Annotated in this window: 52 protein-coding genes and 3 riboswitches (2 of these 55 cut by a window edge); of the genes, 5 read left to right on the forward strand and 47 right to left on the reverse strand. The window is 49.2% G+C overall.

Annotation, left to right across the window (positions count from 1 at the left end):
• The 39 genes from rlmD to AAV35_RS10870 all read right to left on the reverse strand — a co-directional run.
• Positions 1–831: the 5' portion of a 23S rRNA (uracil(1939)-C(5))-methyltransferase RlmD gene (rlmD, locus tag AAV35_RS10685; RefSeq protein WP_008588254.1), read on the reverse strand. Its footprint begins 546 nt before the window's first position; only the first 831 of its 1,377 coding nucleotides appear in the window; it begins with the start codon at positions 829–831; its stop codon lies beyond the left edge, outside the window.
• 136 nt (positions 832–967) lie between these two features.
• Complete coding sequence (locus AAV35_RS10690; protein ID WP_008588252.1) at positions 968–1,867, reverse strand: diacylglycerol kinase; 900 nt, start codon at positions 1,865–1,867, stop codon at positions 968–970.
• A 71-nt stretch (positions 1,868–1,938) separates the two neighbouring features.
• Positions 1,939–3,369 carry an Asp-tRNA(Asn)/Glu-tRNA(Gln) amidotransferase subunit GatB gene (gatB, locus tag AAV35_RS10695; RefSeq protein WP_008588250.1) on the reverse strand — a complete coding sequence of 477 codons (1,431 nt, stop codon included), beginning with the start codon at positions 3,367–3,369 and terminating at the stop codon, positions 1,939–1,941.
• Positions 3,366–4,835: an Asp-tRNA(Asn)/Glu-tRNA(Gln) amidotransferase subunit GatA gene (gatA, locus tag AAV35_RS10700; RefSeq protein WP_008588247.1), complete on the reverse strand. Its 1,470-nt coding sequence runs from the start codon at positions 4,833–4,835 to the stop codon at positions 3,366–3,368. Before gatA ends, gatB begins: the two co-directional genes overlap by 4 nt.
• Before the next feature lie 12 nt (positions 4,836–4,847).
• The gene (gene gatC / locus AAV35_RS10705; protein ID WP_008588245.1) at positions 4,848–5,138 is read right to left on the reverse strand and encodes an Asp-tRNA(Asn)/Glu-tRNA(Gln) amidotransferase subunit GatC; all 291 of its coding nucleotides are present in this window, start codon (positions 5,136–5,138) and stop codon (positions 4,848–4,850) included.
• A 213-nt stretch (positions 5,139–5,351) separates the two neighbouring features.
• Positions 5,352–6,863: a sodium/proline symporter PutP gene (gene putP / locus AAV35_RS10710; RefSeq protein WP_008588240.1), complete on the reverse strand. Its 1,512-nt coding sequence runs from the start codon at positions 6,861–6,863 to the stop codon at positions 5,352–5,354.
• Positions 6,864–6,868: 5 nt separating this feature from the next.
• The gene (locus tag AAV35_RS14625) at positions 6,869–6,997 is read right to left on the reverse strand and encodes a hypothetical protein (RefSeq protein WP_268794163.1); all 129 of its coding nucleotides are present in this window, start codon (positions 6,995–6,997) and stop codon (positions 6,869–6,871) included.
• A gap of 391 nt (positions 6,998–7,388) precedes the next feature.
• Positions 7,389–8,528, reverse strand: a complete 1,140-nt coding sequence (locus tag AAV35_RS10715) for a CamS family sex pheromone protein (RefSeq protein WP_008588238.1) — start codon at positions 8,526–8,528, stop codon at positions 7,389–7,391.
• A 5-nt stretch (positions 8,529–8,533) separates the two neighbouring features.
• Positions 8,534–10,543: an NAD-dependent DNA ligase LigA gene (ligA, locus tag AAV35_RS10720; RefSeq protein WP_008588236.1), complete on the reverse strand. Its 2,010-nt coding sequence runs from the start codon at positions 10,541–10,543 to the stop codon at positions 8,534–8,536.
• 15 nt (positions 10,544–10,558) lie between these two features.
• Positions 10,559–12,772, reverse strand: a complete 2,214-nt coding sequence (gene pcrA / locus AAV35_RS10725; RefSeq protein ID WP_008588234.1) for a DNA helicase PcrA — start codon at positions 12,770–12,772, stop codon at positions 10,559–10,561.
• Positions 12,773–12,791: 19 nt separating this feature from the next.
• Entirely contained in the window at positions 12,792–13,457 is a 666-nt protein-coding gene (pcrB, locus tag AAV35_RS10730) for a heptaprenylglyceryl phosphate synthase (protein ID WP_008588233.1), read from the reverse strand.
• Positions 13,458–13,674: 217 nt separating this feature from the next.
• On the reverse strand, positions 13,675–13,977 hold the full coding sequence (locus AAV35_RS10735; protein ID WP_008588231.1) for a YerC/YecD family TrpR-related protein: 303 nt from the start codon (positions 13,975–13,977) through the stop codon (positions 13,675–13,677).
• A gap of 39 nt (positions 13,978–14,016) precedes the next feature.
• Positions 14,017–15,762 (reverse strand): adenine deaminase C-terminal domain-containing protein, encoded by a 1,746-nt coding sequence (locus tag AAV35_RS10740; protein WP_008588228.1) that lies wholly within the window; start codon positions 15,760–15,762, stop codon positions 14,017–14,019.
• A gap of 205 nt (positions 15,763–15,967) precedes the next feature.
• Entirely contained in the window at positions 15,968–17,206 is a 1,239-nt protein-coding gene (gene purD / locus AAV35_RS10745) for a phosphoribosylamine--glycine ligase (RefSeq protein WP_008588226.1), read from the reverse strand.
• A gap of 15 nt (positions 17,207–17,221) precedes the next feature.
• On the reverse strand, positions 17,222–18,754 hold the full coding sequence (gene purH / locus AAV35_RS10750; RefSeq protein ID WP_008588224.1) for a bifunctional phosphoribosylaminoimidazolecarboxamide formyltransferase/IMP cyclohydrolase: 1,533 nt from the start codon (positions 18,752–18,754) through the stop codon (positions 17,222–17,224).
• Positions 18,720–19,328, reverse strand: coding sequence for a phosphoribosylglycinamide formyltransferase (gene purN, locus AAV35_RS10755; protein WP_008588222.1), 609 nt, complete (start codon positions 19,326–19,328; stop codon positions 18,720–18,722). The genes purH and purN overlap by 35 nt, the downstream gene beginning before the upstream one ends.
• Entirely contained in the window at positions 19,325–20,332 is a 1,008-nt protein-coding gene (gene purM, locus AAV35_RS10760) for a phosphoribosylformylglycinamidine cyclo-ligase (RefSeq protein ID WP_008588220.1), read from the reverse strand. Before purM ends, purN begins: the two co-directional genes overlap by 4 nt.
• 5 nt (positions 20,333–20,337) lie before the next feature.
• Entirely contained in the window at positions 20,338–21,750 is a 1,413-nt protein-coding gene (gene purF, locus AAV35_RS10765) for an amidophosphoribosyltransferase (protein WP_008588218.1), read from the reverse strand.
• A complete protein-coding gene (gene purL, locus AAV35_RS10770) occupies positions 21,726–23,951 on the reverse strand; it encodes a phosphoribosylformylglycinamidine synthase subunit PurL (protein WP_008588216.1) in 2,226 nt (741 codons plus the stop codon). Before purL ends, purF begins: the two co-directional genes overlap by 25 nt.
• Positions 23,935–24,618, reverse strand: coding sequence for a phosphoribosylformylglycinamidine synthase subunit PurQ (gene purQ / locus AAV35_RS10775; protein WP_008588214.1), 684 nt, complete (start codon positions 24,616–24,618; stop codon positions 23,935–23,937). The genes purL and purQ overlap by 17 nt, the downstream gene beginning before the upstream one ends.
• Complete coding sequence (purS, locus tag AAV35_RS10780; RefSeq protein ID WP_008588212.1) at positions 24,619–24,864, reverse strand: phosphoribosylformylglycinamidine synthase subunit PurS; 246 nt, start codon at positions 24,862–24,864, stop codon at positions 24,619–24,621.
• Positions 24,852–25,568, reverse strand: coding sequence for a phosphoribosylaminoimidazolesuccinocarboxamide synthase (purC, locus tag AAV35_RS10785; protein ID WP_008588210.1), 717 nt, complete (start codon positions 25,566–25,568; stop codon positions 24,852–24,854). Before purC ends, purS begins: the two co-directional genes overlap by 13 nt.
• A gap of 63 nt (positions 25,569–25,631) precedes the next feature.
• Complete coding sequence (gene purB, locus AAV35_RS10790) at positions 25,632–26,927, reverse strand: adenylosuccinate lyase (protein ID WP_008588208.1); 1,296 nt, start codon at positions 26,925–26,927, stop codon at positions 25,632–25,634.
• A gap of 12 nt (positions 26,928–26,939) precedes the next feature.
• The gene (gene purK / locus AAV35_RS10795; protein WP_008588206.1) at positions 26,940–28,052 is read right to left on the reverse strand and encodes a 5-(carboxyamino)imidazole ribonucleotide synthase; all 1,113 of its coding nucleotides are present in this window, start codon (positions 28,050–28,052) and stop codon (positions 26,940–26,942) included.
• Positions 28,039–28,533, reverse strand: a complete 495-nt coding sequence (gene purE, locus AAV35_RS10800; protein WP_008588204.1) for a 5-(carboxyamino)imidazole ribonucleotide mutase — start codon at positions 28,531–28,533, stop codon at positions 28,039–28,041. Before purE ends, purK begins: the two co-directional genes overlap by 14 nt.
• A gap of 101 nt (positions 28,534–28,634) precedes the next feature.
• Positions 28,635–28,735, reverse strand: a riboswitch (purine riboswitch).
• 83 nt (positions 28,736–28,818) lie between these two features.
• The gene (locus AAV35_RS10805) at positions 28,819–29,019 is read right to left on the reverse strand and encodes an NETI motif-containing protein (RefSeq protein WP_008588202.1); all 201 of its coding nucleotides are present in this window, start codon (positions 29,017–29,019) and stop codon (positions 28,819–28,821) included.
• A gap of 53 nt (positions 29,020–29,072) precedes the next feature.
• A complete protein-coding gene (locus AAV35_RS10810) occupies positions 29,073–30,407 on the reverse strand; it encodes an NCS2 family permease (RefSeq protein ID WP_008588200.1) in 1,335 nt (444 codons plus the stop codon).
• Between the two features lie 113 nt (positions 30,408–30,520).
• Positions 30,521–30,622, reverse strand: a riboswitch (purine riboswitch).
• Complete coding sequence (guaA, locus tag AAV35_RS10815; protein WP_008588198.1) at positions 30,622–32,160, reverse strand: glutamine-hydrolyzing GMP synthase; 1,539 nt, start codon at positions 32,158–32,160, stop codon at positions 30,622–30,624. Its footprint overlaps the riboswitch before it by 1 nt.
• Before the next feature lie 113 nt (positions 32,161–32,273).
• Positions 32,274–32,375: riboswitch (purine riboswitch) on the reverse strand.
• A 26-nt stretch (positions 32,376–32,401) separates the two neighbouring features.
• Positions 32,402–34,591 (reverse strand): transglutaminase TgpA family protein, encoded by a 2,190-nt coding sequence (locus tag AAV35_RS10820; protein ID WP_008588197.1) that lies wholly within the window; start codon positions 34,589–34,591, stop codon positions 32,402–32,404.
• Positions 34,588–35,838, reverse strand: a complete 1,251-nt coding sequence (locus tag AAV35_RS10825; protein ID WP_008588195.1) for a DUF58 domain-containing protein — start codon at positions 35,836–35,838, stop codon at positions 34,588–34,590. Before AAV35_RS10825 ends, AAV35_RS10820 begins: the two co-directional genes overlap by 4 nt.
• Positions 35,835–36,800, reverse strand: coding sequence for an AAA family ATPase (locus tag AAV35_RS10830; RefSeq protein WP_008588193.1), 966 nt, complete (start codon positions 36,798–36,800; stop codon positions 35,835–35,837). Before AAV35_RS10830 ends, AAV35_RS10825 begins: the two co-directional genes overlap by 4 nt.
• A 92-nt stretch (positions 36,801–36,892) precedes the next feature.
• Positions 36,893–38,092 carry a pyridoxal phosphate-dependent aminotransferase gene (locus tag AAV35_RS10835; RefSeq protein WP_040609120.1) on the reverse strand — a complete coding sequence of 400 codons (1,200 nt, stop codon included), beginning with the start codon at positions 38,090–38,092 and terminating at the stop codon, positions 36,893–36,895.
• 108 nt (positions 38,093–38,200) lie between these two features.
• On the reverse strand, positions 38,201–39,103 hold the full coding sequence (purU, locus tag AAV35_RS10840; RefSeq protein WP_008588189.1) for a formyltetrahydrofolate deformylase: 903 nt from the start codon (positions 39,101–39,103) through the stop codon (positions 38,201–38,203).
• Positions 39,104–39,221: 118 nt separating this feature from the next.
• On the reverse strand, positions 39,222–39,881 hold the full coding sequence (locus tag AAV35_RS10845) for an SOS response-associated peptidase (protein WP_008588187.1): 660 nt from the start codon (positions 39,879–39,881) through the stop codon (positions 39,222–39,224).
• A gap of 138 nt (positions 39,882–40,019) precedes the next feature.
• Positions 40,020–40,217, reverse strand: coding sequence for a cold-shock protein (locus tag AAV35_RS10850; RefSeq protein ID WP_008588184.1), 198 nt, complete (start codon positions 40,215–40,217; stop codon positions 40,020–40,022).
• 181 nt (positions 40,218–40,398) lie between these two features.
• On the reverse strand, positions 40,399–41,763 hold the full coding sequence (locus tag AAV35_RS10855) for a hypothetical protein (protein WP_008588182.1): 1,365 nt from the start codon (positions 41,761–41,763) through the stop codon (positions 40,399–40,401).
• A gap of 127 nt (positions 41,764–41,890) precedes the next feature.
• On the reverse strand, positions 41,891–43,426 hold the full coding sequence (locus AAV35_RS10860) for a BCCT family transporter (RefSeq protein ID WP_008588180.1): 1,536 nt from the start codon (positions 43,424–43,426) through the stop codon (positions 41,891–41,893).
• A 178-nt stretch (positions 43,427–43,604) separates the two neighbouring features.
• Complete coding sequence (locus AAV35_RS10865) at positions 43,605–43,904, reverse strand: rhodanese-like domain-containing protein (RefSeq protein WP_008588178.1); 300 nt, start codon at positions 43,902–43,904, stop codon at positions 43,605–43,607.
• Positions 43,905–43,984: 80 nt separating this feature from the next.
• Complete coding sequence (locus tag AAV35_RS10870) at positions 43,985–44,524, reverse strand: 3-dehydroquinate synthase II domain-containing protein (protein ID WP_008588176.1); 540 nt, start codon at positions 44,522–44,524, stop codon at positions 43,985–43,987.
• Between the two features lie 80 nt (positions 44,525–44,604).
• On the opposite strand from AAV35_RS10870, the gene AAV35_RS10875 reads away from it, so the two are divergent.
• Positions 44,605–45,279 carry an HAD family hydrolase gene (locus tag AAV35_RS10875; protein ID WP_008588174.1) on the forward strand — a complete coding sequence of 225 codons (675 nt, stop codon included), beginning with the start codon at positions 44,605–44,607 and terminating at the stop codon, positions 45,277–45,279.
• A 154-nt stretch (positions 45,280–45,433) separates the two neighbouring features.
• Here AAV35_RS10875 and AAV35_RS10880 read toward each other — a convergent pair whose 3' ends face one another.
• From AAV35_RS10880 to nagZ, 3 genes are all read right to left on the reverse strand, one after another.
• Positions 45,434–46,861: an aldehyde dehydrogenase family protein gene (locus AAV35_RS10880; protein ID WP_008588173.1), complete on the reverse strand. Its 1,428-nt coding sequence runs from the start codon at positions 46,859–46,861 to the stop codon at positions 45,434–45,436.
• Between the two features lie 227 nt (positions 46,862–47,088).
• Positions 47,089–47,940, reverse strand: a complete 852-nt coding sequence (locus tag AAV35_RS10885) for a DegV family protein (RefSeq protein ID WP_008588169.1) — start codon at positions 47,938–47,940, stop codon at positions 47,089–47,091.
• A gap of 121 nt (positions 47,941–48,061) precedes the next feature.
• The gene (nagZ, locus tag AAV35_RS10890; RefSeq protein WP_008588168.1) at positions 48,062–49,711 is read right to left on the reverse strand and encodes a beta-N-acetylhexosaminidase; all 1,650 of its coding nucleotides are present in this window, start codon (positions 49,709–49,711) and stop codon (positions 48,062–48,064) included.
• A gap of 236 nt (positions 49,712–49,947) precedes the next feature.
• Between nagZ and AAV35_RS10895 the strand changes: the two genes are divergently transcribed.
• Positions 49,948–50,802, forward strand: a complete 855-nt coding sequence (locus tag AAV35_RS10895; protein WP_008588166.1) for an MBL fold metallo-hydrolase — start codon at positions 49,948–49,950, stop codon at positions 50,800–50,802.
• Positions 50,803–50,865: 63 nt separating this feature from the next.
• On the opposite strand, the gene AAV35_RS10900 is transcribed toward AAV35_RS10895, so the two are convergent.
• The 4 genes from AAV35_RS10900 to mhqE all read right to left on the reverse strand — a co-directional run bounded on the left by AAV35_RS10900 (position 50,866) and on the right by mhqE (position 54,452).
• Positions 50,866–52,086, reverse strand: coding sequence for a CaiB/BaiF CoA transferase family protein (locus AAV35_RS10900; protein WP_008588163.1), 1,221 nt, complete (start codon positions 52,084–52,086; stop codon positions 50,866–50,868).
• 405 nt (positions 52,087–52,491) lie between these two features.
• On the reverse strand, positions 52,492–52,845 hold the full coding sequence (locus tag AAV35_RS10905) for a low temperature requirement protein A (protein ID WP_008588161.1): 354 nt from the start codon (positions 52,843–52,845) through the stop codon (positions 52,492–52,494).
• A 9-nt stretch (positions 52,846–52,854) separates the two neighbouring features.
• Positions 52,855–53,448, reverse strand: coding sequence for an alpha/beta hydrolase (locus tag AAV35_RS10910; RefSeq protein ID WP_008588159.1), 594 nt, complete (start codon positions 53,446–53,448; stop codon positions 52,855–52,857).
• A 50-nt stretch (positions 53,449–53,498) separates the two neighbouring features.
• Positions 53,499–54,452, reverse strand: a complete 954-nt coding sequence (mhqE, locus tag AAV35_RS10915) for a ring-cleaving dioxygenase MhqE (protein ID WP_008588157.1) — start codon at positions 54,450–54,452, stop codon at positions 53,499–53,501.
• 219 nt (positions 54,453–54,671) lie between these two features.
• Between mhqE and AAV35_RS10920 the strand changes: the two genes are divergently transcribed.
• Complete coding sequence (locus tag AAV35_RS10920; protein WP_008588155.1) at positions 54,672–55,289, forward strand: YdhK family protein; 618 nt, start codon at positions 54,672–54,674, stop codon at positions 55,287–55,289.
• 74 nt (positions 55,290–55,363) lie between these two features.
• Here the strand turns inward: AAV35_RS10920 and AAV35_RS10925 are convergent, their stop codons facing one another.
• Entirely contained in the window at positions 55,364–56,104 is a 741-nt protein-coding gene (locus AAV35_RS10925) for an SDR family NAD(P)-dependent oxidoreductase (protein WP_008588153.1), read from the reverse strand.
• A gap of 245 nt (positions 56,105–56,349) precedes the next feature.
• Between AAV35_RS10925 and coxB the strand changes: the two genes are divergently transcribed.
• Both coxB and AAV35_RS10935 read left to right on the forward strand, forming a co-directional pair.
• On the forward strand, positions 56,350–57,033 hold the full coding sequence (coxB, locus tag AAV35_RS10930) for a cytochrome c oxidase subunit II (protein WP_052034728.1): 684 nt from the start codon (positions 56,350–56,352) through the stop codon (positions 57,031–57,033).
• Between the two features lie 20 nt (positions 57,034–57,053).
• Positions 57,054–57,671, forward strand: partial view of a cytochrome c oxidase subunit I gene (locus tag AAV35_RS10935; protein WP_008588150.1) — the 5' end (the start) only. 1,308 nt of this gene lie beyond the right edge of the window; 618 of the gene's 1,926 nt are visible here — the first part of the coding sequence; its start codon is at positions 57,054–57,056; the stop codon falls past the right edge of the window.

The following is a 57,671-nucleotide window of genomic DNA, read 5'->3' on the forward strand; positions in this document are numbered from 1 at the left end:
TCCGATGGAATCATAAATATACTCATCTCCATACACGACGGTCGTCTCTTTTCCGAGAATGACGTTCGTCTTATCCCGGTTCACGTTGTGGACGATCGATTTCACTCCCGGGTACGCTTCTTTAATCTGTTCGATCAGTCCGTCCTTGTGCGGCAGTTCCTTCGTCCGGGTGATAAGGACGACCATGATATCACCGGTGACCTGTCCGGTCCGGACCATGATATGACGCAATACCCCCCGGTGAGATTCTTCATCATAGGCTTCGATGCCGAGATCCGTCGCGATTCTACGGACGGCTGCCACCATTCCGTCGTTCGTTTCGTCCTGAATCAGGCACGACTCCATATCGATGATGTTGTGACTCCGTTTCTGATAGAACCCGGTTTTCAATTCTCCGTTTTCTTTTTCGCCGACAGGAATCTGAATCTTATTCCGGTATCTCCACGGCTCCTCCATACCGATCGGTTCGTGGACAGGAACGTGTTCCAGATGACCGATTTTCTTCATAACGTTTTCGACCTGATTCTTTTTCATCGTAAGCTGACGACTGTAGCTCATATGCTGAAGCTGGCAGCCGCCACACTGGTAATAGACGGGACACGGGGGCGTAACCCGGTCTCCGCTCTCTTCTTCCACATCCATAAGTTTTCCGAACCCGAAATTCTTTTTCACTTTGACCACTTTCACCCGGGCTTTCTCTCCCGGCAGGCCGTACGGGACGAATAGCGGATAACCGTCCACTTTCCCTACCCCGTCCCCTTCATGCGTCAAATCCTCGAACGTGACAGTGACGGTTTCGTTTTTCTTTACGGGCGGTGTCTGTTTCGGCATAATGCTCCTCCTCTCTCTGTTTCAGTGATTTTCTGAAGATACAAGGCCATATACATAAGTAGAACTACGTTCGATACCATAGGGCTACTTATGTATATGAAGCCGTAAGGAAGCACCGTTTCATTTGCAGAAGCGGCTACTTCCCTTTAGCTTCAGGCATAAAAAACTCGATATGACGGTACAGGTTGGTGAACTCTCCCGGGAGCAGCCCTCCATATTCTCCGTCGATGTTCAACTGCATTTTCTCCTCTGTCTTCACACTGATTTTTGCGGCAGTCATGTGGAGAAATTTCGGATGATTAAGATGGGTCCCCTGGATGGCCATAGTTGCGAGACGGATGAATTCCGCGACGTTCATCTTTTCGATGATCATAAGATTGAACACGCCGTCATCCATTTTCGCTTCAGGCGCAAGCTTCTCCAGCCCCCCGACGGAATTCGTATTCGAAACGAGAAAGAGCATAATCTCCCCTTCATACACCTTGCCGTCGTAATCGATTTCGACATATGTCGGACGTATCGAAGGCAGCATCTCCATCCCTTTCAGATAGTAAGCCAGCTGACCGAGCATCGTTTTCATCTTGCTCGGAACTTCATACGTCAGCTCGGTGATTTTACCGCCGCCGGCGATGTTGATGAAATACTTATTATTCACCCGTCCGATATCGAGCGCGGACACTTCATTGCGCAGGATAACATCGAGTGCTTTATTGATATCGTTGCGGGGGATGCGGAGAGCACGCGCAAAATCGTTCGTCGTTCCGGTCGGGATGATCCCGACTCTCGGACGATGCGGCTGTTCGGCCAGTCCCGCTATGACTTCATTGATCGTACCGTCGCCTCCGGCGGCCACTACGATATCAAACTTCCGTTCCGAAGCGATCCTTGCGGCTTTGATCGCGTCCCCGGCACAAGTCGTTGCGTGGGTGGACGTCTCATAACCGTCCTGTTCGAGACGTTTCAGAATGTCCGGGAGCATCTTTCTGATCAATTCTCTTCCGGAGGTCGGATTATATATGATTCGGGCCCGTTGCATCAAAATCTCCTCCATCTTATCGTTCGTATTTTCAGAGAGAAAAGCACGCATCCCCTGCGCGCCCTCCCTCTTTACCTTTTGCTGATTTCTTCGATCAGCAGTTCATTGACCATCTTCGGATTCGCCTGCCCTTTCGTTTCTTTCATAATCTGGCCGACGAGGAAACCGATAGCTTTGTCTTTCCCATTCTTATAATCGGTGATCGACTGTTCGTTCTGATCAAGAATATTCGTTACGATATCACGAAGCTGTCCTTCGTCGGAAATCTGGACGAGACCGCGGTCCTTCACGATTTTCTCGGGGTCGCCGCCTTTTTCCACGAGATCCGGCAGGATTTTCTTCGCTATTTTGGAAGAAATTGTCTCTTCTTCCAGAAGTACGGTCAGTTTAGCCAGAGCATCCGGAGTGAGTTCCAGATCCTTCAGTTCTTTCTGCTGCTTGTTCATATACGCAGAAATATCTCCCATCAGCCAGTTGGAAGCCTGCTTGATGTCGCCGCCTTTTTCAAGAGTCTCTTCAAAAAAGTCGGAGAGTTCCTTGTTGTTCGTCAGAACGGCTGCATCGTATTCAGGGAGTCCGAGCTCTTCGATGTACCGTTTCTTGCGCGCTTCCGGGAGTTCAGGAATTTCAGCTTTGATGCGTTCTTTCCACGCTTCATCGATGTAAAGAGGGACAAGGTCCGGTTCCGGGAAGTAACGGTAATCGTCCGACCCTTCTTTAATTCGCATAAGAATCGTTTCTTTCGTCTTCTCGTCGAAGCGGCGCGTCTCCTGAAGGATTTCTCCGCCCTGCTTCAGCACTTCTTCCTGACGTTTCTCCTCAAATTCAAGACCTTTCTGCACAAAGGAGAAGGAGTTGAGGTTCTTCAGCTCCGTTTTCACACCGAACTCTTCCTGTCCGACAGGCCGGAGGGAGAGGTTCGCATCACAACGGAGGGACCCCTCTTCCATCTTACAGTCGGAGACGCCAGTATACTGGATGATATTTTTAAGTGCTTCCAGATAAGCGTATGCCTCTTTCGGAGAGCGGATATCCGGTTCCGAAACGATTTCCACCAGTGGCGTACCCTGACGGTTATAGTCTACGAGCGAATATCCGTCGTCTTTATGGGTGAGCTTACCTGCGTCCTCCTCCATATGAAGACGAGTGATGCCGATGCGCTTCTTCTTCCCGTCCACTTCAATATCAATGTACCCGTTCTCTCCGATCGGCTGATCGAACTGGGAAATCTGATACGCTTTCGAGTTATCCGGATAAAAATAGTTTTTCCGGTCGAATTTCGTATGGGAAGCGATATCGCAGTTCAACGCAAGGGCAGCCTTCATCGAATAATTCACCGCTTCTTCGTTCAATACGGGCAGAACGCCCGGGTAACCGAGATCGATCGGGTTCACGTTCGAGTTCGGCTCATCTCCGAACATGTTCGGAGACGGGCTGAAAATTTTCGATTCTGTCTTCAGCTCGACGTGGACTTCAAGTCCAATGACTGTTTCGAAGTTCATTTTGTGTTTCCTCCTAACTCAGGACGCTGCTTATGGTAATTCGTCGCCTGTTCAAAAGCATGAGCTGCACGGTAGACCGTACTCTCATCGAAATGTTTCCCGATGATCTGCAGGCCGATCGGAAGCCCTTTCTCCGAAAAGCCGCATGGAATGGATATTCCCGGCACGCCTGCAAGGTTCACAGGAATCGTGAGGATGTCGTTTGCATACATCGTCAGAGGATTTTCCATCTGCTCTCCTACTTTAAAGGCAGGTGTCGGCGCGGTCGGTCCGATGACGACATCATATTCCTCGAAAATCTTGTCGAAATCGTTTTTGATCAGCGTACGTACCTGCTGGGCTTTTTTATAATACGCATCGTAATATCCGGAACTGAGGGCGAATGTTCCAAGCATAATCCGGCGCTTCACTTCGTCTCCGAAACCTTCGGAACGGGAGTTTTTGAACATATCGATCATCGTTTCCGCATTTTCGGAGCGGCGTCCGTACCGCACGCCGTCGAAGCGGGCCAGGTTGGCCGACGCTTCGGAGGACGCGATCAGGTAGTAGGTGGAGAGCGCATACTTCGAATGAGGAAGAGAGACTTCCTCCCATTCTGCTCCGAGTTCTTCATACTTCCTGAGCGCCTGTCTGACGGAAGCTTTCACTTCCTCGTTGACCCCTTCCTGGAAATACTCCTTCGGTACAGCAATCTTCAAATCGCTGATATTTCCGGTCAGTGCTTCTGTATAAGCAGGGACTTCCACGTTTGCTGATGTGGAATCCATTTCGTCATGGCCGGCGATCGTTTCGAGCACGTAAGCATTATCTTCTACGCTTCTTGTAATAGGACCAATCTGGTCAAGCGAAGAAGCGAAGGCGATAAGTCCGAAGCGGGATACCCGGCCGTATGTCGGTTTCAGACCTACGACACCGCAGTAGGAAGCCGGCTGGCGGATCGATCCGCCGGTATCCGTTCCAAGAGAAAACGGCACTTCTCCGGCCGCAACAGCCGCTGCCGAACCGCCGCTCGAACCGCCCGGGACGTGATCGGTGTTCCACGGGTTACGCGTCGCCTGGAAGCTTGAGTTTTCGTTGGAGGATCCCATAGCGAACTCATCCATGTTCAATTTACCGATGGTTACCGCTTTTTCCTTCTGCAGTTTCCTGACAACCGTCGCATCATAAAGCGGATCATCAAGGTTGCTGAGAATCTGACTTGCAGCTGTTGTACGCAGTCCTTTCGTCACGATATTGTCCTTGATTCCGATCGGAAGACCGAAAAGACTTGCACCTTTGTCCCCTGCTTCATCCAGTTCCCTGGCAGCAGCACGGGCATTCTCTTCATCAAGCGTCAGAAACGCCTGAACTTCCCCGTCCACTTCTTCAATTCTGGCGTAGGATTCTTCCACCAGATCAGTGACTGTAATCTCATTATCATTCAGCTTCCGCGTAAGTTCTTTCAATGAATGTTCAAATAAAGACACGAATGGTCCCTCCTATTCCAAAATTGACGGTACTTTGAACTGACCGTCCTGCTGATCCGGTGCGTTTTTGAGCGCATCCTCTTTTTTGATCCACTCTTTCGGTTCGTCTTTTCTCATTACGTTTTTCAGATCGAGCACATGTGTCGTCGGTTCCACTCCTTCGGTATCCAGTTCGTTCAGCTGCTCGGCATAGGTGATGATGTCATCGAGCTGTTTTGTGAACATTTCTGCTTCTTCGTCCGTAACAACAAGGCGGGCCAGGTTCGCCACGTGTTTCACCTGATCTTCACTAATTCTGGACATAACCGTTCCTCCTCTATGGAAATAACATATTTCATTATCATATCAAACATTACTTTTGCATACCACACAACCTCCATAATAGCATAAACCCTCAAAAAATAGGAAGCATCAGCCAAAAGACAGACTTCCGCGCTCAGGGGGTCACTTATAGAATTATTCACAAAAAAACAGCATCTCCTTCTGAAACAGAAGAAGATGCTGCATCCTTATTTATCATTTTTTGACAGCTGCATCGAATTCGGCTTCCACTTCAGGTGAAGGCTTGCCGAACATACTGACGACGACGATCAGTATAGTACTGAGAAGGAATCCTGGTACGATTTCGTAAAGGTCGAAGATACCTCCGGAAAGGAAATCTCCCCATACGACCACCGTAACGGCTCCAGCTATAAGACCGGTAACAGCCCCTGCTGTCGTAACACCTCTCCAGAACAGGGAAAGCAGCATAACCGGACCGAATGCAGCACCGAAACCTGCCCACGCATAGGAAACGAGGTCCAGAACAGAGCTTTCCGGGTTCTGAGCGATCAGCACGGCAATAAGAGCAATGCCCGCAACGGCGAAACGACCGATCCAAACGAGTTCTTTCTCACTCGCATTACGACGGAAGATCGCTTTGTAGAAGTCCTCTGCAAGCGCTGAAGACGACACGAGCAGTTGAGAGTCAATCGTACTCATAATCGCTGAAAGAATAGCAGCTAACAGAATACCCGAAATGACCGGGTGGAAAAGAATCTGGGAGAGGGAAATGAAAATCTTCTCTCCATCAGCCAGCACCTGCATGCCGCCCTCACTGTTCACGACAGCACCGATCGACTCAAGGGTCGCCTGATCGGCAGCGTTAATGTAGGCAAGGCCGAACAGACCGGTGAATACCGCCCCGTACAGACCTACAATCATCCAGCCCATACCGATGAAGCGGGCTTTCGGTACGTCCTTGGCCGAACGGAGGGCCATAAATCGCACCAGAATGTGGGGCTGACCGAAATAACCGAGACCCCAGGCGAGTGAAGAGATAATCGAGATAGCCCCTACGCCCTGCACCATATTTAAGTAAGACGGATCGATATTCCCTACAGCATCCACAGCGGAACTCCATCCTCCAAGCTCACTGACAGCTACGACCGGTACGGCGATAAGGGCCAGGAACATCAGAATCCCCTGCACAAAGTCCGTCCAGCTTACGGCGAGGAAACCGCCGAGGAACGTATAGGAAATGGTTACAATAGCACCAATCCATAGAGCTGCGGAGTAGCTCAGATCAAAGGACGATTCAAACAGTTTCGCTCCTCCGACCATTCCTGAAGAAGTATAGAAGGTAAAGAATAAAAGGATTACTATTGCGGATACGACACGCAAAATGCGTGATTTGTCGTGAAAACGGTTTTCAAGGTAATCGGGAATCGTAATGGAATCGTTCGCAACTTCCGTGTAATTACGAAGACGTCTGGCAACAAACTGCCAGTTCAGATAAGCTCCGATCGATAGACCTACGGCAAGCCATGCGCCTCCGAACCCTCCGGCGTACACGGCTCCCGGTAATCCGAGCAACAGCCAGCTGCTCATGTCAGATGCCCCGGCACTGAGTGCTGCTACTCCGGGTCCGAGCCGGCGTCCGCCCAATACATAGTCGGACAGGTTACTGGTAAGCCGGTAGGCCGCAAGACCGATTCCGAGCATACCTAAGAGATATACTATAAAAGTTATTAACGTCGCTGTATCCATCTCGGTTATTTACTCCCCTCTGTAAATAGTGTAATAAGTGACAAAATGATCAGAAGCGGCATAGGTACGAACATCCAGAACCACGTGCCCCCTGATAAACTGTGGGATGAAGCTGATAGTAATACATCAACCAATCCTTCCACCTCCAAATAGATAAATTATGCACCTGCTATACACCCTCTCGATCCATCATTTTCTGTGAAAAAAGATGATACATAAAAAGATTGCTGAAAACAGGAGGATAATTAAGGGTACCCTCTGGAAATATCCTCCTGTTCATGATTGAAGCGAGAGGTTATATAGAACACAGGTGCAACTATATCATACTATAATATTACGAACATTACAAAAATTCCTACTAATTTCTCAATATGTATTTTTATTCACAATTTATACACATACATCACATATAGTATGAAATTTTTGATAACTATTCACTATAATAAATAAAAAAAAGTTTCACTTACCTCTCAATTGAACTTTCCAGACAGAAAAAGACCGTCCTGTAAGCAGACGGCCTTCCTCTTAATCATATATATATACGTATGGGGTTTCTTCCCCTTTCTCTCTGACTATAAGACTTTCCTGGCGATTGAGGCTATTGATACGCACTTCTATCCCGTAGTGCTGCGGGAACATTTCTTTCACGAGACTGTGCACGTACTGCGTAAACCCGTCTATTTCGGCCTGGGAATTAAATTCGACGGGGATATCCATCTTCACCTTATTCAATTCACCATTTACATAGAACCCTTTTCCTATGACGCCTACAAAATCCGGGAAGTAATCGGATATGCTCGTGCGAAACTCAGAAAAGATCTGGGAGTCATCGAAATGGTTTTCGGTAGCTTCCGTGGAAGGGAAGAGCACATAATTTTCATCGATGGATTTGAATTTACCGATAGTATCATCTTCTGTATAAGCCTTTGCTATGAAGTTCCCGGAAACGCTCGAAGCATTCGTTTCTTCTTCATACAGCGCAAAAGTCACCGGAACATCCGGGATGTCCTCAGACTTACGGAGACGCTTCAGTATAGTCGATGCGTACTGTTTACCCTTTTTCTTCAGTTCCTTCGTAGTGTGGTTTTCGGTCTTCTCTTTTCCGTCCACCGTAAAGTTATATTCGGAACGAAGAGCGATTCCAATCGTGATTCCTTTTATCTCTACTGAGTCGTCATCGTTCCGGACCAGATAGTTCTGCTCCACGATGTTTGAAATATACCGCGGGGAATTGCGGAACTCTTTTTCTGTAGCAGACTCTTCGTCGAGTTCCGGGTTCAGCCCCTTGCCGTCTTCGCCGGTGGATCGGCCGAGCCATTCATAAAGGGTTTCGCTGTCCAGATATTGACCGAGCTGAAAGAAGTACTCGTCTGTCGGAAAATATTCTTTGGAGTGACGCTTCAACCCATTTTCGAACTCTGAAATATCCACCCGATTATTCATCTGGTTCGTCGTAACTCCACGACTGGCAGAAGTTTTGGGGGAGTTTTCATTAAGGACCACCCTGTACTCTCCCTCATCTTTCGTAAAGCCCGGGATGATCGCAGATTCCCCGTCCGATTCTTCCGTCGTTTCTTGAGTAACTTCATCAGTACGCTCATAAACGGGAGTGCAGCCTGTTGCAAACAGTAAAACAATCCCCATACCTATCAGCCATTTTTTCATTTTGCTCACTCCTGGTTCTGTAAAGCTTCAGCGAACTGACTCTCGCTCCAAATTTCCACACCCAGCTCTTCTGCTTTCGTGTACTTACTTCCGGCATCCTCCCCGGCAACAAGCAAGTCCGTATTTTTGCTTACGCTCCCCGTCACTTTCGCTCCAAGCTCTTCCACTCTCTTTTTCGCTTCGGATCTTGAGTAAATTTCCATTTTACCGGTCAGCACTACAGTTTTTCCGTTAAACGGAGAAGTAGCGGCTTCGGCAGATACTCTTCTTCCTTTGTATTCCATGTTAAGCCCCAGTTCCGATAATTCCCGCAGAAGAACCCTCACTTCCTCACGTTGAAAATAACTGTGAATGGACTCCGCCATCTTTTCCCCGATCTCCGGAATCGACTCCAGCTCCTCGGAAGAAGCCTTCTGCAGAGCCTGCATAGAGCCGAAATGGTTCGAGAGCGTAGTGGCGGCTTTCGTTCCTACGTACCGGACGCCGAGGCCGAATAACAGTTTCTCCATAGAATTCTCTTTTGACTGCTCAATGGCAGTAAGCAGGTTGTTGACCGATTTCTCTGCCATACGGTCAAGCTGAAGCAGTTCTTCTTTACGCAGCTTGTATATATCTGCAATGTTGTGGATCAGCTCTTCGCGGAACAGCTGGGTGATCACTTTCTCCCCGAGTCCTTCGATATCCATCGCATTCCGTGATACGAAATGAATGAGTGCTTCTCTCAACTGTGCCGGACAATTCGGATTGATGCAGCGGAGAGCCACTTCCTCTTCCAGACGTACAAGGTCGCTCCCGCACTCAGGACACGTCTTTGGCATAGTGAACGGTTCTTCATTTCCCGTGCGCTCTTCCTCAATCACCCGCAGCACTTCCGGAATAATATCTCCCGCCTTTTTTATAACCACTGTGTCCCCGATACGGATATCCCTTTCTTTAATGAGGTCTTCGTTATGGAGAGAGGCACGTTGGACGGTAGTGCCCGCTACGCGCACGGGTTCGAGAAGTGCCGTAGGCGTAACGACGCCGGTCCGTCCGACCGTCAGATGGATGTCTTTCATTCTGGTCACCACTTCTTCTGCAGGGAATTTATAAGCAGTCGCCCAGCGCGGACTTTTGGCAGTGAAGCCGAGTGTCTCCTGCTCGTCCAGCTGATCGACTTTTATGACGATACCGTCGATTTCGTAATCCAGACTGTTCCGGTTGTCCACCCAGCTCTTCACATAATCGATCACTTCCTCGATATCTTTGAGAGCACGCCACTCCGGGTTCGTCTTCAGCCCGAGTTCTTCAAGATATTCAAGACGGGCGCTGTGCGTATCTTTCAGATCGTCTTCCCACATCCCCACGCCGTAAAGAAAAATATCCAGATTCCGGCTGGCCGCTATCTTCGGATCGAGTTGACGAAGGGAGCCGGCTGCTGCATTTCTCGGGTTTGCGAAAGGGGCTTCCTCCTTCTCCTCTTTCTCTTCATTCAGAGCGGAGAACGATTTCTTCGGCATGTACGCCTCTCCGCGAACTTCGATCGTCTCCGGATGGGATAGGCGGAGAGGTATGCTCCGGATTGTACGTAGATTCGAAGTGATATCCTCCCCCACTGTTCCGTCTCCGCGGGTAGCTCCGCGAACGAGAACTCCTTCTTCATACAAAAGGGAAACAGCGAGCCCGTCGATTTTCAGTTCACAGACGTAGGAAACTTCCCCCTCCGCTCCCTCACGGACTCTCCGGTCAAAATCCCGGAGCTCCTGTTCATTAAAAGCGTTCCCGAGGCTGAGCATCGGAATCTCATGCCGTACTTTTCTGAATGAGTCCAGCGGCTCTGCGCCGACCCGCTGCGTCGGAGAATCGGAAGTGATCAGTTCGGGATATTCTTCTTCGATTTCCGTTATCTCCCGCAGCTTTTTATCGTACTCGGCATCCGGAACCGTAGGCGCATCAAGCACGTAGTATTCATGGCTGTACTTCTCCAGAAGTTTCTTCAGTTGTTCATGACGCCGTGCCGCTGCTTCTTTTTCCATACATCGTCACCTCTTTCATACCTTGGTAATGGGAGCGAATTTCGCAAGGACACGCTTCACGCCTTCCGGTGCAGGAAATGCGATATCAAGCTCCATATCTTTTCCTTCACCCTGGACTCTGACGACCGTACCTTCGCCCCATTTTTTATGGTTTGCTTTATCCCCCGGTTTCCAGGAAGCATTTTCGGCTCCGGAAGCTCCGGTTGCTTTCTTGGCTTTTCTCTTCTCCACAGGCCGGTCCGACTGGATGGACTGTTTCTTATTCGCAAAAGGAAGAGGCTCTCTGTCTTCTTTTCCTTCAAGGAAATCTCCGGGAATTTCACTTATGAACCGGCTGACCGGATTCATGTTCGTCTTTCCGAACAGAGTACGCATCTTGGCATTTGTCATAAACAGTTTCTTCTCGGCACGCGTAATCCCTACGTAAGCGAGCCGTCTTTCTTCCTCCATTTCCTCTTCATCCATGATAGAGCGGCTGTGAGGGAAGATATTCTCTTCAAGGCCTATAAGAAAGACTACCGGAAACTCAAGACCTTTGGCTGAGTGGAGTGTCATCATCGTAACCGAATGCTCGTGCTCTTCCTCGTCCGCCTTATCGATATCGGCGATCAGTGCAAGATCCGTCAGAAAAGCTACAAGAGTCTTGTCTTCGCTGTACTGTTCAAAGTTCATCGTGACCGATTTGAACTCCTCGATGTTCTCGAGGCGCGACTGAGCTTCGAGAGTCTTATCCGTGCGAAGCATTTCCTCATACCCGGTTGTTTCCAGCACTTCATCCACGAGATCCGTAGCGGAAAGGAATTCCTGCTGCTTCGTCCAGTTATCTATCATCCTCCGGAAATTGACGACCGCTTTGGCAGCTTTGGCGCTTATACCGGTAAAGTCTGCTTCGGCAGCTGCATCAAAAAGCGAGATGTCGTGTGCAGCAGCATAACTCTGCAGTTTTTCGATACTCGTTTTGCCGATCCCGCGTTTCGGTTCATTGATCACACGTTCGAAACTGAGATCATCATTAGGATTGGAGATCAGACGCAGATAGGCAAGAAGGTCCTTGATTTCTTTACGATCATAGAATTTGGTCCCTCCGATCATCTGATAGGGGATATTCGCCTTCACAAATGTTTCCTCCACCGTACGGGACTGGGCGTTTGTACGGTACAGTATCGCCATGTCACTGTAGGTGAAACTGCCCTGCTTCACCAGATCCTCGATTTTATCTGCAATGAAAAAGCTTTCTTCTCTCTCTGTCCCGGCTTCGTGATAATGGATTTTTTCCCCTCCGTAGTTATCCGTCCAGAGCTTCTTCGGTTTCCGTCCGGTGTTGTGATCGATGACGTGGTTGGCAGCATCGAGAATCACTTCTGTGGACCGGTAGTTCTGTTCAAGGAGAATGGTGACAGCGTCCGGGTAATCCTCCTCAAAAGTCAGGATGTTCGTAATGTCCGCTCCGCGCCAGCGATAAATGGACTGGTCGGAGTCTCCGACGACGCAGAGGTTCTTGAATTTTTCCGCCAGTTTCTGCACCAGCTGATACTGGGCATGGTTGGTGTCCTGATACTCATCAACGTGTACGTACTGGAAGCGCCGCTGGTAATATTCGAGCACTTCCGGTACCTGCTCGAACAGCACCAGCGTTTTCATAATAAGATCATCGAAGTCGAGAGACTGGTTTTTAGAAAGTTTCTTCTGATAACCGCGGTAAATCTGGGCCACCTGTTCCTCACGATACCCGGAAACCCGACTTTCGTACATGTCCGGGCTCAGCAGTTCGTTTTTAGCATTACTGATTGCTCCGAGCATCGTCCTCGGGTTCCAGTTTTTCGGATCAAGATTAAGTTCCTTCAGCACCTGTTTGATCACTGTAAGCTGATCACTCGCATCAAGAATGGAGAAGTTTCTGTCCATACCGATGCGGTCTATATCTCTGCGCAGAATCCGGACGCACATGGAGTGGAACGTCGACATCCATATACTTTCCGCACCCGGTCCGACGAGCAGCTCTACTCTTTCCTTCATTTCTCGGGCTGCTTTATTCGTGAAGGTTATCGCAAGAATATTCCAAGGGTTCACCCCTTTTTCCTGTATGAGATACGCAATACGGTGGGTAAGAACCCGGGTCTTCCCGCTTCCTGCTCCGGCCATTACGAGAAGAGGGCCTTCCGTGTGAGCTACCGCTTTTTGCTGCGGTTCATTCATTCCTTTCAGCAACGCATGAATCGACTGCGTCATAAATCTATCATCCTTTCTTTTACTCAGGTACGGTCTGAAGCGCAGTTTCGAAATCTTCGTAGATTATGTTACCGACGATCATCGTATCCACCATGCCCTGTATTTCCTCGGCTTCCTCTCTGGACTGGATGCCGCCTCCATAAAAGAACTGGGTACGGGATAATTCCTCTGACACTTTTTGGATCAGGGAGGTGTCCCCCTTCTTCCCGCTGTACTCCAGGTAAAAAATCGGGAGCGGAAAAAGCTGCTCCACCAGGCGGGCATAGGCGAGGATATCCTCTTCCGTCACCGGAAAACAGTTCGTCTTACGGAAAGCCTTCGCTTCTTCGTTTACTATGCAGTAGCCTTCCGAGAAGATAAGCTGTTCTTCCACCATATCCCCGTACAGCTTCATCGCCTGATGCTGCATATCGAGCACCCAGGTTTTGTCTTTACTGTTCAGTACTGCGGGCACGAAATAATAATCGAACCCGGGCACCACCGCTTCCATGTCGGATATTTCAAGTACGAGCGGCACATCATACGGCTCGATCTGTTCGAACAGATTCCAGACGTTATCGAACGTCACCCCGTCTGTCCCGCCGACGATGACGGCATCGGTCCCCGACTCACAGACTCTGCGGATTTCTTCTTCCGTTATATCTTTATTCGGATCCAATTTAAACGCATGCTTCCAATTTTTCATTCGCTACACCTCTTTACTCCATTTTATTATTATACCAAAAAAAGCACGGAACCACAGTGGCAGCCTACGTATTTACCGGACCATTTTTCTAAAAGGAAGATTCGTTCCTGGTTATTATGTAACTTTCTGATCATGATTTCTCTGCCTTGAAGTCATGAAGATGACCCCGGCATCACGCCGGGGTCATTCTTCGATCCTATATTCGTCTTATAGTCCTTTATTTTGTTTTGTAGCTTTGGACGCGGTCCAGTACTTCCGTGTACATATCATTTCCGTAATTCAGGGCGCGTTTCACCCTTGAAATAGTGGCAGTAGACGCTCCGGTATCCGTTTCGATTTTATGATACGTATGACCCTCTTCGAGCATGCGGGCTACTTCCAGACGCTGTGCCAGTGACTGTACTTCGTTCATCGTGGCGAGGTCATCAAAAAAGCGGTAGCACTCTTCGGTGTCCTGCAGGGAAAGAATGGCTTCGAACAGCTGATCGAGCGTCTTTCCTCTTAGTTTATCTATCTGCATTACTTTCATCCCTCCTCCGTTTGAATTTCTTTTACCATTTTAACGCATTATTGCAGGAAAGAGTACCTCTTTCTTTTTCACATCCATCAGCCCGCGCGGGGTAATCCGTACGTAAGGCAGGTGGGTCGAACTGAGAAAGAACAGGGTATATACCGGGTCCCCGAAGCAATAGCCGTACTCACAGAGTTTCTCTTTCAGCACGCTTTCCTGCTCCATCAGTTCCTCAAAAGGTTCCCTGGACATCATACCACCGTAAGCAAGCGGCATTTCAAACACGACTTTTTTATCGTGCACCAGCACAATACCTCCGCCTATTTCTTCCATACGCTCAAATGCCAGCACCATATCTTCTTTTGATTTCCCGAGCAGAATAATATCGCCGGTCGTCGAATAAGAACTTGAAAGGGCGCCAAGACTCGAAGTGAATCCTCGTAAAAGCGTGTTGACCTTCCAGGTACCTTCCCTGTCCAGTAGTGTAAGGAACGCTTCATTGGTCGTCTCCGGCAGCTGTTCGACGGACGTGTTGGATTCGACAGCATATGGTTTCATAATAACATCATTCACCATATCCATTCCAACCGGCATCGAAAACTGGAGTTCTTCGATGCCCAGCGACCAGTCGAGAGAAAGAGGCACGATTTCCGCACTCGCCCAGTCAAGCTTCACTTTCGTGTGGACATCCTTTTCTCTCTTCTTCACCCATTCCCCTTTGGCAAGCACAGAGTGAGGAGAAGGCCGGTCTTTACTGTCAAGCAGGTTCACATGTGCGATATGGCCGGGCGCAAGAGCTCCAAGCCGCTCATCCAGTCCGAAATGCCGTGCCGGATAGATCGTTGCCATCAAGTACGCTTCTATCTCCGGTATGCCTGCTTTCAAAGCTATATCTATACAGTTATCTATGACGCCGTCTTTATAGAATCCCGGGGTCGACCCGTCCGTCGTATACATCAGCCGGTCGAAAGCCTGGAAGTCCTTCTCCACCAGCCCTTCCATTATTTGCGGAAGGTCCGGCCGGATCGAGGAGTGACGGACACCTGTCTCATAACCGAGTTCCACTCTCTTCACGACGTCATCAGCGGTCATACTTTCATGATCCCCGTCGAGCCCGAGAAGTTTCATTTTGGTGAGTGTGTTTTCCGATGCTCCCGGGAGATGACCTTCCACCCGTTTTCTCGCTTTTCTCACTTCCTGCATCCAGTGCAGAATCTGATCGTCTTTTCCATACAGAAGTTCCGGCCAGGCTGTCAGTTCGCCGCCCTGTACAACCGCATCATGAGTAAACCATTCAGGGAGCTGTTCCTCCAGCTTCTCCTGCTTTTCTTCCCGCAGCGTAGTCTGAAAATCGAAGCGTCCCCACCAGAACATGGAGACCGGCAGTTTCATACATTCCTCCAGTAAAGAAAACGCTTTCTTTTTGTCCGTTAAAAATAACCACATCAGATTATCATTGATAACGGTGGTAGTGCCTGTCCAGGCCGCATATTCCGCCAGCGACTGGGGATTGTAAAGCTGAAACGGGTGAGCGTGGGGCTCTATGTAACCGGGCACGGCATAATCTCCGTCACCTTCAATGATTTCCGTTCCATCAAGGTTCGGTGGCATCTCTGTTCCGACGTAAACGATCCGGTCTTCAAAAATCCATATGTTCCCTGTCATCCACTGTTTCAGAAATACGTTCAAATACGTTATATGTTTAAGCACCTTCGTAGGCGCCAGGTTTCCATCAATTACATCCGCGTGGTCGCGTAACTGCTTGTTCCTCCAGCGGAACCGTTGTTCGTTCACTGACATCGCCTCCTGCTATTTTTTTCATAATAACACACACTTCTCCCTATTTACTAAACGAAACGTGACAAAACACTGAAAATATAAAGTTCCCGAGTTTTTCCATGGACCTCCTGCCCCTGAAAAAGCTTTCAGTTCCCCTCAGGCGGCAGTTACCCGCTGCAACGGCACAAAAAAACCTCCACACTATTGTGGAGGCGAATTTCTATATATGTTCTGCTATGTCTTTCCGGTAATAAAAACAGTCACTGGCATCGAACGGCTCCAGGGCTTTCTGTACCGCCTGTCTGGCTTCCTTCAGATCAGCTCCTGTGGCTCCGGCCATCAGAACCCGGCCGCCCCCGCCCCGGAACGTTTCCCCTTCTCTTGTAACGCCGGCATAAGTGAAGTGGCTGCCTTCACAACCATGACCCGGGAGTTCTTTTCCTTTTTCGTATGCACCCGGATAGCCGGCAGAGGCGAGCACTACTCCGACAGAACACGAATTTTTCCACTCGAGGGACGGGTCCTTCCCTGCCGTAACGTCAGTAATTACCCGTGCCAGATCATTTTCAAGAAGAGGCAGGACGACCTGTGTCTCGGGATCACCGAACCGGGCGTTAAATTCAATCACTTTCATCCCGTCCGCCGTTTCTATCAGGCCCGCGTACAGAATCCCCTGGAACGGCCGGCCTTCCTCCACCATTGCGTCCGCTGCAGGCTGCAGTATCTGTCCGACAGCTTCCTGCACTTTCGCATCCGTCACACCGGGGACAGGCGAGAATGCGCCCATGCCTCCCGTGTTAGGACCTTCATCCCCGTCAAAAGCTTTCTTATGATCACGAGCCGGAAGCATCGGATAGACGCGGTCGCCTTCGACGAACGCCATGAGGGAAAATTCTTTCCCTTCCAGATACTCTTCGACCACCACTTCACGACCTGCTTCTCCGAACTCCTCATCTTCCAGCATGGAACGGACCGCTTCTTCCGCTTCCCGTACAGTCTCAGCTATGATGACACCTTTACCTGCTGCAAGACCGTCGGCTTTCACTACGATGGGCGCTCCCTGTTCCCTGATGTACCTGTGAGCTTCATCCACATCCGTAAAAGCTCCGTAAGCAGCCGTCGGTATGCCGTGCTTGTTCATCAGCTGTTTGGCGAAATGTTTGCTTCCTTCGATAACGGCCGCCGACTGATCGGGGCCGAATACTTTCTGTCCTTTTTCCCTGAACACATCCACGATCCCCGCTGACAAAGGAGCTTCCGGGCCGATAATGGTCCAGTCGATATTCTCCTCTTCTGCGTAACGCGCCAGGCTTTCAAAATCCGTCTCCGGAATATCCACACGTTTTGCCTCTTCCATGCCGTCATTCCCCGGAGCTGCGTGTACTGTGTGCTGATGCCCGGCCAGTTTCTGGACAATACTGTGTTCCCTGCCGCCACTGCCTACGATTAAAAAGTTCATAGAAGCCTCCTTCACCTAGTGCTTGAAATGACGCATTCCGGTAAATACCATAGCTATTCCGTGTTCATTACAGGCATCGATGGAATCCTGATCCCTTTTCGAACCACCCGGCTGGATGATCGCCTTAATACCGGCCTTTGCCGCTGTCTCGACAGTATCCGGCATCGGAAAGAAGGCATCAGATGCCATCACTGCTCCCCGTGCCTTCTCGCCGGCCTGACCGAGCGCGATGGCTGCAGCACCGACGCGGTTCATCTGCCCCGCACCGACACCTAACGTCCGGTCCTCTCCGGCAATAACAATGGCATTTGATTTCACGTGTTTCACTACCTGCCACGACATAAGCAGATCTTCCAGTTCCTTATCCGTCGGTGCCCGTTCCGTAACTGTACGGAGGTCCGTTACAGCCACTTTTCCTTCATCTTTATCCTGTACAAGCAGACCGCCCCGGACGCTCACCAGTTTCTCGCCGGTCGTTTCTGTAATGGAAGGGTCCACTTTGATGATCCGTACGTTTTTCTTTTTCGCCAGGATGCCGAACGCTTCTTCGTCGTACTCCGGAGCCATGATGATTTCAAGAAAAATGCCGGAGAGCTGTTCAGCCGTATCTTTATTTACTTTCCGGTTCAAAGCAACGATTCCTCCGAATATGGAAACGGGGTCTGCTTCATATGCTTTGGCAAAAGCTTGTGACAGGTCATCGGCCGTGCCGACGCCGCAAGGGTTCATATGTTTGACTGCAACCGCGGCAGGATTCGTGAATTCAGCCGCCACTTCGAGCGCCGCATTCGCATCCTGAATGTTATTGTAGGACAATTCCTTTCCGTGCAGCTGTTCAGCATACGCCAGTGATCCTCTGTCCTCTTTGACTTCCCTGTAGAAAGAAGCGGACTGGTGAGGATTCTCCCCGTACCTCAGACTCTGCACGTGTTCATACGTCTTCGTAATGGTCTCCGGAGCTTCCTCACCGCTGAGACCTGTGAAATATTCGGCGATCAGCGCATCATAGTGGGCCGTGTGACGGAATACTTTTGCAGCGAGACTGCGCCGGAATTCATAAGTAAGGTCTCCACGTTTCAGTCCTTCCACGATTTCATCGTAGTCCGCGGGATCCGTCACGACCGTTACGTTTTCAAAATTTTTGGCTGCTGAGCGGAGCATCGTCGGTCCGCCTATATCAACATTTTCAATCGCTTCTCTTTCCGTTACATCTTCTTTTGCGATCGTTTCTTTAAACGGATATAAATTCACGGCCACGAGGTCGATCGGTCCGAAACCAAGCTCCTGGAGCTGTTTCATATCTTCCCCGTTATCCCGTCTGACCAGCAGACCGCTGTGCACGGCAGGATGCAGAGTTTTCACACGCCCGTCCATGATCTCGGGAAATTCCGTAATCTCCGAGATGGAGCGTACTTCTATCCCCGCCTCTTCTATCGTCCGTTTCGTTCCTCCGGTGGAAATGAGTTCATACCCGAGAGATATAAGTTCTTGTGCAAAATCACTCAGCCCCTGTTTATTTGAAACGCTCAAAAGCGCCCGCTTTGTCATACGATTTCTCTCCTTTCACGAGCCGTTCCACCACTTTCGGATAGAGAACGTGCTCGACCTTCTGTATTTTTCGTTCCACATCCCCGATTGTATCTTCCGCTTCAATCGCCACTTCTTCCTGCTCAAGGATCGGCCCGGTATCCATGCCCTCATCCACGATATGAACGGTCACGCCGGTGACAGCGACTCCCTGGTCAAAGGCCTGTTGGACGGCATGTTTGCCAGGAAACCTTGGCAGCAGGGATGGGTGGACATTTACGATTCTTCCTTCAAAAGGTGTAAGCAGAGTCGAACCGATCAGCCGCATATATCCGGCGAGGACGATCCATTCTATTCCATGTTCCCGGCAGGCTCCGAGAATCACTTGTTCGTAGCCCGCTTTTCCCTGAAAATCGGCAGGATGAAAAGAGAGGACTTCAATGCCGCGCGCTTCCGCTTTATGTACCACTTCCGCGGAAGGACGGTCGCTGACGAGCAGCGATACTTCGCCCCACTTCTCTTTATGCTCCATCGATGTAAGAAGTGCATCGAAATTCGTTCCGGTTCCGGAAGCGAATACAGCTATTTTCGTCATATAATTTCCACGTCCTCTCCGGCTGTGACTTCTCCGATAATGACAGCCCCGTCCACCGCACCGCAGGCCGCCCCTGCCTCTTCTTCAGAAAGGGCGATTACCATACCGATACCCATGTTGAAGGTGCTGTACATATCCTGATCACTAAGCTCCCCATATTCTTTAAGGAAAGAAAAAATCTCAGGAACAGAAAAAAGTGATGCGTTTATTTTAGCACCAAGACCGGGCGGAAGCATGCGCGGAATGTTTTCATAAAAACCGCCTCCCGTAATATGGGCGATGCCGTGCAGTTCCACCGCTTCTCTCAACTTCTGTATGTCTTTGACATAAATAGAAGTGGGGGTAAGCAGTACTTCCTTTAAAGGGGCCGGAAGAGTATAAGATTCTTCGAGAGAGAGATTATGCTGGTCCAGAATGCTGCGGACGAGCGAGAAGCCGTTGGAATGGACACCGGAGGACGGGAGTCCGATGAGTACGTCCCCCTCTTTCACTTTATCTCCGGTAAGAACGTCCTGTTTCCCGGCCATGCCGACTGTGAACCCGGCCAGGTCGTATTCCGATTGTTTGTACATCCCCGGCATTTCCGCCGTTTCGCCTCCGATGAGCGCACATCCCGCTTCCCGGCAGCCTGCAGCAATTCCCTGAACGATCGCTTCAATCACTTCGGGATCATTCTTTCCACACCCGATATAATCGAGAAACAGCAGAGGGTCCGCTCCCTGAGCCGCAATATCGTTCACACACATGGCTACGAGGTCCACTCCTACCGTATCGTGTTTTCCGGTTTCAAAGGCTAGCTTAAGCTTCGTCCCTACCCCGTCCGTTCCGGTGATGAGTACGGGTTCCTCATAACGGTGTCCGCTTATATCAAAGAGCCCCCCGAAAGAACCGAGCTCTCCCATAACCTCAGGACGATACGTGGAAGACACGTGCTTTTTCATTCTTGCTACTGCTTCGTAACCGGCTTCGACATCGACGCCGGCTTTCTTGTACGCTTCACTCATATCAGCTACTCCTTTTCATAAGGGGGTATCGTGGAAGGGAAGATTTCGGTCGGATAATTTCCCGTAAAACAGGCCTGACAGCTCCCGTGCTCAAGCGATTGTTCACCTTCATGAATTGATGACTCCAGCCCATCGGTACTAAGAAAATGCAGCGAGTCCGCTCCGATTTCCTCTTTCATTTCCTCCAAAGTACGGGTCGCAGCCAGTAACTCGCCGGAGGTCGACGTATCAATGCCGTAGTAGCACGGGTTTTTGATGGGCGGGGAGGCGATACGCACATGTACTTCGGTCGCTCCTGCATCTTTCAGCATCTGGACGATCCGCCGGCTTGTCGTTCCCCGGACAATGGAGTCATCGACCATTACGACCCGCTTCCCTTCGACGATACCGCGGACGGCCGACAGCTTCATTTTCACTCCCTGTTCCCGCAGTTCCTGGGAAGGCTGAATGAACGTCCGCCCGACATACCGGTTTTTGATCAGACCGAGCTCGTATGGAAGGGACGCTTCCTCGGCATAGCCGATAGCGGCAGAAATACTGGAATCAGGCACTCCGGTTACAACGTCCGCTTCCACAAAGGACTCCTCCGCAAGCTTCCGTCCCATCGTTTTTCGGGAGGCGTGGACGTTTTTGCCATCCAGATCACTGTCCGGTCTCGAGAAATATACGTATTCCATGGAACAGAGGGTGCGCTGAATTTTGGAGGTGAATCGTCTCGATTTCATTCCATCTTCATCAATTTTGATCAGTTCACCGGGTTTCACTTCCCGGACGTGGGTCGCCCCGATGACATCAAAGGCGCATGTCTCTGAGGAGACAATGTAGGCATCCCCCAGTTTTCCGATCGATAACGGCCTCAGTCCCCGCGGGTCCATAGCCACGTACATACAGGTTTCCGTAAGGATCGCCAGCGAATACGCTCCCTTTACCATGGACAGAGCCTGCGCAATCGCTTCTTCTTTGTATACGTTCCCGGCCCGCTGGATCAGGTGGGCGATCACTTCTGTATCCGACGTCGTCTGAAGGATGCTTCCCTGTGCTTCCAGCTGATTCTTCAGCCCTTGAGCGTTTACGAGATTCCCGTTGTGAGCGAGAGCCATACTTTCCTTCTGTGTACGGAACAGAAGAGGCTGAATGTTTTCATATCCTCCGTCTCCGGCCGTCGCGTACCGTACGTGACCGACGCTCGCGTGTCCGACCAGTTCCACCAGCTGATTCTCCGAGAATACTTCATTGACGAGACCGTGCCCTTTGACGGCATGCACATTTTCCCCGTCCGTCGTTACCACACCGGCTCCTTCCTGGCCCCGGTGCTGCAGGGCGTGAAGCCCGTAGTACGTAAGCTGGGCCGCTTCCGGATGTCCGAACACTCCGAACACTCCACATTCTTCGTTCAGCCCTCTGATTTCACCAGGCATGGAATAGCTCCTTTCCAATCCGCTTTCAGCGTTTGTATAGGTTCATCGATGATCGTGGCGCCGTTTTTGATAATGTGGAACCTTCCGTGTGCCGCCGCTTTTCCGAGGAAACGGGCCTCCGGAATAAGTTCCTCTATTTCGGTCTGCTTCTCCCGTCTGATTGATATAAGAAAACGGGACTGGGTTTCGGCAAACAGTTCTGTTACGGTTTCTCCTTCGATTTCCACTTCGCACCCGAGTTCTTCCGCGAATAGACTTTCGACCAGAGCGACAGCCAGCCCCCCTTCCGATATATCGTGCGCGGAAGAAACGGCACCTTTCCTGATCGCTTCCAGCACCTGCTGCTGTCTTCTTTGTTCCGTCTCAAGATTTATGTGAGGAGCCCGGCCAAAGTGCTTTCCTTCCAGCATTCCCTGGAGTTCACTTCCGCCGAACTCTCTTTCCGCTCCCCCTACTACATAGAGGAGGTCCTCCGCATTTTTTACGTCGGAGGTAGTGATGTGGGAGGTTTCTTTCACAAGTCCCACCATCCCCACTACGGGCGTCGGGTAAATCGCCTGACCTCCCGCAGCTTCATTGTACAGGGAGACGTTTCCGCTGATGACCGGGGTGCCCAGAACGCTGCAGGCCCCGCTCATCCCCCGGACCGCTCCCTGCATCTGCCAGTACACTTCGGGGTTCTCCGGAGAGCCGAAATTCAGCCCATCCGTAATCGCAAGAGGTTCTCCTCCGGAAGCGATGATATTCCTGGCAGCTTCGGCCACCGCTATCTTCCCGCCGGTTTCAGGATCGAGATAAATGTACCTCGAGTTTCCGTCCGTCGTCATTGCCACCGCTTTATCCGTCCCTTTAACACGAAGCACTGCGGCATCGGATCCGGGCTTCACTACCGTGTTCGTCTGAACCATCGTGTCGTACTGATCGTAGACCCATTCTTTACTGGCAATGGTCGGCTGTTTCAGCAGGGCCCGCAGAACATTTCTCGGATTCCGTACCTCCGGAACGTAGTCGGTTTTCCTGAATTCTTCATAATAGCCGGGTTCCCGTGCTTCCGGCTGATACACCGGAGCATCCTCTGCCAGACTGTCCACCGGGACATCGGCCACGGTTACCCCTTTATGCTCGAGGACGAATCTTTTATCTTCCGTTACTTCACCGACAGTCACTGCCTCCAGTCCATACTTTTCAAACACCTTCGCAATTTCTTCCTCCCGCCCTCTTTCAACGACGAGAAGCATGCGTTCCTGGGATTCGGAGAGCATCATTTCGTAAGGGGTCATCCCCATTTCCCGCTGAGGGACGAAATCCAGGTTCATCCGGAGGCCCGTTCCTGCTTTACTTGCCATTTCACTGGCAGATGACGTCAGCCCTGCCGCCCCCATGTCCTGGATACCGACGAGCGCCTCGTAATGGATGACCTCAAGACAGGCTTCTATCAGGAGTTTCTCCATGAACGGGTCCCCCACCTGTACGGACGGACGCTTCGATTCGCTGTCCTCACTCAGCTCTTCGGAGGCGAATGTGGCCCCGTGGATTCCGTCTCTTCCCGTTTTCGCTCCGGCATACATGACGGAGTTCCCGGTCCCTTTCGCTATCCCCTGCTGGACGTCTTCATGGTTAATGAGACCGACACACATCGCATTGACGAGCGGGTTTCCGTTATAGGCATCATCAAACTGTACCTCACCGCCCACCGTCGGCACGCCGACACAGTTTCCATATCCCGATATCCCATGCACTACTTCCCTGAACAGGTATTTCACCCTGGACCGCTCGAGGGAGCCGAAACGGAGAGAGTTGAGGAGGGCGATCGGTTTCGCCCCCATGGAAAATACGTCACGCAAAATTCCGCCGACGCCTGTCGCAGCTCCCTGATACGGTTCGACAGCGGACGGATGGTTATGGCTTTCAATCTTGAAAACGACAGCCTGTCCGTCACCGATGTCAACCACTCCCGCTCCTTCGCCGGGACCTTGCAACACGTGTTTTCCATCCGTCGGGAATTGTTTCAGAAGCGTCTTTGAGTGCTTATAACTGCAGTGTTCCGACCACATAACGGAAAAGAGTCCGAGTTCCGTGTAATTCGGCGCACGCCCGAGCACTCTTTTGATATAGGCGAACTCTTCATCGGTCACTCCCATTTCTTTGTATACCTGTTCCGTTTCAATGGTTTCCGGTGTCCATTCAGTTACTAACGACATGTGCGTCCCTCCAGTGGGTCAGAATCGATTCGAAAATACGAAGACCATCATCGTTCCCGAGCAGTTTCTCGACGGCTCTCTCCGGATGGGGCATCATACCGAGAACGTTCCCCGCTTCGTTCGTGATTCCGGCGATATTACCGGTGGATCCGTTCGGGTTATTTTTATAAGTGAAAGCGATCTGACGGTTCTCTCTCAGTTTCTCAAGCACAGCTTCATCACAGTAATAGTTCCCTTCCCCGTGGGCGACCGGTAACGAAATCGTCTCCCCTTCTTCATAGCGGGACGTGAACATCGTGTCCGTCTGCTCCACGGTCAGGCTTTCTTCCCGGCAGATGAATTTCAGGTCTCTGTTCTTGAGCATAGCCCCCGGCAGCTCTCCCATTTCAAGAAGTACCTGAAAGCCGTTGCATACACCCAGTACAGGTTTTCCTGCCGCGATGAACTCCCTTACCTGAGCGATCACTTTGGAAACGGAAGCCACGGCTCCCGACCGGAGATAATCGCCATAGGAGAACCCGCCCGGCAGCAGTACACCGTCATATTTATCGAGATCCGCCTCTTCAAACCAGACCATTTCCGCTTCTTCCTGAAGAACTTCGGAAACAGCATGGTACATATCCTCATCACAGTTCGACCCGGGAAACACTATAACCGCAAATTTCACTCAGACAACCTCCTCAATCGTATACGTGTAGTCCTCGATGACCGGGTTCGCCAGCAGACGGTTGCACATATCCTCGATTTTCTTCTCCGCATTTTCCCGGTCGGCCAGCTCCACCTGCAGATACTTACCGGTACGAACGTCCCGCACTCCATCGTATTCCAGGTCTTTCAAAGACTGGGATATGACTTTTCCCTGCGGGTCAAGAACCGCTTCTTTCAGCGTGATATAAATATTTACTTTGCACATGTAGCACCCTCCAGGCGTTGCAGAATATTTTCATATACAGGAACAAGTTCTCCGGTTCCCTCACGGAATACATCCTTATCCATCTTCGCGCCGGTCTGTTTATCCCGGAGCCTGCATGTATCAGGGGATACCTCATCGGAAAGAAGAAGATTCCCGCCTTCTGTTCTCCCGAATTCGAGTTTAAAATCAACGAGCGACAAGTCGCAATCTTCAAAAATTTCAAGCAGTACGTCGTTCACTTTTAAAGCTTCTTCCTTGATAGCCATCAGTTCCTTATGTGTTACATCAGCAAGAAGCAGAGCGTGACGGTCATTGATCAGCGGGTCATCAAGGTCATCGTTTTTATAAAAAAGTTCAATAAGCGGCGGATGGAGGGACATTCCATCCTCGATACCGATTCTCCGGACCAGACTTCCGGCAGCTTTATTACGGACGACCACTTCAAGCGGAATGATGGATGTTCTCGTGACCAGCTGTTCGGTATCACTGAGCTCTTTCAGAAAATGAGTGGGGGTCCCTTTTTCTTCAAGCAGGGTGAAAATCTTCGAGGATATTTTGTTATTCAGTTCTCCTTTACCCCGGAACGCTTCTTTTTTCTTTCCGTTAAAAGCAGTGGCGTCATCCTTGTATTCGAGTAAAAGTTCTTCCGGTTCTTCCGTACAAAAAACTTTCTTCGCTTTTCCTTCGTACAGCAACTCTTTCATCCGCTCACTCCTGTTCATGAATAATGGAAGGGCATCCGGAAGCCACCGGATGCCTCTGTTTTGTTAAGCAAGACCGATCCGTTCAAAAATACGATCGACGTTTTTCAAATGGTGCCGGTAATCGAAGCATGCTTCCAGCTGCTCTCCGGAAAGGACGGACGTTATCCTGTCGTCGGATTCAATCAGCTCCCGGAACGGCACGCCGCGCTCCCAGGCTTCCATCGCTTTCGGCTGGACAAGGTCATAAGCTTCCTCCCTTACCATTCCTTCATCGATAAGTGTAAGAAGCACACGCTGAGAGAAGATCAGTCCGTAGGTTTTCTCCATATTTTCCTTCATCCGTTCGGGAAAGACCGTCAAGTTTTTCACGATATTGCCGAAACGGTTCAGCATGTAGTTCAGCCCGATTGTCACATCGGGAAGGATGATCCGCTCCGCCGACGAATGGGAAATGTCCCTCTCATGCCACAACGCCACGTTTTCATGAGCCGTCACCATATCTCCGCGAAGAACACGGGCCATCCCCGTCATATTCTCGGATCCGATCGGGTTCCGTTTGTGCGGCATAGCGGAAGAACCTTTCTGTCCCTTGGCGAAAAACTCCTCCACTTCCCGGGTCTCCGTCTTCTGAAGGCCTCGGATTTCCACTGATATTTTTTCGATAGAAGCGGCGATCAGAGCAAGAGTCGAGACGTAGTTCGCATGACGGTCCCGCTGCAGCGTCTGCGTGGATACAGGTGCCGCTTCAAGGCCGAGCTTTCGGCACACATACTCTTCCACGTATGGATCGATATTGGCATACGTTCCGACGGCTCCCGACAGTTTCCCTACTTCGATCTGCCGTTTCGCGAGGTCGAACCGTTCCAGATGCCGCTTCATCTCTTCGTAGTACAGAGCCATTTTCAGACCGAAAGTCGTCGGCTCCGCATGCACCCCGTGCGTACGTCCCATCATCACCGTATGTTTATGCTCTTTCGCTTTTTCTCCGAGAATTTCAATGAAGTTGACGAGGTCTCTGCGTAAAATGTCGTTAGCCTGCTTCAAAACGTAAGACAGGGCCGTATCCACAACGTCTGTAGATGTAAGACCGTAGTGCACCCACTTCCGTTCCTCTCCAAGCGTCTCTGATACCGCGCGGGTGAAAGCTACGACATCGTGTCTCGTTTCTGCTTCTATTTCCTGGATACGGGCTACATCAAAACCGGCGTTCTCCCGTATTTTTTTTACATCTTCCTCAGGGATGACCCCGAGCTCACTCCAGGCTTCACAAGCCAGAATCTCCACTTCCAGCCAGGCCCTGAAACGATTCTCCTCTTCCCAGATATTTCCCATTTCTTCCCTCGTATAGCGTTCAATCATTCCGTTTCCTCCTTACCAGCTTTTCGACCAGGCAGGTTCGCCCAGTTTTATATCGTCCGGAGACGACCCTATTATCGTAACATGACCCATTTTTCTCTGGGGGCGGGATTCGTGTTTTCCGTAATCATGCACGTGAACCTGTTCACTTTCGAGAGACTGGAAAAGAGCATCACGATGTCTGCCCAGAACATTAATCATTTTGGCAGCCGGAAATGTATGGACCGGAAGTAGCGGCAATCCGCAGATGGCACGTATGTGCTGCTCGAACTGGGAGACACTGCAGGCTTCAATCGTATAGTGTCCCGAATTGTGGGGGCGGGGCGCCATTTCATTGAAGTAAACGTCTCCCCCTCTTACAAACCATTCGACTGCAAACGTTCCTACCACTCCGAGCTCTTCTGCAAGAGCCTGCGTCCGCTTTCGTATCTCCCGGGTTTCATTATCGCTTATGGAAGCAGGAACTGTCGTTGTGAACAGCACCTGGTCTTTGTGTACATTTTCCGCTACCGGAAAAAAGGAAATGTACCCCGCACTGTCCCGGGTGAAGACCTGGGAGACTTCTTTATCGATATCTATCCACTTCTCTACAATATATTCGCCGTCCCCGATATCCTCACGGGCACTACTGCAGTCTTCCTGGCTCCGGAGCAGGTACTGCCCCTTCCCGTCATACCCGCCGCTTGCTGTTTTCATAACAGCGGGAAGGCCGATGTCGGTTACGGCACGGTCGAACTCTTTCCCGGTCTCTACCAACCGGTAAGCAGGCACGCGGATACCAGCTTTTTCCGCAAATTCTTTCTCTTTCCCGCGGTTTTGTGAAACAGCCAAAGGGAGAGTGCCCTGAGGCAGTTTTCCTTCATTCTCAAAAAACTGCGATACGCGCTCATCCACGTTTTCGAACTCGTACGTCACGACGTCGGAGTGCAGGCCGAGTTCCCCGGCAGCCCCGAGATCGTCATACTCCCCCTTTACATGTATATCCGCCACCTGAGCTGCCGGACAGTCCGCGGCAGGGTCCAGCACCGCAATCCGGTAACCCATATGTTTAGCCGCTGTCGCCATCATCCGTCCGAGCTGGCCGCCGCCGAGAATTCCGATCGTTCCGCCGGGTTCAATGACGTTCATGCAGTTCCCTCCTCATATCTTCCACTTTGTCTTTAAGTCCCTGTTTGTATAATTCCAGAGCCCGCGCTGTCATTTCATCAAAACTGCCGATCATTTCAGCTGCCAGAATACCCGCGTTCTTCGCCCCGGCTTTTCCGATGGAAACGGTCGCCACCGGCACGCCTCCAGGCATCTGAGCGATAGAAAGCAGCGAATCGATTCCATTCAGCGATTGGGATTCCACCGGTACCCCGATGACCGGGAGAGTCGTTTTTGATGCAACCATCCCGGGCAGATGCGCTGCCCCGCCGGCACCTGCGATGATCACCTTAAGACCTTTTCCTCTCGCTTTCTCCGCGTATATAAACATATCTTCCGGAGTTCTGTGAGCGGAAATAATCTCTTTTTCATAAGAAACTCCGAGTTCTCCGAGGACTGTGCACGCTTCTTCCATAATCGCCCAGTCCGAAATACTTCCCATAATAACACCGACTTCAGCCATACCTGTGCCCCCTGAATTAAAAGTTCCAAACTGCGATTTCCGGCATAAAAATATCCTGCGGCTCCCCCCTGACTTGAGAGGAGTGCCCGCAGGACGTACGTATCCCGGGTGTCTCCCCTCATAGTCCGGTCATTTACGGCGACCAGGTAGAGACGAACGATCCGTATTATCGCTCTATATGAGGTTCGTTTTATGCTTTTTTCTATTCAAATCATACCAGTGTTTTTCCATATGTGTCAATGAAATACGAATTATTAATTAAAATTAAATTCTAATGTTCGGCTTTTAATTTATTTTCTTAGCTTCAAAGACAATTTCTCTTCCTGCTACCTGCATTTCCCCGTCTTTCTCCTCAAATACCGGCTCTTCCGTGCGGCGGACCGGTACAAATCCTTCAAGCCGGATGCGTTCCAGACAGTCTTCAATCGATTCACCGGTTTTGACTTCGAAACGTTTTTTATTGCTTTCTTTTTTCTTTTTCGCCATTTTCATCTTCTCCTTCTTCGCTTTCTTTCACCCAGTATACAACTTGTGAAAAGTTAAGCCAAAAAGATGAAGTAAAGAATAAAAATGACGAACAGGCCGTACATAATCGGATGAATCTCTTTCACCCTGCCTTTCAGGGCCATTGTGAGCGGATAGAAAATGAAGCCCATCGCTATCCCCGTGGCGATACTGTACGTAAGCGGCATAGCCGTAATAACGAGAAACGCGGGAACCGCGATTTCAAACTGATCCCACTCGATAGCCCGAAGTGACGAGGCCATCAGTACTCCGACGATAATCAGCGCCGGGGCTGTCACTTCTGCTGTAATGATACCGAGCAGAGGAGAGAAGAACAGTGCCAGCAGGAAAAACAGAGCGGTAACGACCGAGGTGAACCCGGTCCGGCCCCCTGCCCCTACCCCGGCAGTGGATTCTATATAGGACGTCGTTGTAGAAGTCCCCATAACCGCTCCGGCGACCGTGGCTGCCGAATCGGAGAACAGCGCACGGCCCGCTCTCGGCAATTTATTATCTTTCATAAACCCGGCCTGGGATGCTACGGCGACAAGCGTCCCGGCCGTATCAAAGAAATCGACGAAAAGAAATGTAAGAATGACTCCGAGCATCTGCATCGTGAAAATATCATCCAGGTGCAGAAACGCTTCTCCGAACGTAGGTGCGAGGCTCGGCGCAGGGCTCACTACATCCCCGAGTGCCGCAGGAGCTGCAATCAGACCCGTTATCATACCGGCGACGGCTGTCAGGATCATTCCGTAGAAAATGCCTCCCTGAAAGCCGAGTGCGAGGAAAATCACCGAGACGAAAATACCGAAGACTGCAAGCAGTGTTGTCGGCTCCAGAATATTACCAAGCTGTACGAGAGTAGCGTCACTATTTTCGACGATTCCGGCATTCTGGAAACCGATAAATGCGATATACAAACCTATACCTGCTCCCACTGCCAGTTTCAGGTTAGGTGGTATAGCGTTGATGATCGTCTGGCGCAGACCGGTGACAGTTAACACGATAAAAATAAGGCCGGAAGCAAGTACGCCGGCAAGCGCCGTTTCCCATGGAATACCGAAACCGAGTACGACCGTATAGGCAAAGAAGGCGTTCAGTCCCATGCCCGGAGCGAGGGCGATCGGATATTTCGCAAACAGACCCATGACGAGCGTACCGATAGCGGCGGACAAAGCAGTAGCCGTGAACACGGCTCCTTTATCTATCCTCGTAACTCCTTCCGGCAGCTGGTCAATCCCGTCGAGAGCGAGCGTCGAAGGGTTGACGAAAAGGATGTAGGCCATTGCCAGAAATGTGGTAAGGCCGGCGATGAACTCGGTACGGTAGTTCGTTTTGTTTTTGTCGAACTGGAAGTATTTTTTCATTGTTGTCCTCTTTTCTCTCCTGTATTTTCTCCTCGCTGAACGTATTCTTCCATATAAAAAACCCCCGGCATAACCGGGGGTTTCCACACTTCAGCTCTTACACCGGAGGAAATATCCCCCGGTGTTCAGAACGTAGTCGGACAATTCACGGTCGTCCGGTAGAAACTTATGGGCCTTATCCCCAAGATTATACGTTAGTTGCTTATTCACTTTTTTATTCCCATTCGATCGTAGCCGGCGGCTTACTCGTAACATCATACACGACCCGGTTAATATGACTCACTTCATTCACCAGTCTCGTCGACACCTTCTCAAGAACGTGCCACGGAATCCGCGCCCAGTCCGAAGTCATTCCGTCGATGGAAGTGACGGCCCGGATGCCTATCGTGTGATCGTACGTACGCTCGTCCCCCATGACTCCGACTGACTTAATGTTAGGAAGGACGGTGAAGTACTGCCAGATGTCGCGGTCCAGTCCCGCTTCCTTGATTTCATCCCGCAGAATCGCATCGGATTCCCGGACAATCTCAAGCTTTTCCTCATCTACAGCACCGAGGATACGTATAGACAGCCCTGGTCCCGGGAACGGCTGGCGCCACACGATATGTTCCGGTATACCAAGCTCGGTCCCGAGTTCGCGCACCTCATCTTTAAATAACGTGTTCAGAGGTTCTATCAGCTTCAGCTCCATGTCCTCCGGAAGGCCGCCGACGTTATGGTGGGACTTAATCGTCTGAGCCGTTTCCGTGCCGCTTTCGATAATATCGGTGTAAAGAGTCCCCTGAGCAAGATAGTCCACGTTCTCAAGTTTCGCCGCTTCTTCATCAAAAACTTCAATGAACTCGTTACCGATGATTTTCCTTTTCTGTTCCGGATCTTCGACGCCCGCAAGCTTCGTCAGGAAACGGTCTTTCGCGTCCACACGGATAATGTTCATGTTAAATCCATCGCCGAGAAAACGCATGACGTCGTCCCCTTCGTCTTTCCTTAGAAGACCGTGATCGACGAAAATGCAGGTGAGCTGATCTCCGATGGCCCGGTGGATAAGACCGGCCACGACCGAAGAGTCTACTCCGCCGCTTAACCCGCAAAGTACATTTCTGTCTCCTACTTCCGCCCGAATCTTCTCTACTTCCAGTTCGATGAAGTGTTCCATCGTCCAGTCCGCTTCCGCTTCACAAACGTCAAAAACGAAACTTCTCAACAGATCGTTACCGTATTCGGAATGGCGGACTTCCGGATGAAACTGTACGCCGTACATACGACGTTCCCTGTCGCTGATGGCCGCCACAGGGCAGGAAGGACTGACAGCATCCACCTGAAACCCTTCCGGAGCGGCGATCACTTTATCACTATGACTCATCCACACGTTCTGTTCGACCGGCGTTTTCTGAAAGAGCAGGGAATCGTTTTTAACGGAGATTTCCGCTTTCCCGTACTGCCGTTCCGGGGTCCGTTCCACCTGACCCCCAAACTGATAGGTGATCAGCTGCATACCGTAACAGATGCCGAGAATCGGTATGTCGAGGTCAAAAATGTCGGTATCGCAGCGGAAGCTGTTTTCTCCGTATACACTGTTCGGCCCTCCGGAGAGAACGATACCGCTCGGGTTCAATTCTTTTATCTCTTCTGCGGTCATTTCGTGGGAATGAAGCTCACTGTACACTCCAAACTCACGGATACGCCTTGTGATCAGCTGATTATACTGACTCCCGAAATCCAGAACGAGAATCATGCCTTTTACTTTTTCCATCACGTTTCCCTCTCTCCCGACTGTTTATTTCTTACTTGAGTAATCATTGAACAGAACCTATAAAAAAACTGCCTCCCCGGTTTAAGATCAGAGAAGGCAGGAGTAAGCACATACGTCACCGTTCCTGCCTTCATAGTCAGAACATTTACGGTGTTCCGGTAGATACTTTCGGCCCGTATCGCCGAGGATATACGAAGGCTTATTCGATTGCTATCCATTCTAACAATCGAACTTACGAGAATCAAGACAATGCTTTTTTAATTAAATTTTCCCATAATTCTGATAGTCCGGTGCGCTGCAGACGCTCCTCTTTGCGGTATACGAGTCGTTCGTACTGAGTGGTGAGATGCTGCATATCGACCGTTTCGAATCTGCGGTCAATCGCTTTCGCATACGTCCGCAACGTCTCGCCTTCTCCCCGTTTTTGCACTTTTTTATCGAGTACGACGAGCAGATGACGATAAGCCGCCTGAAAGGAGTCCGGAGTTTCGTTTTTTGCAAGGCGTCTCCCGTGGTACCAGCTCAGCCAGCGGAGCCGCGTCACGTAAAGGACTGCGGGAAGCACGAGAATAACAGCCGGCACGATCCACCACAGGAGGTTACGGAGAAAACCTTCTCCTCTCCCGTTCTCAGCACTGTCTTCTGTCCCCTCCTCTTCCCCGATCTGCTGCGGATTCCCTTCCTGCTGCTGATCAGGAGCTTCCACTTCGGGGCTTTCCTCACTTCTTTCGGGCTCTCCGGAATCCGTATCCGTGCCGCTGGTGAAATCCGCATTGTTGGTGAAACCCTGCGTAGGTTCGAACGGTACCCATCCGATATCCGGAAAGTACACCTCTACCCAGGAGTGTGCGTTCGCACTCGTAATGTCATATGCATTTAAATTTTCGCCGAACAGTTCCGCATCCGTTTCTTTAATTTCTCCACCGGTAAAACCTTTCACCCACCGTGCAGGTATACCCTCCGCCCGCAGCATAACGACCATGGACGTCGAGTAGTTATCACAGTATCCTTTTTTCGTCTCGAAGACGAACTGATCGACGTAATCCTCCTCCGCTTCCGGCACTTCCACGTCCGTAGTGGAATACTCGAAGCCGTTCGAGCTGAAATAGGATTCGACCGCTTTCGCTTTATCATAGCGATTGCCGTATTCCGAAACGACTTCCGATGCAAGTTCTTTCGTCCTTTCCGTCACGGAAGAAGGCAACTGCAAATATTTCTCCCTTACAGAGGCCGGGTCTTCCCCACCGGCTTCTCTCAGCTGACGCAAATCGAAAGCGGGAGCGCCGTAGTCGAAAGTATAACTGGCCGGCTGCACGGAATCTCCTCCGCTTCTCGTCTCCATCTCCCCGGTTTGGGTATGCAGGTCGATTTCCAGTGGATTTTCAAGATTTCCTATCGTCGTCATCCCGTAAGGATAGAGGAGTTTGCCGAAGTCGGCTTCTTCCGTGAAATCGATGAAACCCTGGGAAGGGTCCGTTTCCACTGTCTCTTCGAAAAGGGAGTACCCGATATCACCCGGGTCCCTTCCCGTCACCGGTTCCTCAAGCGTATCCTCCCAGCCTTTGCCTGTATACTGATCTTTGGACTCCGCTCTCCAGTACTGCCGATCCTCGACGATAGCCTGGAATACGAGCGTATCATCCTGGACGAACGCCCCTCCGAGACGTGAATCGTTTTCTCCGTAGCCTACTTTCTGTACGCCACCTTCTCTGTCTCCTGTTCCCGCACCTCCGGTAACGTTTTCCAGATAGGGAACCGGATCGGGCCATTGCGGCGAAAACTTCGGAAGAGCCGTACCGGCGGCTACAGCGAGAAGAACGGCACCCACAAGCGGAGCCAGAGCCAGGATCGCCGTTTTCCATTTGATTTCTTTCCTGTCGTCGTCGCTTACCTCTTTCTCCAACTGCAGCAGCCCGAGGACGAAGGCAGCAAGGATAAATGTCCTTATAATGGCTCCCTGAGCCTCATAAGGCGTGAACGTATCAATGACAGTGATATATATAAAGGTAAGGATAATGAAAAAAAGTGCTTTTCGGGCAATTACGAGCCAATAATGCAGCAGGTAACTGACGAGCCACAGCAGCACGAGAAAGAGAAGACTCCGGAAAAAAGCGGTAAAATCCCACCATTCCTGTGCCCACACCGCTTCCGCGTTGAACATGAGCTGTTCATAAAGAATACTCCACCAGCCGCTGCTGAAAATCCGTTCCGGAATAAATAAACCATCAAGAATAAAAATAAGTCCCAGTAATTTCAGCGGAACTGCTATGTACCAGCGGACCTGCATAAATGCTAAAAAGAAACAGAAAGTTGCGTACAAGTAAAAAACCCCGGCATTTTGGGTATTCGTAAGGATGCCTAACGGCCATAACCATTCAAGGAGAAGGAAAAACCCACCGATGTAAATCAGCGACAGCAACAGTTTCTTCATACTTCCACCTCAAATTCCGGTCTCTTCCAGGCTTTTTCGGTCAGCACCTGCACCCGGACCCCGTACTCTTTCAACTCCCTGACATGCTTCTGCTTCGTAAAATCCCATTCCTTATGAAACATAATCACAAAAAGCACTACGTTCCTTCCCGAGGGAGACAGTCGCAATAGACTGTTCTTTATCGAATCATCGAGGTCCGTGCTTATGATCATCAGGGTTGCCTGAGCCGAAAGCCGGCCGTGCCCTTTGGCCATTTCTTCTTCAAAATTACCTGTCTCATCCGGAGATACTTCAGCCAGATGATACCGGATCATCTCCTGCTGGCGCCGTGAATGGATGGAAGCTACGTATTTCCCTGCTCTCCCTAAAGAAAGGAAAGAGAGTTGCCGGGTCTCCCGGCGCGTGAGTTTAAGCATAAGAGAATAAGCGAACTCCACCGCCCCTTCGAACTCGGCAGTATTTCCCGGGGACGATAATGTACTCAGCACAAGTACGGATTCCGAGCTCTTTTCCTGCTCAAATTCTTTCGTCATCATTTTGTTTTTACGGGCCGTCGCTTTCCAGTCCACCCAGGAAATCCGATCTCCCGGTGCGTACTCCCTTAATCCGGCTACCATATTCGAGTGACGTTCTTTCACGTTCGCAGCAGCAGATTTCCCCTGACCGAACCCCTTAGTACCTAAAGACAAAGAAACGTTCCGGCTCGCAGGGTAAACTGTGAAGCGGCCTCCTGCATTAATTGCCGCTTCTTTTTTCACGAAACCAAAGAAATCCCCTGTACGGATATACATCTCCCCCAGCTGATGACTCCCTCTCGGCAGATGGTCGAGGCGGTAGTGAAAACGTACCGTCCGCCGGAACCACGGGAAAATCATTCTTTCCACCACTTTCTCCTCCCTGTCACCGGTCACAACACCCTCTCCGGACCGGACTTCCAGGTGGAGCGTCTCCGGATAACTCTCTTTTACCTTCATAAAGTATAAAGGGAAAGGGATCGTACGCCTGAGTTCAATCTCTATCTCGACCGCTTCCCCGGATTCTATAAGTCCCGAAGAGAGAGTCCTGGCGCCCGTCCAGTCATCGAGCGGATAAAAAAGAAGCCCTCCCATATAAATCAGAAAAGGCAGGAACGAGTAAAACAGGAACCAGCTTACAAACCCTCCCTGGAACATTGCATAAGAAAACAGAATACCGAACAAAATGATAAGGAACCCGGCTTTTCCCGCTTTGTAAAGTTTACGCTTCATTCACTCACGTTCCTCTGTACGGGAACACGTGTCGCCTCAATCAGCTCTTCAATCACTTCTTCCGCAGTTTTTCCCTCAAAATTAGCCTCCGAAGTCATAATGAGGCGGTGCGGCAGCACGAAACGGGCTACGTACTGTACATCGTCCGGCACTATATAATCGCGGTCATATATATAAGCGTAGGCTTTAGCTGCCTTCATAAGGGCCATGGACCCTCTCGGACTTACCCCGAGATACACATCCGGATGTTCCCGCGTCGCGGAAGTCAGTAAAACGATGTACTGTTCAATAGTACGGTCCACATAGACTTCCCGCACGCTTTCCTGCGCCTGAGCGAGCTCCTCGAGCGTCATGACGGGGTCCAGGGAATCGATCGGATGCGTGCCGGATGAACGGGCGAGCATCTCCATTTCTTCCTGATAGGACGGGTATCCCATCTTCAGCTTAAGAAGGAAACGATCCAGCTGCGCTTCCGGAAGCGGGTACGTCCCTTCATACTCAATCGGGTTCTGGGTGGCCATAACGAAGAAAGGGTGCTTAAGAGGAACGGTACGGCCATCCACGGTGATATTCGCTTCCTCCATTCCTTCAAGTAAGGAAGACTGCGTTTTAGGGGAAGTGCGGTTTATTTCATCTGCCAGAACGATATTACCGAGAATCGGTCCGGGGCGGAATTCGAATTCCGTCGTTTTCGGGTTATAAATGGAGACACCCGTCACGTCCGAAGGCAAAAGATCCGGAGTGAACTGAATTCTTCTGAATTCACAGTTCATCGATTTCGCAAGCGTACGTACCAGCATCGTCTTACCGACTCCCGGCACGTCCTCAAGCAGCACATGACCTTTCGCAAGAAGTGCCACCATGCTTAAAATGACTGCATCCTCTTTTCCTACTATCACTTTATTAATATTTTTAATGACCTCGGCGATTTTACTGTTCAGCATAAAAGACGACTGCGACATCTGGTGCTGCCCCTCTCTGTATTTCCGAATTTTTAGATACTTCTATTTATTTTAAACTATACTACAAGGGGCCATCTTGAGCAAAAAGGACATCACGGCTTCAACCGGGTGTACAGACGGCCGAGACGTTCCGCCGCTTCCCGGAGTACCTTTTCGTCAGCAAGAAGCCCGACGCGGACGTACCCTTCCCCTTCCGAACCGAAACCGTTCCCCGGGGCGGTCACCACTCCCGCCTGCTCGATGGCGTATTCGGAGAAACCTTCCGACGTGAATCCGTCCGGCACCGGCACCCAGCAGAAAAATGTACCCTTCGGAAGAACTGCAGGGTAGCCGAAGGAAGCAAGTGTCCGGATGAAAACGTCGCGACGGCGTTCATACATTGCTACCAGTTCCCGTACCTCACTCTGGTCACCGGTCAGAGCCTCGGCAGCCGCTTCCTGCACGGCCCCGAACAGACTGACATACATGTGATCCTGAAGCTTGTTGATCTGTTCAATCACTTTTTCGTTCCCGGCTGCAAATCCGACTCTCCATCCGGCCATGTTGTAACTTTTCGAAAGCGTGAATATCTCCACCCCTACGTCCTTCGCTCCTTCTGTTTCGAGGTAACTCACGGGTTTCTCCCCGTCATATCCGATCGCCCCGTATGCAAAATCATGGACCACTCCTATCCCGTTCTCCCGGGCCACCTTTACCGTATCTTCGAAAAAAGCGGGCGTGGCGATGCCTGCAGTAGGATTGTTAGGGTAGTTCAGGAACATCAGCCGGGCCGCTTTGAGACTTTCCTTATCCAGTTTTGAATAATCCGGGCGGAAGCCGCTCTCTTCCCGGAGCGGCATGAAGACGTTACGGGCTGCAGATAGAGCGGTACCGGACATATAATCCGGATAGCCGGGATCCGGGAGTAGCACCGTATCTCCCGGGTTCAAAAAGCACTGACTGATTTCCACAAGTCCCGCTTTCGCCCCGAACAGTACTGCAATCTCCTTTTCGGGATCAAGCTCCACCTGATGTTCGCGCCGGTAGTAATCCGCTGCCGCCTGCTTGAATTCCGGCAGTCCGCGAAAGTTGATATACCCATGATTCGCAGGTTTTTTCGCAGCCTCCTCCAGCTTACGTACAATACTCTCCGGTGTCGGGCGATCCGGGTTCCCCTGACCGAGATTAATGATATCTCTTCCTTCTTTCTTCAGCTGTATTACACGTTTCGTCAGTTTGGCGAAAAACTGTTCCGGAAGTCTTTCCATCGCCTCGGACGGTTTAAATATATCCACTATTATTCCCCCTGCCATATGAAACTTCTTCTATTGTAAATAATTTTTAGAAAATTTACAAAGCTGTAAAGAAAACCGTCTCTTTAGGTCTCTTAAAGAAAAAGAGACGGAAAAGACGGTCTTCTGTCAGGAAAACACGATGGTTTTATTTTGATGAACGAGGATCCGATCCGCCAGGTGCCACTTTACAGCCCGGGCCAATACGCTCCGTTCAATAGTCTGACCGATTTTTTTCATGTCCTCGGCGTGATCTCTGTGATCGACGCGACCGATATCCTGTTCGATGATAGGCCCTTCGTCCAGATCGTTCGTCACGTAGTGGGAAGTCGCTCCGATCATTTTCACTCCCCGTTCATAAGCACGTTCATAGGGCCTTGCTCCGACGAATGCCGGGAGGAACGAATGATGGATGTTAATGATCCGGTTACGGTAGGACTCCACGAATTCCGGAGTAAGAATCTGCATATATCTTGCCAGCACGATAAGATCGACTTCGTACTCTTCGAGAAGTTCTTTATGTCTCTGTTCTGCTTCCCTGCGTATTTCTTTATTGGAAGGAACATGATAGAAAGGAATACCGAGCGACTCCACCATCTCTCTTGTATCCTCGTGATTACTGATGACAAGAGCGAGATTCGCCATCAAGTCCCCGCTCTGCCATTCCCAAAGCAGTTCCAGAAGGCAATGGGGCTGTTTTGAAACGAAGATGGCCACGTTTTTCAGTTCGCTGACAGCTGCCATCTTCCAGCTCATTTGAAAGTCGGCAGCAATAGGCTGAAAATCGGCTTCTATCTGATGGAACTTCGTTTCCAGTCCCGGGCAGTCAAATTCGATTCTGATGAAAAACTCCCCTCCCTCAGGATCCGTGGAATACTGATGGGAAGCGACTATATTAGCTCCGTACGTATAGAGAAAATCCGATACGCGGGAGATGATACCGGGCTGGTCCGGACAGTGGATCAGCAACCTCGCTCTGTCTTTATGTTTTTCTTTATAGTTGTGCAGTTTGTCTTCCACATAGCTTGTCATGCTTTTCCATCTCCATTCAAATAACGATTAGCTATTACTTTATGGCATTTCCCTGAATTGTTCAAGAAACTTCCGGTCTTTTTCCGGAAGGGCCAATTTTAGAAATATTCTTGATGTATTACGCTTCTTCAAGAAGAGCAGCATCGTTATTTGCAGGAGTATTCACCCGCTTGGATACCGGGTACATTGTGAGGGCACCATCCGGCAGCGGAGTCAGGAGGTTTTTAGCTTCTTCCTTCCCTTCAAACCATGCATCGTAATCGTTCCGCTGCAGGATTACCGGCATCCGGTGGTGAAGATCACTCATTTCTTCGTTCGCTTCCGTCGTCAGAATCGTGCAGGTAAATACGTTTTCCCCGTCTTTATTTTTCCACTTCTCCCACAGCCCGGCAAGGCCGAATAAACCCTGGTCCTTCATCTGAATCCGATACGGCTGTTTTTCCCCCGCTTCGTCTTTTTTCCATTCATAGAAACTGTCCGCCGGGATAATGCAACGCTGCTGTTCAAAAGGTTTACGGAAGCTTTTCTTCTCCTCCACCGTTTCCGACCTGGCATTGATCATTTTGAACCCTATCTTCTCGTCATCTGCCCAGGGCGGTATCAGTCCCCAGCGTAAATACCCCATCCGTTTTTCTCCGTCGCTCCGGATAACGGCAGGTATATATTGCGAAGGAGCAACGTTGTAACTGCTCATCCAATTATCAAGCTTCACTTTATCCAGCTTGAATTCTTCCCTTACGTCTTCCAGCTCAGCGATGAGCGTAAATCTGCCACACATAAGTGAACGCCTCCTTTGTTTTACCATATACCTGTTTCAAAACGTTTGAAACTTGTGCAGCCACACGTGTGATTTGTTGAAAACAAAAAAATCCCCGCGCTCGCAATGAACGCGGGAATTTCCTATAGCAACGAACAATTATTTTTGAACGTTAGCAGCTTGTGGTCCACGGTTACCTTCGACGATTTCGAAAGATACTGTTTGACCTTCTTCAAGTGTTTTGAAGCCTTCGTCTTGAATAGCGGAGAAGTGTACGAATACATCGTCCTGACCTTCTACTTCGATGAAGCCATAACCTTTTTCTGCGTTGAACCATTTCACGTTACCTTGTAACATATTGTTTCCTCCTGCGGTGATTCTTGATCACCAATGTATTACTATTCCTGCTCACGACGTGCATTCAAGACGACAAGCTTTCACACTCATGCTCGTTGCTTTCGTTCCGAACAACAATAAGTTAATTACTACTATAGCACCGTTATTATCAAATAGCAACCCCTTTTCAAATATATCTATACTAATGCACGATCATTGTCAGCAAAGCGACGGCAGTACCGATACTTCCACAAATAATTGTAAAGGGGAGGTTTTTCCAGACGATACGGTAAGGATTCATATGAAAGTTGACGGAAGTGATGGTAACAATCAATCCGTACGGAGCGGAAGGGACGGTAGCGATTGCCGAACTTGATAACAGAACGGCCAGAGTGACAGGAGGCAGAGCTTCCATAAGGAGTCCGCTGATTCCTCCGAATATCCCCATAGTAGCAAGTGGATGAACTCCGGCAAGTGTCATGAGCAGAAAAGTCAGCTGAATGATGATCATAATGACTACAGGAGAATCACTGTAGGCGATGACCGGCTGCTGCAGCAGTTCAAGATATGGAGAGGCGTTCAGCGTCTCTGTTAAAACGGAAAGGCTCAGTAAGAGCACTATAAAGTTATCAAGATGATTCGTGTGCCGCTTCCAGGCCGACCATCCGATTAACCAGAAACTTTTCCGTCTTTTCAAAATCGTACTCCACAGAAAAGCAAAGGGTACGATAGCAATAGTCACAGAGAAAAGAAATTCAAAGTTGATGACATTCGCAAGAAATACCACCGTACTTAAAAACAGGACGAGTGCCAGAATAAACCCTTTCAACTTTCCTCTTCCATAACTGTTTTTCTGTTTTGTTTCCTTCTGCAGTTCATAATTCCCGAACTTCCGGCGACCCGCCAGTGTATCCAGAAAAAAACCGGCCAAAGAAATGAGCAGCATCCACGGGAGCACCTGCAGATAATCTGCTCCGGTAATGAAAATAGAGGTTGCCAGTAAAATTTCAAGCGGACTCCACAGCAGTGCGAGAGAGTAGCCGCGTAACGTAGCCATAGAAACGAAGCTGTTCCTCACGTCCGGGCTGAACCTGCCTAACTGTTCTTTCAATAGGTCCTGGGAGATCGTGGCCGAGGAAAGATTAAGAAAAGCAGCCAGCGACACCATCGTCGCTTCGCTTCTTCCGTAAAGCTGCCCGAGTGTCCCTGTCCCTGACTGCAGCAGGCCCTTAAGCAATTTGTTGTAGCGTCCCGCTTTCACGGCACTGTTCATCCACGGCAGCACGGATAAGAGAAGCAGCAGTCCGACGTTTCCGGCGAATAACCCCGGTATATCCCCAAGTGAAAGAGAGCCCGAAAGGAAGAAAAATCCTCCGGCTGTAAGCAGTACCGTGCCGAGAACCCGAAACACCCGTGATGCTCTCGGAAATGCAAGTAAAATCATCAGAATACTCAAAACGCCGATAACGAAATAAAGCGTGTCGTTTTCGGTGAATGTATGTATGATATTCAGTAAAAATACCGCTGAATAAAAAATGTACAGGCGGTCATATAGAAAATCTCTCATATACTCCTCCCTCTGCCCGGACTTTACATCCTGAAGCTGTCCCGTCTGTAAAAAGCCGTTATTACAGCAAAACCACTGGCTTTATAAAAACTCCCCGATACCTTTGAAGTATCGGGGAGACGCTGCCTCATTTTCTTATATTATACTTGAATGCCTCGTCTTCGTTCATCATTTTTATAGCTGCCCAGATGAGAATGAACTGGATGACTATAATAGGGAGTCCCATCAGACCGGAGACGACTTCGAGCGGTGGCAGACCGCCGATACGCATCAATACTAAAGCTACTACGGTAATAATCGCAGCTATGATGATGCGGAGCGTTTTCGGCGGTTCGAATTTACTCATATCGCGCGTACTTGTATAAGCCGCTACGGTATAAGTCGTGGAGTCCAGCGTCGTCGTAAGGAAAATCAGGGCAACGATCATGAAAAGAGTGATAGCAAGCCACCCGAGTGGCAGAGTAGACAGTATTTCGGGAATCGCAGCCATCCTCTCTTCGTTCTGGACGAGCTTCAGAATGTTCATATCTTTGTTCAGGTATTGATACACTCCAAGGCCGCCGAGTATACCGGTAGCTATCCATGAGATCAGAGTCGGCGCCAGGAAATAGGTAAGAATCATTTCCTTGACTGTGCGGCCACGAGAAATTTTAGCTGCAAACACACCGTGCAGCATCGCCCACGTTGCACTGTAGGCAAAGAAGAAGACAGTATTACTCTGAACGTGGGACATTCCGCCTTCATGGACGGAATCCGTGCTCAATGAAAGATTAATGTAATTCGAGATCAGGAAAGATACACTGTCGGAGAAATAATTAAGAATGAATATACCGGGACCTGCAAAAATAATAAACAGACCTAGCGCTCCGGCAAGATACATATTAAGCGTACTAAGCCTCTTGATCCCTTTCTCGATACCTGCATAGGCACTGAGGGAGAATAAAAACACCCAGACGATAGTAACGATAAGCGTTAGTGTGAACGTAATTTCAATATTCATAAGGTGAGCCAGGTTGTACGTCACGATTGGAGCTCCCAGACCGAGAGTAACCGCAGCACCGGAAAGAATACTGATCAGGAACAGTATGTCGAATATTTTTCCACCGATTCCATCTGAAAATTTATCTCCGAATAAAGACCGGCATGCTTCCGATACACGCATAAGCGGACGCTTACGCACGTGCAGAATATAACCCATGGCAGGGGCGATCAGAACGAATATCGCAAATACCTGGAATCCCCACAGAAACATACTGTAAGCATTCCCCCACAGTATCGCTTCCGGGGATCCCGCTTCGACTCCGGCCGGCGGATCATTGGCCACCGACGTCCACTGAAGCATACCCGTACGCATGATAGTGGACCCGAGGCCCATGGCAATAAGTATAGATGAGTACTCGAATAACGAAAACCGTGGTTTTTCTTTAGGATCACCGAGCACTACATTTCCGTATTTTGAAAAAGACAAATACAAGCCTGCTACAACTAATATAATTCCATACCATAGATATCCCCACGTAAACGAAGTAACGATCGAATCAAAAATGGAGTTCAAAAGCTCCAGTGACTCTGCTTCGTACATGGCAAAAGGAATACTTATGGCGATTACGATTAATAAAGAGGGTATAAATATTTTGTAATCAATAAGACCTTTCTTTCCCATTAGAATCCTCCTAATATATATTTTCGTTACTTCATTTAAGCAGAACGACTATACATTCCCCTCTCACTTACATGATTAAACATCTTTCCTAAAAAAAGGTTTTTAAGCCGAAGAAACTCCCGGATAAAAAAAGCCCCAGGAATGCACCTGAGGCTGAATCTATGAACTTGGAAAGATCCTACTTACTGATGCTGCCGCTCCAGTCGCGCATGCCGCCTTTCAGCACTTGTGACTGTATTCCGTTTTCTGTAAGAATATCTGCCGCCTGGGCACTGCGGGGGCCTGCAGCACAAACCGTCACATACTCTTTGTTATTATTCAGTTCATCCAGCCTGCTTTCTACTTCATCCAAAGGAAAATGGATAGCTCCGGGAATCATTCCTTCTTTCACTTCCTCATCCGTGCGGACATCGAGCACTTCCACATTTTTGTGGTTATGTTTCTGCTTCAGTGCCTCTTCACCTATCTCTATAGCCATGTATAAACCTCCTTTTATTATTTAATCTTTGTTCCCTGTTTACCTCAGCAGCATGGCAAAAAAACATTCTCCAGAATTTTTCACCTCTCTATTATTTCTTCGTCCACTTTTGTACCGAGATGCCTCCCCGGCTCATCTGAAATAGCGAGAATTTTCTGCCCGATCCTAAGCTCCAGTAAAGGCCATTCCCCTTGTTCCTTCTCACTGACATATACACTGGCCGATTTCTGTAAAGTAGCCGAGATGAGCTTTTCCCCGTCCGTACATTCCACTCGTAAAAGCGGCCGTTTTTCTATTTTCACGCGGCCGAGAGCGATCATCCGCTCTTTTTCCCCATCCGTAACGCTGACCTCCTCGCCCGCCTGGCACTCATGGAGGTATTTCGTCTGTTCACCCTGGCGAACGTACTGATGCAGCGCTCCTGCATTGATCCGGAAGGGACGCGCGGGGTAACCTTCCGACTCTCTATTCTCTGCGAGAACTTTAATATAGCCGTGCCCCGTATTCCCTACAAACACACCGTCAGAAGGCTTTAGTATATCCACGAAGTCCAGACACACCCTCATCCCTTCTCCGATTTCTTCGATTTTGGTAACTTCCATATATTTTTCATAATCCATACTGTATTCTCCTTTGTTTGATTTCCAACTTCCTCTTCTTCTATACTATTAGTATCACTATAAACGAAAAGAGGATTCTGATGAGAGTAGCTATTTTCGATTTTGACCGCACTTTGTTTCCGGAAGAAACCTTCCCGCTTATGATGACCCATCTAAAGACCCACCCGATGCATCATAGAAAATACAACACTTTCATGAGAAAAATAGCCCCTATGTACACTGCTTACAAACTGAAACTCTATCCCGAAAGAAAAATGAAGGAAGACTCCATGAGAAGTTATATCTCTTCTTTCAAGAAAACGTCCCGTGAAGACGTGGATAAATTTTTCGCCCAGCTTGCGAATCAGATGAAAAAAAGACTGAACCGGGAAGTGCTCGACCGTCTGGAGTGGCATAAAAACCGGGGAGATTATACGGTGCTCGTCTCCGGAGCCTTCGAACCGATGCTTGAAACGATTACAAACGACCTCCCGTTTGATCTCGTACTCGGCACGGAAGTTCCTTACAAAGGAGGGTACCTTGACCATAAAAAACGGATCCAGCACGTGAACGGGGACCGGAAGATGAAAAAAGTGATGAAACATCTCCGCCCGGCTGTCATCGACTGGAATGGCAGTTATGCGTATGGAGACAGTTTTTCCGACCTCGACGTTCTTGAAGCTGTGGGGAATCCGGTCGCAGTACAGCCGGAACCGAGACTTAAAAAAGTGGCTGATCAGCTGAACTGGGAAACCATACCCGTCAGACAGTCATAAATATTTCCGGGGAAATATCCCGGAGAGCTTTCCTGCCGGTTTAACATCCTGCTATACAAAAAGAGTGATTTTCTTTTAAGACATAAGAAAATCACTCTTTTTTTTCATTAGGCCCCTGCAGCCTTTTCGATGCGAAGGGACCGTTTCCCGGATGTTATTTTTCAGGGTACCCGAGAATGGTTTTTACTTCCAGATATTCTTCAATACCATGGTCTCCCCATTCTCTTCCGATGCCTGAGTGTTTATAGCCGCCGAATGGTGCAGCAAAGTCCGCTTTCGTATCATTGACTTTAACACGGCCGGCGCGTATACCTGCAGAAGCTTTCCTTAATTTCTCTTTGTCTTTCCCGTACACGTAACCGGCAAGACCGTATTCCGTATCGTTGGCGATTTCGATAGCCTCATCGAGGGAGTCGTACGTAAGAACGCACATGACGGGTCCGAAGATTTCTTCACGTGCGATGACCATGCCATTATCCACATCCGTGAAGACAGTCGGCTTCGCATAGTAGCCCTGCTCAAGACCTTCAGGTTTCCCCGGGCCGCCGACGAGAAGAGTGGCCCCTTCTTCTGTTCCTTTTTCCATATAGGACTGGACGGTGTCCCATTGCTTCTGAGATACGATCGGTCCCATATGATTTCCTTCATGCGGGTCTCCTACTTTAAATTCAGGCAGCACATCTTTGATCGCCTGCTCAAATTCGTCCTTCATCGAAGAAGGAATAAGGGTCCTTGTAGCTGCTGAACATACCTGACCGGTATTATTCGTGATGTGTGTAAGAGCCGTACGGGCGGCATCTTTCACATCTGCGTCATCAAGCACGATCAATGGAGATTTCCCTCCAAGCTCAAGCGCTATATTCGTAATGTTTTCTGCTGCATTTTTCATAATCTTCTCACCCGTGGCTCCCGACCCGGTGAAGGAAACGAAGTCGATATCCTTATGAGAACTTATACCGTCCCCGATAACTTCCCCGGTACCATTCACCAGGTTGAACACACCTTTTGGAACGCCCACTTTATCGAATATTTCTGTAAGGATAAAAGCTGCAAAAGGCGTCTGTTCCGCCGGCTTCAATACAACGGGGCTGCCTGCAGCAAAAGCGCTGGCAATTTTCGTCGATGTCTGGTTCGTAGGGAAGTTCCACGGGGTGATCAGACCACTGACACCACTGGCTTCCTTCATTCTTGTGTGTCCTTCATATTCTTCGACGAACGAAAAACTCTTCAGTGATTCCGCTGCCTGGGCAAAGTGGTTGTACCCCATCATGAAGTGCACTTTCTCGGAAACTTCGACGGGAGAACCGAGTTCTTCTGTAATCGTGTCTATAATGTCGTCTTTGCGATTGTTGTACTCTTCGGCAATGTCCTCAAGCATTTTCACCCTTTCCTCTTTAGGCATTTGTGAAAAGTGAGGGAACGCATCGCGTGCAGCCTGCACTGCTTTGTCCAGATCCTCTTTCGTGCCGAGACTTATCTCTCCGAACGCTTCTTCGGTAGCAGGGTTGATGACTTCAGTCGTTTCAGAACCGGTGGACTCCACCCATTCCCCGTTAATATAATGTTTAAGATATCGTTTCATAACAAAAGTCTCCTTTACTTTCACTGAATATATTGCACTTATCTACATAGGACAGTCTTTCCTGTTTCTGCAAATGTTAAACATCAGGAAACCTTCTTAATCGGAGGGAGCTGCTCCGGGTTATACTTCCTTTCAGGTAAAAAAACCGTTCCCCGAATCAGCTCTTCTTCAACGGTCACGAAAAAAATACAAGCCGGGACGACTGTCCTGACTTGTATCCCCCGATTTTATTTTTCGAGGCCGGCCACCCCGAAATCTCCAGGTCCCGAATGTGTGGAGATCATGCCGACCGCCTGAATCCATCTGATATTTCGAAAACCGTAATTTTCAGCTATTTGCTCTAACATCCCCCTGGTTTCTTCGTCCAGACCAACCGAGTAAATGAAGTACAGTTGATCAGGATCCATGTCGTATTCACTGAAATAATCATGAAGAAGTTTTCTTCCGGCACCTTTCATGTTTCCCCGATATTTCTTCGTCGAAATCAATTTTCCGTTTTTCAGATCTATCCGGGGTTTTATTTTTAACAGAGTTCCGATCAGTGACCCTGCATTGCTCACCCGGCCGCCTGCTTTCAGAAACTCAAGACTCCCCGGGATAAAAGACAGCCGGGCTTTAGGTACCGTCTGTTCTATCCTTTCCATCAGCTCTTCTGCCTCTGTTTCCGGCTCATTCCGTAGTATTTCCGCGGCGCGAAGTACAACTGCAGCAAGTCCTCCTGTTACATTTAAAGCGTCGATGAGGTGTACGTCCTCAAACTCTTCCGTAGCGATAACGGCATTCTGAAAAGAGGAAGATGCCTTCGAGGTGTAACCGATATGAACAATAGCGCATCCCGGGTGTGTCTTCCGGATTTCTGTGAAAAGTTCTTCATATTCGTGTATGTTCGTAGCTGTAGTAGAAGGGATACTTTTCGTGCGTTCATAATAATTGTAGATTTCCTCTACGGGGAGAGAGCCGTCCGGATAATCCCTGTCATCCATAATAATATGCATAGGAACTGTGTAAAGGTTGTATTTCACTCTCAAGTCCTTTGGCAGGTCGGCACAGCTTTCGGTGGATAAGATGATTTCTTTCATGCTTTTTCCTCCCGGTTCGCAATTTAAAAAACTCCTGCGTAATTATAGTGCTGTACATCGGATTGTTAATACTTCCCTCTCTTTTTTCTTTTCCCACCGCAGAACTTTTTAATACTGTTCGTCAGGAAACCTGTTCAAGAATCTCCTCCACTTTCCGGTTCACAGGCTGAAACTCAGGAGGAGGCGTCTGTTCCCCGGTAATCTGATATTTATCCTTCAAGTCTGCGATGCGTTCGACACTCTCATTTATTCTTTCTTCCGACAGTTCCCCGTTCTCAACAGCCGCTTTTAATTTATTAAAAACATTGGAAATCAAATTGGAATCGTGCGCCATAAGAAGCAGGTCCCCGCCGGCTTTCACCGTCTCTATAGCCGCATCTTCCACGCTGTATTCATTCGTGATGGCCCCCATCGTTAAATCATCCGTAACAACTACACCTCCGAAACCGAGATCTTCTCTCAGGACGTCCGTAATCACCGCTTCGGACATTGAAGCCGGGTACTGTTCGTCGAATGCCGGCAGCAGAATGTGGGAGGTCATGGTAACGTCCGCTCCCGCTTCGATAGCCTGTTTGAACGGTACGAGTTCCATCTGTTTCAGCTCTTCGTAACTTTTTGTGACTTTAGGAAGGTTCAGGTGGGAATCCACGTTTGTGTCTCCATGCCCCGGGAAGTGCTTGATAACAGGTATCACTCCCTGCTCTTCAATTCCTTTCATTACCTGAATACCGAGCTTACTCACGGTTTCCGGGTCACTGCTAAAGGAGCGGTCTCCGATGACAGGGTTATCCGGGTTACTGTTCACATCCAGAACAGGGGCGAAATCCAGATTAAAGCCGAGTTCATTCATCTGCATCCCGAGGATTTTCCCGGTTTTAAAAGCGAGTTCAGGGTCGTTCAATTCTCCTACTTCCCCGCCTGGCGGGAGGCTGGCGGCTTCCGGAGGCATTCGTGAGACCCGTCCCCCCTCTTCGTCTACTCCGAGCAGAAGCGGGTAAGGGTTGCCTTCATTAACCTGCTTCATCTCATTCAGAAAATCGACGGTCTGAGGAGCACTCGTAATGTTATTGCCGAACAGGATAAGACCGCCCACGTGATATTTTTCAATAACTTTTTTCGTTTCTTCATTCATTTCAGTACCACTGACACCGCCGAAAATCATTTGACCAATCTTTTCCTCGAGGCTCATTTTGCTGATTTTTGCACTGTCCGCTTCCTGGGTGTCTGCACTCAGCGTCACGTAGTCCAATTCTTTCTCCGTCCCTTCATTTCCAGGCCGGGAAAAAACAAATTCCAGCACGCGTCCTCCGGAAAGCGTATAGGCAAGCGTCCGTCCCTTTCCGCTTTCATTCTCTTCCGTCCGGTCAGGCTCTTTGTACGACTTAAGCTTTTCAGCGCCGAGGGGACTCTCTTCTTTTCTATCCAATTTCAGCATAGTTACCACATTCCCGCTGATCCCGATTTTCACATTTCGGGAAGAATAGTCCAGCACAGTCTCTTTGTTATCCTCGGAGGTCTTCTCCGGTTCTCCCCACTTATCCCGCACTTCTTCACCGGTCGTTTCGCCGACTGTAAACGGCACACCGGGGGCCTCTCCTTCTTCAGCCCGGGAAAATATTTCCGCCGGACGAACGCCGGCTTCCCCCTTTTCTTTTTCGGAAGTGCTTTTCTCCTCCCGGGTCTCCGTATCGCTCTGCTGATTACTGAAAATCAGGAACACACTGAGACTAAGCACGATAATTCCGATAATGACCCCTATTCTTTTCCTCATATTATTCCTCCGCTCTCCCCTGCTCACTTCCCGTTTTATAGAGCAGGACAATTATTGTGATTACATTATACATGAAATCATGAGATGTTCAGTATTATTAAAGCCTTTCCGGTGCTATCCCTAGCTTAAGCCTTACGCTTGAGAAGATAACCGTTTCCGCTTATGTTTCAGCAGAAAAAGCTGCGGGTAGAAATCCACATATAACCGGAAGAAGCAGTGAAGGAGGCAATGAGAAGATGAAGGATGATATTCAATACGGAAAAGACTATAAAAATATCCCGGCAACGTCGAAAGAAAGCGGGAAATTTGAGAAGCTTGCGGATAATCTTTGGTACCACACTGTTCAAATCGTAAACTTATGCTACGTTGCAAATAAATCAAATGACGACTGGGTACTGGTTGATGCCGGTACGCCAAATTCGTCCGGGGAAATTATCAGTAAAGCGGAAGAAACTTTCGGTAAAGACCATCCCCCTAAGGCTATCGTACTGACTCACGGACACTTTGATCATGTGGGCTCCATCGTGGAACTTGTCGAGCATTGGAATGTTCCTGTATACGCTCACGAACGGGAACTCCCTTTCCTGCGTGGAGAAAAAGCTTATATGAAGCCGGATCCATCCGTCCAGGGAGGAGCTGTAGCTAAATTGTCCGGTCTTTTCCCCAAAGACCCTGTAAATCTCGGAGATATGGTCTATCCTCTTCCGGATGACGGCAGCGTGCCATTCCTAGAAGAGTGGAAGTGGATCCACACTCCCGGTCATACTCCCGGCCACGTTTCCCTGTGGAGAGAAAAAGATCAGACACTGATTGCCGGGGACGCGTTCACTACAGTGAAACAGGAGAACCTGATGGATGTAACCTTACAGAAGAAGGACATCAGCGGTCCTCCCCGTTATTTTACTCCTGACTGGAAAGCTTCCCATACCTCCGTCCGGAAGTTAAGGGACCTGAACCCTGTACGCGCTATTACGGGACACGGGCTCCCGATGGAAAATAACGAACTCAGTAAAAACCTCAGTTATTTGACCGATAACTTCGAAGAAATTGCCGTACCCGATTATGGCCGGCACGTGGAGAATGAAGAATAATAAGCTCTTACGAAAACAACCCGCGATTTAAAGTCACGGGTTGTTTTTTATATCGACCCAACTTCATTTTTTCACGCCGATCTTTTTAAGTATTTCATCCGTATGTTCCCCGAGTTTTGGTGCACGGGAGTGGATGATCCCAGGAGTGCCCGATAATTTTACAGGAATCCCTATTTGCCTTATAGAACCGAGCGTGTCGTGCTCGAACGTCCGGATCATCTCTCTCGCAGTTATCTGTGGATCTTTTATCATTTCTTCAAAGGTAAGCAGCGGCGTGACGCAGGCTTCCACTTCACGGAAGACTTCCATCCATTCCGAAGAAGTTTTCGTCAATACGATACCGCTGATCTGCGACTTCATCTTCTCCTGTACTTCCGGAGGAGAATTGATGTGTGAAATCAAATCTTCACGGCCGATGGCTTCGCAGAAGTTTTTCCAGAACTTCGGTTCCAGCGCTCCCACCGAGAGCCATTTTCCGTCTTTCGCTTGATACACTTCATAACAGGCCAGCCCGCCGTTCAGCATCTGTTCTCCGCGCTTCGGTTCCTCTTCTTCCTTAAAAAAAGCAGGGAGCAGCAGCTGCATCCACGATACGACTCCGTCAAGCATGGAAATATCGACGAACTGCCCTGTTCCGGATTTTTCGCGCTCCAGCAGAGCAAGCAGAATACCGACAGCAGCGGGCAATGCCCCTCCGCCGATATCGGCAATCTGGGCCGAAGGGATAATCGGCTTCCCTTCTTTCTCTCCTGTCAGATTCAACAGCCCGGCATAGCTTATGTAATTCACATCATGGCCGGGCTGATTACGGTAAGGGCCGGTCTGCCCATACCCGGTGATTGCGCAATAGATCAGGCGGTCATTCACTTTCTTCAGCTGTTCATAGTCAAGGCCGAGCCTCTCCATTACTCCCGGACGGTAAGACTCCACAACAACGTCTGCCCGTTTCACTAGTTCCAGGAAGTATTCTTTCCCTTCTTCCGTTTTCAAATCCAGACAAATACTCTTTTTGTTCCGATTCAGTGAATGAAAAAAAGCGCTGTCCTGATCAAGATTCGGCTCATATCCTCTGGCATAATCCCCATTATATGGATCCTCCACCTTGATTACTTCCGCTCCGAAATCTGCAAGCATCAGGGTGCAGTACGGTCCGGGCAGTAAGCGTGTCAAATCAAGCACTCTCATCGATTCAAGCGGCAACGACATCTTTGTTTCCCCTTTCGTCAGCCGGACTGTATTCGAGGTGACGGCTGAAATTGTCGTACGAAGAAAAATTTTTCCCATGATCCTGTTCTCACTAACGAAGTACCAGCAGTTTACAGGCGGCGAGCGTTAACCATCGTATAAAAATGGCAGGAACTATGATAGCGCCTACATTAATATTATCACACAAAAACTGATTCCTCGGGCAAGGAACAAAAGGAAGATAGACGCCCACTGCTCCTTCTTATATCTGCCGGAGTGGTGCAAAATTTTATCTGACGTAAGTAACGGCATAGAAAAGACGTTTTGTCCGTCCTCCGGGAGACGGGCAAAACGCCCTTTTTGCACCTCATATAACTCGTAAAGCAGCGAGCAATCAGGTCGTAACTTTGGCATAGATAGCGAAGAATATCGCCAGCTGCACAAAAACTAAGATATTTGGTATGATGAACAATTTATCGATAAGAAGGAAACCTCCCAGAAGGCTCAAGAAAATACATAGGAGACATCTTCCAAAAACGTCAGACGGATGGGTGCAGCGATCAAACCTAGCAAAAGATAAATGAACAGATGACCGTAAATGATTATCTGCCCGGCCGTTTCTTTCCTCTTATCAACTTTTTTCTCCATACTATCGAAATACTGCCACCACATAGAAATGATGATAGCGAAGGAAACGGGAGAGAATCCGATAGAGCTCCAGTCTCCTTCTTCCGGATGCATCACCGCGAGCAAGCTGACAATCGACTCCCCTAACAAAATAATCGTGAACAGTCCAAATCGTTCCAGCAGATGCGGTGTGTTCGTCGGAACTTTCACGAGATACTTCCGTCCGATCATTCGATCCTCTTACTTATTAAGCCATTCTTTCGCTTTGCGCGCTACATCTTCTGTAAGCGTATGTCCCTGGACCCAGGCCGTGGTAACGTCAGCTCCTCTTTCCTCAAAAAGGTTGATGACTCTTTCACTTTCGGATTCAGGAACGATCGGGTCCCCTTTACCAAGAGACAGGAAGACTTCCACGTCGCTGAAATCCTGTTTCTCTTCCACGTCTGCAGGATAAAGGGGTGCAAAAAGCGCAGCTTTTTTGAAAGCGTCCGGGTGCCTGAGCATCATCTGAATAGCAATGTTGGATCCGTTCGAAAAGCCGACAGGTATCGCATCTTCCAGTTTAAAACCGTACTCCTCAGCCTTCTCTGTAATGAATTCGTACAGTTCATTACCGCGGAATTCGAGATCCTCCCAGTCATACTTCCCTTCTCCGTGCCGTTTAAAGTACCTGTTCATACCGTTTTCCTGAACGTTCCCCCGGATGCCTAAAATATTGTAATCAGGGTTCAGTAACTGGGCTACAGGAACGAGATCGTTTTCTGTACCACCTGTACCGTGCAGCAGTATAAATACCGGGGCGCCTTTTTTGTTTTCCTTATAAATGTGTTCCATTTGTAAACAACTCCCTTTTAAAAGAAATATTTATATTTCCGTTTGCCTGTTCAGGAACGTTTCGTGTTGAAAGGGCGGATTTTCGCCTCAATCTGTTCGCGCTGTGACTCCAGGAATGGTGGAAGGGACAGACTTTCTCCCAGCGTTTCGTAAGGTTCGTCACCCATAAATCCGGGACCGTCCGTGGAAAGTTCCACAAGAATGTCTCCGATGCGTGTATAAAGGGCTTCGAAATAAAAACGGTTCACATTTCCGGAGTGCCCCATGCCGAGTTCATTATACTTCTCTTCCCACTGTTTCAAAGTATCGTGGTCTTTCACTCTGAAGGAGACGTGGTGGACTTCGCCGTACCCCTGACGTGCAGGTGATGTTTCATCTTTCCGCAGGATAACCTGACCGCCGTTACCGCCTTCGCCCACTTCCAGAAGCGTTACGTCCTCTTCCTCGCGGATCGGCTTCATTTTGTATACGTCACCGAGCAATTTTTTGAAATCATCGAAATAGCTTACAGTGATTTCAATCGGACCAAGACCGTATACGGCTTTTTCTTCCGGAACCGGACCGTTCTTCCATGGCGTGCCTGGCGCTACGCCATTATCGTTTTCATCGGAAAACAACTGGAATCTCTGACCGTCAGCTTCTTCGAATGGAAGAACTTTTTTTTCGAATAATTCCTGGATGCCGTCATTTTTTACACCGAACTCTTCAAACCGATCCTGATAATACTTAAGTGCCGCATCGTCAGGTACGCGCAAACCGATTCTCGAGATCGAGTTCGTGCCGCGTCTTCCTTTCGGAATGTTCGGAAAGTCGAAAAACGTGACGTCTGTACCCGGAGAGCCTACGTCATCTGCAAAAAACGTATGGTACGTCTGAATGTCGTCCTGGTTCACCGTTTTTTTAACCAGTCTCATACCAAGTACTTCTGTAAAAAATTTATAGTTCCTTGCTGCATCGTCCGTAATCGCTGTTACGTGGTGAATTCCTAATAAACCGTCTGTCATGTGTTACAACTCCTTTAATTGATAGTTTTCATCTGCATATTCAAATGTCTGAGATTTTTTATCTCGATTTCAAGATAATTATATCCTAAAATAAGTGACCTTATATGTCAACATTTATACATTTGATACTGTCGCCATTCTGTCACCGGAGGTGCACGAAAAATGCACATAGAAAAGGTACCATATACGTGACATTAATGATTCAGGAGGGATTAATAAATGAAAAAGAACATTATTTTCGGTGTAATGGCTCTCTTTTTGGCCGCATTACTCGCTGCATGCGGGAATTCCGCAGAAGAAACAGAAAGTTCGGGTGACAAAAAAGAACAGGAAGAACAAAAAGAAGACACTAAAGAACAGAAAGAAGACACTGAGGGAGGAATGGGACACTCAGCGGAAGAGATGTCCAGTGACGGCTCCGTACCGGCTGGTCTGAAAAAAGCGGAAGACCCTGAATTTGCAGTCGGTGACAAAGCTGAAATCAAAGCCGAACATATGAAAGGGATGAAGGGTGCGGAAAGTACAATTTCCGGCGCTTTTAACACAACGGTCTATACTGTTTCCTATACACCTACGAACGGGGGAGACCCGGTAAAGAACCATAAATGGGTGATCCATGAGGAATTTGAAAATCCGGGAGAAGCTCCGATGAAAGAAGGCGAAGAAGCGGTAATGACTGCTACTCATATGAAAGGTATGGAAGGAGCTACAGCCACTATCGACTCTGCGAAGGAAACCACCGTATATATGGTCGATTTCACGACAACCGATACGGAAGAACAAGTGGAGAACCACAAGTGGGTAACGGAAGAAGAGCTGGCTCCTGTGGAGCAATAAGATTCTAACGTTAAAAAGGGAGCCGACTGAAACAGCGGCTCCCTTTTTTTGCACTCTAATTATTCTTATATCTGTCACCGGCCGACGGTCCAGCCGCCGTCGACTTTCAATTCCGCACCCTGCATATAGTCTGACTCATCCGATGCAAGAAAGACAGCCGCTGCAGCAATTTCCTCCGGTTTCCCGGCTCTTCCGGCAGGAATATCTTTCAGCCTCTCATCATCGATGCCTTTCGTCATAGGTGTATCAATGAATCCTGGAGCAATCAGATTCGCTTTGATGCCTTTGCTGCCGAAGTCGTACGCCAGCTGTTTTGTAAATCCATGTACGGCGTGTTTACTCGTAACATAAGTGTTGCCGCCCGCTCCGGCAACGAACGTGGATTGAGAACCGATGTTTATAATCGTGCCCTTACCGTTTTCCAAGAATATCGGCACCGCGGCGTTAGCTGCCAAGTACGGCCCCTTCACATTCACATTCATCAATTTATCGAACGTATCCTCATCCGTTTCCACTACATTTTTATAAGCGTCGTGCACTCCGGCGCCGTTGTAAAGTACGTCCACCGTACCAAACTGTTCCACGGTTTTGTTTATCCCGTTCTGCACAGACTCGCGATCTGTAACGTCCATCTGTACAAAAACGGCTTCTCCCTTCGCCTTTCTGATCTCTTTGACGATTGCTTCCCCTTTCTCTTCTTCCAGACCGACGACTGCCACGCGGGCGCCTTCTTCTGCAAACTTTTTCGAAGTCGCCTCTCCGAGACCGGAAGTACCGCCGATGATTATTGCTGTTTTATTATCTAATCTTCCCACTTCAGAACTCCTCCTTATTTCTACTGGTTTCTTTTAACAATAAAGTATTACTGCTTCTCTCAAGAATTCTTCCCTTTATAGACCAGGTACTAAAACTTCTATTTTTTCGGAAACAGACTTTCAAGTTTACCCCTACAGAAAAATTAAGCAGAAAATCCTTCTCTTTATTTGTTTTAACTCCCGCACCAAAGGCTACAGTTTATAATAAGGTTTCTAAAATCTCAGAAGAAAAGGTTGAGATGCATATGAAAAAGTTGCTTCCTGCACTGATTATGTTATTTCTCACAGGCTGTAACGTCCGGACGCTTAATCCTGTAAGTGAGACAGGAGCTGACCAGGCTTTCCTGATTAAACTAAGTTTTGGAATTATGATGTTTGTCGTTGCGGTTGTATGTGTCCTTTTCATCATTTTTACAGTGAAATACCGCGAGAATGATTTAAACAGAAAAGATATTCCAAAACATGAAGAGGGCAGTCGTGTATTGGAAATTCTCTGGACGACCATACCCTTCGTTCTGCTTGCCATTCTGGCTGTCCCTACCGTAATGTATACGTTCCAGGCTTCAAATACGGAAGCTGGCTCCGAAGACACACTGCATGTAGACGTAATAGCCGAGCAGTGGAACTGGACGTTTGCGTATGAAAATGGAAAAGAAACACATAAGGAACTTGTTCTGCCGGTCGATCGTGAAATAGTTCTCCATCTGAAGTCCACCGATGTTATCCATTCCTTTTGGGTGCCGCGCCTGATCGGCAAAAGGGATACGATTCCGGGGGAGGAAAACGAGCTCAAGGTGACCCCGGATCAGACAGGCACGTACCAGGGAAAATGTGCGGAATTCTGCGGTCTGGGCCATACCGATATGAGGTTTGATACCGAAGTCATACCGGCAGAGGAATTCGAAGAATGGTTGAGTGAAGAAAAATAGACAGTTAAAGAGGTGAGACTATGGAATTCTCGTTTAACGGAAAATCTGTATTCGTACCCACAGACGTCATCGCCGGGTGGCTAAGCGTACTTATAATCACACCTATTGTTCTATATATCATCATTAAAAACCGGTACTGGTCGACGATTTTGGATTATACCACGACGACCAATCACAGAAAAATCGGTACCCTGTACATTCTTTTTTCCATGCTTTTCTTTTTAAGAGCGGGTGTGGACGCTTTATTTATGAGGACCCAGCTTATCACCCCGGAAAACGAATTCTGGGTCTTTCAAGGTGAAAAATATAATGAACTGTTCACAACTCACGGAACCATGATGATATTTTTCGTGGCCACCCCTATTTTAATCGGGTTAATGAACGTAGCGGTTCCGCTCCAGATCGGTGCCAACGATCTCGCTTTCCCCTACTTGAACCTGGTGGGATTCTACCTGTTTTTAACGGGAGGAACCATTTTCTTCCTCGCCTTCTTTTTCAATGCTGCGCCGAACATGGGGTGGACCGCTTACGCTCCGCTTTCGACCGATTCTTATACGCCCGGGCCCAACAACAATTTCTACATATTCGGGCTCCAGGTTTCCGGGCTTGGCACGATATTTGCAGCGATCAACATGATG

The sequence above is a fragment of the Salimicrobium jeotgali genome (genome assembly GCF_001685435.2).
Classification (GTDB): domain Bacteria; phylum Bacillota; class Bacilli; order Bacillales; family Halobacillaceae; genus Salimicrobium; species Salimicrobium album.

Bases quoted from the DNA above. Each gene is read 5' to 3' on its own strand.
- AAV35_RS10830 (WP_008588193.1), bottom strand. From the start codon at position 36,800: ATGTCGCAGTCGTCTTTTATGCTGAACAGTAAAATCGCCGAGGTCATT.
- AAV35_RS10875 (WP_008588174.1), top strand. From the start codon at position 44,605: ATGAGAGTAGCTATTTTCGATTTTGACCGCACTTTGTTTCCGGAAGAA.
- AAV35_RS10905 (WP_008588161.1), bottom strand. From the start codon at position 52,845: ATGATCGGACGGAAGTATCTCGTGAAAGTTCCGACGAACACACCGCAT.
- AAV35_RS10870 (WP_008588176.1), bottom strand. From the start codon at position 44,524: ATGGATTATGAAAAATATATGGAAGTTACCAAAATCGAAGAAATCGGA.
- mhqE (WP_008588157.1), bottom strand. From the start codon at position 54,452: ATGACAGACGGTTTATTAGGAATTCACCACGTAACAGCGATTACGGAC.
- AAV35_RS10920 (WP_008588155.1), top strand. From the start codon at position 54,672: ATGAAAAAGAACATTATTTTCGGTGTAATGGCTCTCTTTTTGGCCGCA.
- purM (WP_008588220.1), bottom strand. From the start codon at position 20,332: ATGAGTGAAGCGTACAAGAAAGCCGGCGTCGATGTCGAAGCCGGTTAC.
- AAV35_RS10825 (WP_008588195.1), bottom strand. From the start codon at position 35,838: ATGAAGCGTAAACTTTACAAAGCGGGAAAAGCCGGGTTCCTTATCATT.
- putP (WP_008588240.1), bottom strand. From the start codon at position 6,863: ATGGATACAGCGACGTTAATAACTTTTATAGTATATCTCTTAGGTATG.
- purL (WP_008588216.1), bottom strand. From the start codon at position 23,951: ATGTCGTTAGTAACTGAATGGACACCGGAAACCATTGAAACGGAACAG.
- AAV35_RS10895 (WP_008588166.1), top strand. From the start codon at position 49,948: ATGAAGGATGATATTCAATACGGAAAAGACTATAAAAATATCCCGGCA.
- AAV35_RS10735 (WP_008588231.1), bottom strand. From the start codon at position 13,977: ATGCAGATAGATAAACTAAGAGGAAAGACGCTCGATCAGCTGTTCGAA.
- pcrB (WP_008588233.1), bottom strand. From the start codon at position 13,457: ATGAAAAATTGGAAGCATGCGTTTAAATTGGATCCGAATAAAGATATA.
- ligA (WP_008588236.1), bottom strand. From the start codon at position 10,543: ATGGAAAAAGAAGCAGCGGCACGGCGTCATGAACAACTGAAGAAACTT.
- pcrA (WP_008588234.1), bottom strand. From the start codon at position 12,772: ATGACGCAGTCGATTCATGCGTTGCTGAAAGGAATGAATGAACCGCAG.
- guaA (WP_008588198.1), bottom strand. From the start codon at position 32,160: ATGGAAAAAGTAAAAGGCATGATTCTCGTTCTGGATTTCGGGAGTCAG.
- gatC (WP_008588245.1), bottom strand. From the start codon at position 5,138: ATGTCCAGAATTAGTGAAGATCAGGTGAAACACGTGGCGAACCTGGCC.
- AAV35_RS10900 (WP_008588163.1), bottom strand. From the start codon at position 52,086: ATGGGAAAAATTTTTCTTCGTACGACAATTTCAGCCGTCACCTCGAAT.
- AAV35_RS10850 (WP_008588184.1), bottom strand. From the start codon at position 40,217: ATGTTACAAGGTAACGTGAAATGGTTCAACGCAGAAAAAGGTTATGGC.
- AAV35_RS10845 (WP_008588187.1), bottom strand. From the start codon at position 39,881: ATGTGTGGCAGATTTACGCTCATCGCTGAGCTGGAAGACGTAAGGGAA.
- purB (WP_008588208.1), bottom strand. From the start codon at position 26,927: ATGATTGAACGCTATACGAGGGAAGAAATGGGAAATATCTGGGAAGAG.
- purS (WP_008588212.1), bottom strand. From the start codon at position 24,864: ATGTGCAAAGTAAATATTTATATCACGCTGAAAGAAGCGGTTCTTGAC.
- purC (WP_008588210.1), bottom strand. From the start codon at position 25,568: ATGAAAGAGTTGCTGTACGAAGGAAAAGCGAAGAAAGTTTTTTGTACG.
- AAV35_RS10860 (WP_008588180.1), bottom strand. From the start codon at position 43,426: ATGGGAAAGAAAGGTCTTATTGATTACAAAATATTTATACCCTCTTTA.
- purE (WP_008588204.1), bottom strand. From the start codon at position 28,533: ATGGCTGAAGTCGGTGTTATTATGGGAAGTATTTCGGACTGGGCGATT.
- nagZ (WP_008588168.1), bottom strand. From the start codon at position 49,711: ATGAGGAAAAGAATAGGGGTCATTATCGGAATTATCGTGCTTAGTCTC.
- purH (WP_008588224.1), bottom strand. From the start codon at position 18,754: ATGACAAAGCGGGCGCTTTTGAGCGTTTCAAATAAACAGGGGCTGAGT.
- purD (WP_008588226.1), bottom strand. From the start codon at position 17,206: ATGAACTTTTTAATCGTAGGCAGTGGCGGCAGGGAACACAGTATTGTC.
- AAV35_RS10865 (WP_008588178.1), bottom strand. From the start codon at position 43,904: ATGGCTATAGAGATAGGTGAAGAGGCACTGAAGCAGAAACATAACCAC.
- AAV35_RS10820 (WP_008588197.1), bottom strand. From the start codon at position 34,591: ATGAAGAAACTGTTGCTGTCGCTGATTTACATCGGTGGGTTTTTCCTT.
- AAV35_RS10810 (WP_008588200.1), bottom strand. From the start codon at position 30,407: ATGAAAAAATACTTCCAGTTCGACAAAAACAAAACGAACTACCGTACC.
- AAV35_RS10910 (WP_008588159.1), bottom strand. From the start codon at position 53,448: ATGGAACACATTTATAAGGAAAACAAAAAAGGCGCCCCGGTATTTATA.
- gatB (WP_008588250.1), bottom strand. From the start codon at position 3,369: ATGAACTTCGAAACAGTCATTGGACTTGAAGTCCACGTCGAGCTGAAG.
- purU (WP_008588189.1), bottom strand. From the start codon at position 39,103: ATGACAAGCTATGTGGAAGACAAACTGCACAACTATAAAGAAAAACAT.
- purN (WP_008588222.1), bottom strand. From the start codon at position 19,328: ATGACGAAAATAGCTGTATTCGCTTCCGGAACCGGAACGAATTTCGAT.
- AAV35_RS10835 (WP_040609120.1), bottom strand. From the start codon at position 38,092: ATGGCAGGGGGAATAATAGTGGATATATTTAAACCGTCCGAGGCGATG.
- purF (WP_008588218.1), bottom strand. From the start codon at position 21,750: ATGCCTGGTGAAATCAGAGGGCTGAACGAAGAATGTGGAGTGTTCGGA.
- AAV35_RS10885 (WP_008588169.1), bottom strand. From the start codon at position 47,940: ATGAAAGAAATCATCTTATCCACCGAAAGCTGTGCCGACCTGCCAAAG.
- AAV35_RS10690 (WP_008588252.1), bottom strand. From the start codon at position 1,867: ATGCAACGGGCCCGAATCATATATAATCCGACCTCCGGAAGAGAATTG.
- AAV35_RS10880 (WP_008588173.1), bottom strand. From the start codon at position 46,861: ATGAAACGATATCTTAAACATTATATTAACGGGGAATGGGTGGAGTCC.
- coxB (WP_052034728.1), top strand. From the start codon at position 56,350: ATGAAAAAGTTGCTTCCTGCACTGATTATGTTATTTCTCACAGGCTGT.
- purK (WP_008588206.1), bottom strand. From the start codon at position 28,052: ATGAACGTCATTGAACCCGGCGGAACGATCGGAATTCTCGGCGGCGGC.
- AAV35_RS10855 (WP_008588182.1), bottom strand. From the start codon at position 41,763: ATGAGAGATTTTCTATATGACCGCCTGTACATTTTTTATTCAGCGGTA.
- AAV35_RS10715 (WP_008588238.1), bottom strand. From the start codon at position 8,528: ATGAAAAAATGGCTGATAGGTATGGGGATTGTTTTACTGTTTGCAACA.
- AAV35_RS10805 (WP_008588202.1), bottom strand. From the start codon at position 29,019: ATGGCGAAAAAGAAAAAAGAAAGCAATAAAAAACGTTTCGAAGTCAAA.